This is a genomic window from Neobacillus phoenicis (assembly GCF_047302305.1).
Classification (GTDB): domain Bacteria; phylum Bacillota; class Bacilli; order Bacillales; family Cytobacillaceae; genus Neobacillus.
In genome coordinates, this window is the sequence record NZ_CP154847.1 from 5,303,961 (window position 1) to 5,358,747 (window position 54,787).

52 protein-coding genes, 12 tRNA genes, 5 rRNA genes, 1 riboswitch and 1 other annotated feature (1 of these 71 running past the window's edge) are annotated in these 54,787 nt (G+C 40.7%); of the genes, 21 read left to right on the forward strand and 48 right to left on the reverse strand.

The genetic code is table 11. The features are described from left to right. From AA0X95_RS27000 to AA0X95_RS27010, 3 genes are all read right to left on the reverse strand, one after another. Positions 1-590: the 5' portion of a LacI family DNA-binding transcriptional regulator gene (locus tag AA0X95_RS27000; RefSeq protein ID WP_413303858.1), read on the reverse strand. The gene continues 412 nt to the left of window position 1, outside the view; the window shows 590 of its 1,002 coding nt (coding positions 1-590); the start codon lies at positions 588-590; its stop codon lies off the left edge, out of view. 253 nt (positions 591-843) lie between these two features. Continuing rightward, entirely contained in the window at positions 844-1,953 is a 1,110-nt protein-coding gene (locus tag AA0X95_RS27005) for a cell division protein FtsZ (protein ID WP_413303861.1), read from the reverse strand. A gap of 718 nt (positions 1,954-2,671) precedes the next feature. Beyond that, complete coding sequence (locus tag AA0X95_RS27010) at positions 2,672-3,136, reverse strand: NUDIX hydrolase (RefSeq protein ID WP_413310289.1); 465 nt, start codon at positions 3,134-3,136, stop codon at positions 2,672-2,674. A 255-nt stretch (positions 3,137-3,391) separates the two neighbouring features. Between AA0X95_RS27010 and AA0X95_RS27015 the strand changes: the two genes are divergently transcribed. Next, on the forward strand, positions 3,392-3,976 hold the full coding sequence (locus tag AA0X95_RS27015) for a M15 family metallopeptidase (protein WP_413303864.1): 585 nt from the start codon (positions 3,392-3,394) through the stop codon (positions 3,974-3,976). 143 nt (positions 3,977-4,119) lie between these two features. Here the strand turns inward: AA0X95_RS27015 and AA0X95_RS27020 are convergent, their stop codons facing one another. The 4 genes from AA0X95_RS27020 to AA0X95_RS27035 all read right to left on the reverse strand — a co-directional run bounded on the left by AA0X95_RS27020 (position 4,120) and on the right by AA0X95_RS27035 (position 6,481). After that, positions 4,120-4,509 (reverse strand): TerB family tellurite resistance protein, encoded by a 390-nt coding sequence (locus tag AA0X95_RS27020; protein WP_413303867.1) that lies wholly within the window; start codon positions 4,507-4,509, stop codon positions 4,120-4,122. A 128-nt stretch (positions 4,510-4,637) separates the two neighbouring features. Then, positions 4,638-5,063, reverse strand: coding sequence for a 2-oxoglutarate dehydrogenase E1 (locus tag AA0X95_RS27025; RefSeq protein ID WP_413303869.1), 426 nt, complete (start codon positions 5,061-5,063; stop codon positions 4,638-4,640). 428 nt (positions 5,064-5,491) lie between these two features. Beyond that, entirely contained in the window at positions 5,492-5,785 is a 294-nt protein-coding gene (locus AA0X95_RS27030) for a putative quinol monooxygenase (RefSeq protein WP_413303871.1), read from the reverse strand. A gap of 45 nt (positions 5,786-5,830) precedes the next feature. Next, entirely contained in the window at positions 5,831-6,481 is a 651-nt protein-coding gene (locus AA0X95_RS27035) for a nitroreductase family protein (protein ID WP_413303874.1), read from the reverse strand. Positions 6,482-6,744: 263 nt separating this feature from the next. Here AA0X95_RS27035 and AA0X95_RS27040 point away from each other — a divergent pair, with 263 nt between their 5' ends. After that, complete coding sequence (locus AA0X95_RS27040; RefSeq protein ID WP_413303876.1) at positions 6,745-7,410, forward strand: TetR/AcrR family transcriptional regulator; 666 nt, start codon at positions 6,745-6,747, stop codon at positions 7,408-7,410. Between the two features lie 52 nt (positions 7,411-7,462). Here the strand turns inward: AA0X95_RS27040 and AA0X95_RS27045 are convergent, their stop codons facing one another. Together AA0X95_RS27045 and AA0X95_RS27050 are read right to left on the reverse strand one after the other, a co-directional pair. Further along, positions 7,463-8,710 (reverse strand): ATP-binding protein, encoded by a 1,248-nt coding sequence (locus AA0X95_RS27045; protein WP_413303879.1) that lies wholly within the window; start codon positions 8,708-8,710, stop codon positions 7,463-7,465. Between the two features lie 170 nt (positions 8,711-8,880). Beyond that, positions 8,881-10,074, reverse strand: a complete 1,194-nt coding sequence (locus AA0X95_RS27050; RefSeq protein WP_413303882.1) for a nucleoside transporter C-terminal domain-containing protein — start codon at positions 10,072-10,074, stop codon at positions 8,881-8,883. Positions 10,075-10,235: 161 nt separating this feature from the next. Beyond that, a riboswitch (purine riboswitch) is annotated at positions 10,236-10,338 on the reverse strand. A 207-nt stretch (positions 10,339-10,545) separates the two neighbouring features. Between AA0X95_RS27050 and AA0X95_RS27055 the strand changes: the two genes are divergently transcribed. Further along, positions 10,546-10,788 (forward strand): ABC transporter, encoded by a 243-nt coding sequence (locus AA0X95_RS27055; protein ID WP_413303884.1) that lies wholly within the window; start codon positions 10,546-10,548, stop codon positions 10,786-10,788. A 503-nt stretch (positions 10,789-11,291) separates the two neighbouring features. Here the strand turns inward: AA0X95_RS27055 and AA0X95_RS27060 are convergent. Both AA0X95_RS27060 and AA0X95_RS27065 read right to left on the reverse strand, forming a co-directional pair. Further along, positions 11,292-12,179 carry a cation diffusion facilitator family transporter gene (locus AA0X95_RS27060; RefSeq protein ID WP_413303887.1) on the reverse strand — a complete coding sequence of 296 codons (888 nt, stop codon included), beginning with the start codon at positions 12,177-12,179 and terminating at the stop codon, positions 11,292-11,294. A gap of 201 nt (positions 12,180-12,380) precedes the next feature. Then, positions 12,381-13,229 carry a DUF2935 domain-containing protein gene (locus AA0X95_RS27065; protein ID WP_413310291.1) on the reverse strand — a complete coding sequence of 283 codons (849 nt, stop codon included), beginning with the start codon at positions 13,227-13,229 and terminating at the stop codon, positions 12,381-12,383. Positions 13,230-13,416: 187 nt separating this feature from the next. Between AA0X95_RS27065 and AA0X95_RS27070 the strand changes: the two genes are divergently transcribed. The 3 genes from AA0X95_RS27070 to AA0X95_RS27080 all read left to right on the forward strand — a co-directional run bounded on the left by AA0X95_RS27070 (position 13,417) and on the right by AA0X95_RS27080 (position 14,863). Next, positions 13,417-14,115, forward strand: coding sequence for a polysaccharide deacetylase family protein (locus AA0X95_RS27070; RefSeq protein WP_413303890.1), 699 nt, complete (start codon positions 13,417-13,419; stop codon positions 14,113-14,115). Between the two features lie 131 nt (positions 14,116-14,246). Continuing rightward, positions 14,247-14,528, forward strand: coding sequence for a YggT family protein (locus tag AA0X95_RS27075; RefSeq protein ID WP_413303893.1), 282 nt, complete (start codon positions 14,247-14,249; stop codon positions 14,526-14,528). A gap of 146 nt (positions 14,529-14,674) precedes the next feature. Then, the gene (locus AA0X95_RS27080) at positions 14,675-14,863 is read left to right on the forward strand and encodes a hypothetical protein (RefSeq protein WP_413303896.1); all 189 of its coding nucleotides are present in this window, start codon (positions 14,675-14,677) and stop codon (positions 14,861-14,863) included. Between the two features lie 56 nt (positions 14,864-14,919). On the opposite strand, the gene AA0X95_RS27085 is transcribed toward AA0X95_RS27080, so the two are convergent. Next, on the reverse strand, positions 14,920-15,603 hold the full coding sequence (locus AA0X95_RS27085; protein WP_413303898.1) for a GGDEF domain-containing protein: 684 nt from the start codon (positions 15,601-15,603) through the stop codon (positions 14,920-14,922). A gap of 269 nt (positions 15,604-15,872) precedes the next feature. Between AA0X95_RS27085 and AA0X95_RS27090 the strand changes: the two genes are divergently transcribed. Further along, positions 15,873-17,102 (forward strand): MFS transporter, encoded by a 1,230-nt coding sequence (locus AA0X95_RS27090; protein WP_413303901.1) that lies wholly within the window; start codon positions 15,873-15,875, stop codon positions 17,100-17,102. 147 nt (positions 17,103-17,249) lie between these two features. Here the strand turns inward: AA0X95_RS27090 and AA0X95_RS27095 are convergent, their stop codons facing one another. After that, positions 17,250-17,888, reverse strand: a complete 639-nt coding sequence (locus AA0X95_RS27095; protein WP_413303903.1) for a hypothetical protein — start codon at positions 17,886-17,888, stop codon at positions 17,250-17,252. 160 nt (positions 17,889-18,048) lie between these two features. On the opposite strand from AA0X95_RS27095, the gene AA0X95_RS27100 reads away from it, so the two are divergent. The 4 genes from AA0X95_RS27100 to ilvA all read left to right on the forward strand — a co-directional run bounded on the left by AA0X95_RS27100 (position 18,049) and on the right by ilvA (position 22,391). Beyond that, positions 18,049-20,055, forward strand: a complete 2,007-nt coding sequence (locus AA0X95_RS27100) for a catalase (RefSeq protein ID WP_413303905.1) — start codon at positions 18,049-18,051, stop codon at positions 20,053-20,055. A gap of 119 nt (positions 20,056-20,174) precedes the next feature. Next, on the forward strand, positions 20,175-20,651 hold the full coding sequence (locus tag AA0X95_RS27105; protein ID WP_413303907.1) for a hypothetical protein: 477 nt from the start codon (positions 20,175-20,177) through the stop codon (positions 20,649-20,651). After that, positions 20,648-21,166 (forward strand): hypothetical protein, encoded by a 519-nt coding sequence (locus AA0X95_RS27110; protein ID WP_413303910.1) that lies wholly within the window; start codon positions 20,648-20,650, stop codon positions 21,164-21,166. Before AA0X95_RS27105 ends, AA0X95_RS27110 begins: the two co-directional genes overlap by 4 nt. Before the next feature lie 16 nt (positions 21,167-21,182). After that, positions 21,183-22,391, forward strand: coding sequence for a threonine ammonia-lyase (ilvA, locus tag AA0X95_RS27115; RefSeq protein ID WP_413303913.1), 1,209 nt, complete (start codon positions 21,183-21,185; stop codon positions 22,389-22,391). 65 nt (positions 22,392-22,456) lie between these two features. Here the strand turns inward: ilvA and AA0X95_RS27120 are convergent, their stop codons facing one another. The 8 genes from AA0X95_RS27120 to AA0X95_RS27155 form a co-directional block, all read right to left on the reverse strand. Further along, positions 22,457-22,798 carry a zinc ribbon domain-containing protein YjdM gene (locus tag AA0X95_RS27120; RefSeq protein WP_413303915.1) on the reverse strand — a complete coding sequence of 114 codons (342 nt, stop codon included), beginning with the start codon at positions 22,796-22,798 and terminating at the stop codon, positions 22,457-22,459. A 229-nt stretch (positions 22,799-23,027) separates the two neighbouring features. Next, on the reverse strand, positions 23,028-23,726 hold the full coding sequence (locus tag AA0X95_RS27125; protein ID WP_413303918.1) for an SDR family oxidoreductase: 699 nt from the start codon (positions 23,724-23,726) through the stop codon (positions 23,028-23,030). A gap of 296 nt (positions 23,727-24,022) precedes the next feature. Then, on the reverse strand, positions 24,023-24,916 hold the full coding sequence (locus tag AA0X95_RS27130) for an SDR family NAD(P)-dependent oxidoreductase (RefSeq protein ID WP_413303920.1): 894 nt from the start codon (positions 24,914-24,916) through the stop codon (positions 24,023-24,025). Positions 24,917-25,038: 122 nt separating this feature from the next. Beyond that, entirely contained in the window at positions 25,039-26,067 is a 1,029-nt protein-coding gene (locus AA0X95_RS27135) for an aldo/keto reductase (RefSeq protein WP_413303922.1), read from the reverse strand. A gap of 33 nt (positions 26,068-26,100) precedes the next feature. Continuing rightward, on the reverse strand, positions 26,101-26,937 hold the full coding sequence (locus AA0X95_RS27140; protein ID WP_413303925.1) for an SDR family oxidoreductase: 837 nt from the start codon (positions 26,935-26,937) through the stop codon (positions 26,101-26,103). An 18-nt stretch (positions 26,938-26,955) separates the two neighbouring features. Next, positions 26,956-27,990, reverse strand: a complete 1,035-nt coding sequence (locus AA0X95_RS27145) for an aldo/keto reductase (RefSeq protein ID WP_413303927.1) — start codon at positions 27,988-27,990, stop codon at positions 26,956-26,958. Positions 27,991-28,045: 55 nt separating this feature from the next. Then, complete coding sequence (locus tag AA0X95_RS27150) at positions 28,046-28,885, reverse strand: SDR family oxidoreductase (protein WP_413310294.1); 840 nt, start codon at positions 28,883-28,885, stop codon at positions 28,046-28,048. Positions 28,886-29,045: 160 nt separating this feature from the next. Beyond that, a complete protein-coding gene (locus AA0X95_RS27155) occupies positions 29,046-29,465 on the reverse strand; it encodes a VOC family protein (RefSeq protein ID WP_413303930.1) in 420 nt (139 codons plus the stop codon). Between the two features lie 246 nt (positions 29,466-29,711). Here AA0X95_RS27155 and AA0X95_RS27160 point away from each other — a divergent pair, with 246 nt between their 5' ends. From AA0X95_RS27160 to AA0X95_RS27185, 6 genes are all read left to right on the forward strand, one after another. Next, entirely contained in the window at positions 29,712-30,134 is a 423-nt protein-coding gene (locus AA0X95_RS27160; protein ID WP_413303932.1) for a MarR family winged helix-turn-helix transcriptional regulator, read from the forward strand. A gap of 137 nt (positions 30,135-30,271) precedes the next feature. After that, complete coding sequence (locus AA0X95_RS27165) at positions 30,272-30,706, forward strand: MarR family winged helix-turn-helix transcriptional regulator (RefSeq protein ID WP_413303934.1); 435 nt, start codon at positions 30,272-30,274, stop codon at positions 30,704-30,706. 54 nt (positions 30,707-30,760) lie between these two features. Continuing rightward, the gene (locus AA0X95_RS27170; protein ID WP_413303936.1) at positions 30,761-31,408 is read left to right on the forward strand and encodes an SDR family oxidoreductase; all 648 of its coding nucleotides are present in this window, start codon (positions 30,761-30,763) and stop codon (positions 31,406-31,408) included. Positions 31,409-31,517: 109 nt separating this feature from the next. Further along, entirely contained in the window at positions 31,518-32,054 is a 537-nt protein-coding gene (locus tag AA0X95_RS27175) for an NAD(P)H-dependent oxidoreductase (RefSeq protein ID WP_413303939.1), read from the forward strand. A gap of 117 nt (positions 32,055-32,171) precedes the next feature. Continuing rightward, entirely contained in the window at positions 32,172-32,711 is a 540-nt protein-coding gene (locus tag AA0X95_RS27180) for an NAD(P)H-dependent oxidoreductase (protein ID WP_413303942.1), read from the forward strand. A 140-nt stretch (positions 32,712-32,851) separates the two neighbouring features. Further along, complete coding sequence (locus tag AA0X95_RS27185; protein WP_413303944.1) at positions 32,852-33,313, forward strand: nuclear transport factor 2 family protein; 462 nt, start codon at positions 32,852-32,854, stop codon at positions 33,311-33,313. A 153-nt stretch (positions 33,314-33,466) separates the two neighbouring features. Here AA0X95_RS27185 and AA0X95_RS27190 read toward each other — a convergent pair whose 3' ends face one another. From AA0X95_RS27190 to AA0X95_RS27220, 7 genes are all read right to left on the reverse strand, one after another. Next, on the reverse strand, positions 33,467-34,786 hold the full coding sequence (locus AA0X95_RS27190) for an ammonium transporter (protein WP_413303947.1): 1,320 nt from the start codon (positions 34,784-34,786) through the stop codon (positions 33,467-33,469). A 4-nt stretch (positions 34,787-34,790) separates the two neighbouring features. After that, complete coding sequence (locus tag AA0X95_RS27195) at positions 34,791-35,150, reverse strand: P-II family nitrogen regulator (RefSeq protein WP_413303950.1); 360 nt, start codon at positions 35,148-35,150, stop codon at positions 34,791-34,793. Between the two features lie 179 nt (positions 35,151-35,329). Continuing rightward, positions 35,330-35,755 (reverse strand): SRPBCC family protein, encoded by a 426-nt coding sequence (locus AA0X95_RS27200; protein WP_413310296.1) that lies wholly within the window; start codon positions 35,753-35,755, stop codon positions 35,330-35,332. A 51-nt stretch (positions 35,756-35,806) separates the two neighbouring features. Further along, positions 35,807-36,631, reverse strand: a complete 825-nt coding sequence (locus AA0X95_RS27205) for an MBL fold metallo-hydrolase (RefSeq protein WP_413303953.1) — start codon at positions 36,629-36,631, stop codon at positions 35,807-35,809. 16 nt (positions 36,632-36,647) lie between these two features. Next, on the reverse strand, positions 36,648-37,613 hold the full coding sequence (locus AA0X95_RS27210) for a quinone oxidoreductase family protein (RefSeq protein ID WP_413303956.1): 966 nt from the start codon (positions 37,611-37,613) through the stop codon (positions 36,648-36,650). A 69-nt stretch (positions 37,614-37,682) separates the two neighbouring features. Then, on the reverse strand, positions 37,683-38,186 hold the full coding sequence (locus AA0X95_RS27215) for a hypothetical protein (RefSeq protein WP_413303959.1): 504 nt from the start codon (positions 38,184-38,186) through the stop codon (positions 37,683-37,685). Beyond that, positions 38,183-38,656 carry a hypothetical protein gene (locus AA0X95_RS27220; protein ID WP_413303962.1) on the reverse strand — a complete coding sequence of 158 codons (474 nt, stop codon included), beginning with the start codon at positions 38,654-38,656 and terminating at the stop codon, positions 38,183-38,185. The genes AA0X95_RS27215 and AA0X95_RS27220 overlap by 4 nt, the downstream gene beginning before the upstream one ends. A gap of 236 nt (positions 38,657-38,892) precedes the next feature. Between AA0X95_RS27220 and AA0X95_RS27225 the strand changes: the two genes are divergently transcribed. Together AA0X95_RS27225 and AA0X95_RS27230 are read left to right on the forward strand one after the other, a co-directional pair. Next, entirely contained in the window at positions 38,893-39,882 is a 990-nt protein-coding gene (locus tag AA0X95_RS27225) for an aldo/keto reductase (protein ID WP_413303965.1), read from the forward strand. Then, positions 39,883-40,464: a TetR family transcriptional regulator gene (locus AA0X95_RS27230; protein ID WP_413303967.1), complete on the forward strand. Its 582-nt coding sequence runs from the start codon at positions 39,883-39,885 to the stop codon at positions 40,462-40,464. Between the two features lie 52 nt (positions 40,465-40,516). Here AA0X95_RS27230 and AA0X95_RS27235 read toward each other — a convergent pair whose 3' ends face one another. Then, the gene (locus tag AA0X95_RS27235; RefSeq protein ID WP_413303970.1) at positions 40,517-40,837 is read right to left on the reverse strand and encodes a hypothetical protein; all 321 of its coding nucleotides are present in this window, start codon (positions 40,835-40,837) and stop codon (positions 40,517-40,519) included. 138 nt (positions 40,838-40,975) lie between these two features. Here AA0X95_RS27235 and AA0X95_RS27240 point away from each other — a divergent pair, with 138 nt between their 5' ends. Further along, positions 40,976-41,956: a zinc-binding dehydrogenase gene (locus AA0X95_RS27240; RefSeq protein WP_413303972.1), complete on the forward strand. Its 981-nt coding sequence runs from the start codon at positions 40,976-40,978 to the stop codon at positions 41,954-41,956. 211 nt (positions 41,957-42,167) lie between these two features. Here AA0X95_RS27240 and AA0X95_RS27245 read toward each other — a convergent pair whose 3' ends face one another. Beyond that, on the reverse strand, positions 42,168-43,394 hold the full coding sequence (locus AA0X95_RS27245; RefSeq protein WP_413303975.1) for an NAD(P)/FAD-dependent oxidoreductase: 1,227 nt from the start codon (positions 43,392-43,394) through the stop codon (positions 42,168-42,170). A gap of 124 nt (positions 43,395-43,518) precedes the next feature. After that, entirely contained in the window at positions 43,519-44,328 is an 810-nt protein-coding gene (locus tag AA0X95_RS27250) for a VOC family protein (RefSeq protein ID WP_413303977.1), read from the reverse strand. A 125-nt stretch (positions 44,329-44,453) separates the two neighbouring features. Here AA0X95_RS27250 and AA0X95_RS27255 point away from each other — a divergent pair, with 125 nt between their 5' ends. Then, a complete protein-coding gene (locus AA0X95_RS27255) occupies positions 44,454-44,642 on the forward strand; it encodes a hypothetical protein (protein ID WP_413303979.1) in 189 nt (62 codons plus the stop codon). Positions 44,643-44,708: 66 nt separating this feature from the next. Here the strand turns inward: AA0X95_RS27255 and AA0X95_RS27260 are convergent. The 17 genes from AA0X95_RS27260 to AA0X95_RS27340 all read right to left on the reverse strand — a co-directional run bounded on the left by AA0X95_RS27260 (position 44,709) and on the right by AA0X95_RS27340 (position 54,152). Then, positions 44,709-44,782, reverse strand: a tRNA-Ile gene (locus tag AA0X95_RS27260). A 5-nt stretch (positions 44,783-44,787) separates the two neighbouring features. Beyond that, positions 44,788-44,861: transfer RNA gene (locus tag AA0X95_RS27265), tRNA-Gly, on the reverse strand. Positions 44,862-44,889: 28 nt separating this feature from the next. Further along, positions 44,890-44,966: transfer RNA gene (locus AA0X95_RS27270), tRNA-Asp, on the reverse strand. Positions 44,967-44,969: 3 nt separating this feature from the next. Next, a tRNA-Met gene (locus tag AA0X95_RS27275) sits at positions 44,970-45,043 on the reverse strand. 29 nt (positions 45,044-45,072) lie between these two features. After that, positions 45,073-45,165: transfer RNA gene (locus AA0X95_RS27280), tRNA-Ser, on the reverse strand. Between the two features lie 9 nt (positions 45,166-45,174). Then, positions 45,175-45,251 (reverse strand) — tRNA-Met (locus tag AA0X95_RS27285). Between the two features lie 18 nt (positions 45,252-45,269). Continuing rightward, a tRNA-Ala gene (locus AA0X95_RS27290) sits at positions 45,270-45,345 on the reverse strand. A 23-nt stretch (positions 45,346-45,368) separates the two neighbouring features. Next, positions 45,369-45,445 (reverse strand) — tRNA-Pro (locus AA0X95_RS27295). Positions 45,446-45,453: 8 nt separating this feature from the next. Further along, positions 45,454-45,530, reverse strand: a tRNA-Arg gene (locus AA0X95_RS27300). A 20-nt stretch (positions 45,531-45,550) separates the two neighbouring features. Next, a tRNA-Thr gene (locus AA0X95_RS27305) sits at positions 45,551-45,626 on the reverse strand. Between the two features lie 17 nt (positions 45,627-45,643). Further along, positions 45,644-45,719 (reverse strand) — tRNA-Val (locus AA0X95_RS27310). 5 nt (positions 45,720-45,724) lie between these two features. Further along, a tRNA-Glu gene (locus AA0X95_RS27315) sits at positions 45,725-45,799 on the reverse strand. 42 nt (positions 45,800-45,841) lie between these two features. Further along, positions 45,842-45,958, reverse strand: a 5S ribosomal RNA gene (gene rrf, locus AA0X95_RS27320). 79 nt (positions 45,959-46,037) lie between these two features. Continuing rightward, positions 46,038-48,973: ribosomal RNA gene (locus AA0X95_RS27325) — 23S ribosomal RNA — on the reverse strand. 201 nt (positions 48,974-49,174) lie between these two features. Next, positions 49,175-50,712 (reverse strand): 16S ribosomal RNA (locus AA0X95_RS27330). A gap of 308 nt (positions 50,713-51,020) precedes the next feature. Then, a 5S ribosomal RNA gene (gene rrf, locus AA0X95_RS27335) occupies positions 51,021-51,137 on the reverse strand. A 79-nt stretch (positions 51,138-51,216) separates the two neighbouring features. Then, positions 51,217-54,152 (reverse strand): 23S ribosomal RNA (locus AA0X95_RS27340). The 16S, 23S and 5S rRNA genes sit together here with 12 tRNA genes alongside, the layout of an rRNA operon. A 205-nt stretch (positions 54,153-54,357) precedes the next feature. Beyond that, positions 54,358-54,787: a sequence feature (16S ribosomal RNA rRNA prediction is too short), on the reverse strand.

Consider the following 54,787-nt stretch of genomic DNA (forward strand, 5'->3'; position numbering starts at 1 on the left):
ATATATCGATCCCTTCCAGTACTATACTGCATAGGCCCTGTAATAATAGCAATTTTTTTATACCCATGTTTAATTAAATGCTCAGTAGCCATGTAGGCCCCTTTAATATTATTCGTCATGACCATATTAGAAGGAAGATGTTCCGGACAGCGATTTAAAAAAACAAGGGGAACTTTTGCTTTCAATAAATCATCATAATGATTTCCTGCCCCTGAAGAAGAAATGATTAAACCATCTATCCTTTTCCCCATTAATACCTCTAGATATTCTTTTTCTTTCTCCACATCTGAATCTGTACTACATAAAAGAACATTATATCCTTTTTCGGACAATGTACTTTCAATTCCCTTTACTACTTTTGAAATAAAGCTATTTGAAATATCTGAAATCAATATTCCTATTAACCTTGATTGTTTGACCTTGAGACTTTTAGCGATTTCGTTGGGTTTGTAATTAAGCGCTTTCATTGATTCGTAAACCTTTTTTTTCAAATCTTCACTTACATGTTTAGTATTATTAATAACATTGGACACTGTTGCTGTTGATACATTAGCAAGTTGAGCAACCTCTTTCAGTGTGGCATCTTTCAATTTCTTCACCATCTTCTTTAGTTAATCGTTTAACTGAATTATATTGGGATTTTTATGTAATGTCAATAATTTTCAGAGAATTCTTTTAACTGATTTATCCGAATCAATTGAACTCTGTTAACTCTAATAAATAGATATTTAAAACATTACAATTTAGTTCAAATGATACTAAAAAGTATGTTTAGCAATGCTTCGTGCACAAAGGGTCAGCCCCCATCCTTTTTACAGTGATAGGGAGCTGACCCTTTCATCATTATCTCTGATACTTCGATAACTTGGAAGTTACGGATCCGGTCTGTCTTTGAGGTGTTTTCGCTTTTAAGTTGGATGCCCATGATATTTTTGAATCATATTTCTGGGTATGTTCCTTGTTAACTAGGCTTTGTAAACGCTCTTTATTCTTCTCAAGTGATCCCTCAAGAGCCCTCATCCGGCGGGTAGGAAATGAAAGTCCCGCTAAAATCGAGGTTATTGTGGGGTCTGAATCTGAGATATAGGTTCCTTCGAACAATTCAAGAGGTTCTCCCACCCTTTCAAAAACCAATGGGACATTAACTAGCTTTGCCATTTTCTCTGGACCTTCATAAATTAAACCTGCTCGAATCACACCTATTGATTCAACAGGACAAAATATCGAGTTTCCCCAAGATTGTTCAATTTTACTAGCTACTTCTGTGGTCGTTTTAGCGTCTGTAAGCGTGGTTGAAGATATAATCGTGACGCCTCTTGTATTCAATATATTCATAAGATCCGTTTCATCGAAGTTTCCGTAAAAGGAACTTTTTTTCGTTACTTTCAGTACGTTCTTAATGGCCTCCATGACTTGATGATTAGAAGAAAGGTAGATTTCATGTTTACTGGATTGTGGGTTCAACTTGCGCATCTGATCATTGTCTACAAGGAACACAGATGAAAGCGAGTCAATCTTAGAGATTTCTTCAATACATTCAACCGCATTGATTCGATTACCGGCCAATACATTACGATCAGGCACAATCGCAATAGCACCTATGTTGACACCTGGGAGTTGGTCTAATAACAGATCTATTAATATCGGGCTCATACCTGATCCAGTACCACCGTCCGTAGAAAAGGCCACCAACAAAAGCTTTATGTTCTTAAAGGACCGCTGTACAAAGTCAATGATCTCTTTATAGTTTTCATTAACCGCTTTTAATCCTATTGATCGATCCTGCCCAGCACCATTATACCCTGGGACGAAATATTTCTTTTCCACACTCGTGTTTACTAAGCCGTCTCGTTGGTTCGTATTGATAAGCGCTGTTTCAAAGCCCATACTTGATGCTATTTCCGCTATATTCCCGCCTGCTTGGCCTACGCCCAAGATTCCAATTGATTTCACTAAATCCCCTCCTCTTCTTTTTAAAATAATACTCATATTTTAGTAAATTAGACTTTTTCATATTAAATTACATTAAAATAGTTAGAAAAGAAAAACTGGGCAAAAACCTTTTTGTTTAGCGAATATCCGATAATTTGTAGAGCTGTTGCTAAGAAAAGTCTATTTATTCGAGAAGGATTGTTTGAAATTTATAAGTCCTACCAGCCTCAAGGTCTCCATTCATTTAATTAAACGTTTGATTAGTTTTTTCTGCCCTTGCGTACCATGCCCTCCAGCGACTTAATCAAACGTTTGATTAGTTTTTTCTGCCCTTACGCACCATGGCCTCCGACGTTTTAATCAAACGTTTGATTAGTTTTTTCTGTCCTTGCGTACCATGCCCTCCAGCGACTTAATCAAACGTTTGATTAGTTTTTTCTGTCCTTGCGTACCATGGCTTCCAGCGATTTAATCAAACGTTTGATTAGTTTTTTCTGTCCTTGCGTACCATGGCTTCCAGCGATTTAATCAAACGTTTGATTAGTTTTCTCAGCTTTTACATACCATGGCCTCCGACGATTTAATCAAACGTTTGATTAGTTTTCTCAGCCCTTGCGTACCATGGCCTCCAGCGATTTAATCAAACGTTTGATTAATTTTCTCAGCCCTTGCGTACCATGGCCTCCAGCGATTTAATCAAACGTTTGATTAGTTTTTTCTGCCATAAAAAAAGACCTTCCTATTCGAAAGGTCTAATGAGCATCGTAGAAAATTTTTGAATCATCATCCTAACTAAAGGGGTTGTACGGTCCGGTAATTCGTGTAATGGAAAAAATCCAGCATCAATTGTTTCTTCTCCATCAATTTTGATAGAACAATTCTTAATATCTTTTGAATGATAGGCAATCGTAACTGGATAGAATTCATCCCCATTTTCTAGTTTTCGGAAATACTGCTCACCCGAAAAAACTTCCACTAACTTAAGTTGCCCAATTTCAACGCCTGTTTCTTCAAAAACTTCCCTTCGTCCAGCATCCTCAACAGACTCCCCTAATTCTAACAAACCACCTGGAAGCCCCCAGACGCCTTCAGGTCTTTTTTGCAAAAGAATTTTTCCATCTTCATCAACCACACCCACAACAGTGCCAACTAAAATGAGCGGCCGGGTTCCAATTATTTCTCGTAACTCCTCAATATAGCCCATCATCAACCTCCAAATATTTCTCCATTATAAGTAATCTCTACATTCATTCGGGAAATGGACATCATTCCCCTCTGTTAATCGTTGAGAATTAGTATACTAAATCATCTATCACTAAGTAAAAATACAGTTCCCAACGAACGCTTTAATGCATCGGGGGACTGACCCCAAAAGTTGGTAATTAAAAACATGAAACAATGGGGCTGTTCTTTACGTCTTAGATATGAAGACATTTTTCTATACGAGAGGAATAGAGTTTTGAAGCTAAAACGAATAGGAAGTTTATTGTTTATCATTTCTTTTGCTATTATTATCATTCTTTTCTTTATGGAAGAAAATCCTATATCCGACTCAAATACAAACCAGTCTGTTTCTTTTCCGACTGAACTTCATCCAATTGTGAAGGAACGTAGCGATCAATTAATTCAACAATCCGCAAGTAAAGGAATCAGGGTCGTGATTACGGATGGCTTCCGAAGTGCGGAAGATCAGGATCTTCTATATCAGAAAGGCCGATCGACCGAAGGAACAATTGTAACGTATGCAAAAGGAGGAGAGTCTTATCACAATTATGGCCTTGCAGTTGATTTTGCGCTAAAGGATCCTTCAGGAAATGTCATCTGGGATATGAACTATGATGGAAATAAAAATGGGAAAGCTGATTGGAATGAAGTTGTAGACATGGCAAAGGTTTTAGGATTTGATTGGGGCGGAGATTGGGCTCAATTTAAAGATTATCCTCATTTACAGATGGATTTCGGTTTGACAGTTGCCGACCTACAGAATGGGGAGAGACCTGCTGACTCATCCATGACCGTAGATACAAATCTCGGCAAACCATGATTCACCCTAATACACTGCATCCCTAACGAAAGGGCAGCGTATACGTTTCGTATAAGCTTCAATTCAGGAAAAATACAATAAAACGCTCAGAGAGAAATTTTGCTCTGAGCGTTTCATTTATTAAATGGATATAAGCTAGAGTGTTAATTCACTGAATGAGGATCTTTACCAGATAGCTCATTAATTTTACCAATCCAATCCTTAAAGCTTCCAAATTCATGTGGATTGAAGCCGAAGTACTTCTTAATGAAGCGGACAGATTCACTTTCTTGCTCATGAAATACTCCATCTGCATAAATCAATTGCAGGAGTTCTGTTAAGACAATGTTTTTAGAGCGTTCGGATTGAAATACCGCTAACACATCCTCTATTGCATTACCTTTTATTTGATAATCCTCAAGTCCAACTTCCTTTTTAAACTTTTTTAATACAGTATGTTCATATATAGATAATTTGCCATCAATGGTTGATATCAGCGTAGCAAGTTCAAGAAACGCCTTTTTCTCCTCAGGCTTCAGTTCTGCTAAGAACAATACTCCACAACTCCCTTTAATCTTTGTACTATTTATACGAATGAAAACAAAATAAGTTCCCACTTGGCCCAAAAAAGGTGCCTGTCCCCCAGCATATTAATGCGGTAACGCAGCGAGGGTCAGGCACCCTAAAATGGATGCTCCCATAATCCTAGTTTTCCCTTTGCTGGGATCCACTCATCCAGTAATTTCATCTCTTTCACTTCCCAAGCATATCCACCTACTCGAAAGTCCCCGAGAAAAAAGTCATTTCCTTCTACGATTTTTCCATCCTCCAGGACAGCCCATGTTTGGTTATTCTCCGTTACTTTTATACAATTGACGAGTTCACAAACGGCAATAATTTTTCCGGTTGGAAGATTTTCAGTTGTGTATCCATGTTTACCTAGCAACTTCTGAATGGCCATATGATTGGATACAGCCTTATCAATTTTCAAACTAGTGTGAATGGCCATTGGGCCACGATAATTTGTCTTCCAAGACCTGGTTTCGTATTGGTTCTCTCTAAGAACAAAGAGACTTGCCCATGGTTGGATCATTGATAATACCTTCATATTAGTAGCCCCTTACAGATGAAAGTTGTTTTCTTTAGCTTATCCCTTTCAATAGCTACTATGACTAGTTACTTTCAACTGAACGATATCTGTAGATATTTTTACAACTAAAACAGGCTTATTTGAGACAGCTTTAAAATATATTAGCTGCTTTTCTGTAAACAAGTTCTCTAACAAGCTTTCAAATGAATATAAATGGGTATATAGAGATAGAAAATTTTCACTTAAAAGGAGATATGCCGATGGATATGGATGTTTGTATTTCTTGTGGAAAGGAATTGTCTAAATTTGAGAGGAACAGATGTGAATGTTGGGAATGCATGGACACGACTACTGAAGCCTATACAGAAGATGATTAAAATATGACAAAAGGTGCCTGACCCCCAGCGTGGTAATGCGTTAACGCGGCGGGGGTCAGGCACCTTTTTTTATTTTAGAGGTTGCCCTTCGAAGGCGTTTATATCTAGTGGTGCAGTAAGGAATTTTTTCACATTTGCAACAAATGTAGTGAACGGCTCACTTGTGTTGTGGCTTGCTACGGCATCTTTATCCCGCCACACTTCCACCATAGTAAAGATGTTTTCACTTTCTACATCCTTTTGAAGACGGTAGGAAATGTTTCCCTCTTCTGCTCTTGAGGCAGCAATTAACGGTTGAATTTCCCCTAGAAATTGATCCTGCATTGTTGGATTAATATGAAATGTAGCATGAATAATAATCATCGTTAAGTCATCCTCTCTCTTTTATCAATGATCTAAGCTCTTTCCTTACTTCCATTGTGCGACTTGATCAACTGGGAGCCGTACAGATGGATACCCACTATCCGCTGCTTTTCCGATGGAAATAAGCATAATTGGAACATATCGATCTTTATCTAAACCGAATGCTTCTGCAATTTGGTCTTTTTCATAACCGCCAATAGGGTTTGTATCATATCCAAACGCACGAGCTGCCAGCATTAATTGCATAGACACAAGTCCACCATCGACTAACACCACGTCCTTCATTTCTTCGCGTGAAATGTTCTCGTAGTAGCCTGCGAAAGAAGTGAGGATTCGCTCCTTAACATCTTGTGGCATATAACCTTTTTCTACGGCAGTCCCATAGATTTCTTCCGCTTTCTCAAAATTGTTCAAATCACCAAATACAGCAATGACCGCAGATGAAGTTTCCACTTGATTCTGGTTAAATTTAGCCAGTGGTGCTAGGGTGGCCTTTGCCTCAGGGGTTTCAATTACAAGGAAGCGCCATGGCTGCATGTTTACAGAAGATGGAGCCATTGTAGCTAACGTTAGGATTTCAGTCATTTCCTCATGGCTAATTTTTACGGATTTATCATAATTTTTAATAGACCGGCGACCTTTAAGAATTTGGTTAAAATCATTTATGAGTTGTCTTGATGCTGTAGCTGTAGTCATAGGTGTATTCTCCTCTTCTCTTTTTGTGAATGTAATATAATGTAATCTATTCTTATCTTGCCCAAGCTCTCGAACTTCCATGGGTTTTAAGTGTATTACTGTTTTTTATTTTATACAAAATAATCATATAATGTCTAAAGTGTTAACAATGGATTACTTTACTCCTCTTTTTCATTTTTGTAAACTAAAAAAACTTGGCGTTGATGTAAAGAAATTCCCAATTGGTTTATGTTATATTTTTTGATGGAAAGAGAGTGTGGACTATGAGAAAAATATCAACTGAAGATCGATTACTGATGAGACAATCCCATATTAAGAAGATCCTAAAAGTGATTCGGACTCAGGGATTCTTGTCTTTATCTATCCAAGAAATTGCTCAGTTAATGAACATGAGTCGAGGCTCTCTGTATAACTATTTCTCTTCAAAAGAAGACATCCTTATGGAGTTAAATGACTTTTGCATTTCCTATATTTATGAAGCAGGTCAAATGATTTCCAATACAGAGCTTTCCTATTCCCAACGTCTTCAAAAGGTCTTCGAACATGCTGTTTTTTCGGCTGCCTATTCCTCTGAAGTTTTCTTGAAAGACCTTCAAATCAGCTGCTTATCACTTTATGAAAAAAAGAAGCAGGCACGAAAAGAACAAATGGCAGCCATTCATTCGTTTTATCAAACTGGAATGGAATCAGGCTCCTTTAATGAATTAAATCCGGCACTTCTCATAATGCAAGACGAAACCGTCTTAAATAAACTAATCAATACCTCTTTTTTAATGGATGAGGAACTGACGTTAGAACGTGCTCTATATGATTACTACTTGGCGAAATGCTTCCAAGTGCTAAAACCCGAATTATTAGCAAACATGAATCACGAAGATATTAAATCCATGGTGAAAAAAATCCTACAAAAGCTTTCACCCATATTATAAAAAGGTGCCTGTCCCCCAACGCTTTAAAGCGATGGGGGACAGGCACCCTTTTTTATTTGCGTAATGGAAAGACGATGGTAACAGTTGTTCCTTTGTTGAGTTCACTTTTATAATCGGTTGAGCCATTCAACTCACGGATTAGTTTGTTGGTCACCATGCTACCCAAGCCTGTACCTTTTGTTTTTGTTGTATAGAAAGGTAGCCCGATATGCTTTAACTGCTCAGGTGTCATCCCTCTTCCGTTGTCTTCGATTTTAACTTCCACTTTATTCTTCATGTAATCTGCTTGAAGCTCAATCTTAATCTTTCCATGATCAATGATGGACTCGATCCCATTTTTGATGACATTCATAAGTGCTTGCTTTAAAAGCTGTTTATCTCCATTGATATAGAATGGCTGTGTATTTTCATAGTCGATGATGACATTTGAATACGAAGCAAGCGGTCTCAGTAGTTGGACACAATCACTTAAGACATCATGTAAGGAGACAACAGTTAATTGAAATGGTTCGGGCTTCGCCACTTTCAAATAATTAGTAATAATATTGTTCGTCCGGTCTAGTTCTTCAAGAATTAATGGGGAGTATTTCTTCAATTGCTCATCCTTTGTATCTGTACTTAAAAATTGAATAAAGCCTCTAACGGTTGCCAGTGGATTTCGAATTTCGTGCGCAATCGAAGCCGTAAGCTGCCCAACCATTGTCAGCTTATCCATATACACCATTTCTTCAAACTGCTTATTAATTTTTATCAAACTTTCAATCACAAAGATTAGGGCTATGGTGGTTAAATAAAAAGCAATAAAGTAAGTTAAATAAAAGTGTAATTCTAAAAAACGAACTCTAAAATACAGAATGGTAATATAAAGAACAAGATAGCAACCAACGACAATTGATCCTGCCGCAAGCCTAGCGTTTGCTTTTAAAAATAGCCGCCTCAATGCTAACGCACATAAAAAAGCGACAACGCATACTAGGATACCCGTTAAAAGAAACTTTCCACCAATGAAATATCGGATCAAACATGTGCTAACTAAAATAATGCTACCGGGGATCCAGCCACCATACAAAGTAAGGATGATGATAGCAACCATCCTTAAATCAAAATGCGTCTCTCCTAAGGTCTGAATAGGATAAATCATACAGAAAAGTGCACCTAGAGCTCCTACTAACCCATAAATGACTTTTTGTTTTAATGATATAGGAGCTTTAGATCGAAACGGTAAAAACAAATTCATATTAAAAGTAAAAGATAATAATATCGTAATATTTACAATCAGTGGTTTGATGAGAGTAATCAAGAAAAATCCTCCACATAAAATAGGGTGTACTCATATTTATTCTTGCCTTAGGCACAGACAAACTTGCATCATTATTGCGTCTATGTAAAATCATATCATAAAAAAAGGGGACAGTCCTCCACTGCGTTAACGCAGTGAAGGACTGTCCCCAAAATGCTCCAAAATGCTTATTACCAAACGAATAATCCAACAATCATTGCACTTAGTAAGGATACTCCTACACCGCTTACTAGTAGCTTCCACACATTCTTCCCAATGATATTTGATTTATCTTCACCCAAAATAGAGTTAAACGTGCCATAAATCATACCGACTGTGCTAAAGTTAGCAAATGAGGTTAGGAACGTGACCGCCACCGCAACCGTATGCGGAGCCAACCCACTGAGTTTACCTTTTAAGTCCATCATTGCAACAAACTCATTGGTGGCAAGCTTGATTCCCATTAACTGTGCCACATACATCGCATCATCTCCCCCTAAGCCAAGCAAAAAGGCAAATGGACTAAAGATAACAGAGAAAATCTTTTGAATGGTTAAGCCTTTCACAATGAATCCTAAGATTCCGTTTACACCAGCAGTTAAAGCTACATATCCAATGACCATCGCCATAATAACAATGACCATTTTAATTCCGACAAGCATGCTGTTAGATATAGTTGAAAAGAAATCTTTACGCTCTTCCTTAGAAGGAACATACACGATATCCTCCTCTTTACTCACTTCCACAGGATTCAGCATGTTAGCAATCAAAAGCGCATTCAAGCAATTCAACGGAATCGCCACGAATACATAGGTTGCTGGAACCATCGTTAAATACGCCCCAATAATTGAACCGCTAATACTGCTCATACTCATGATTCCAAACGTTAATAAACGATGTTCTTTTAAAACGACCATTTGTTGGCGGATGACAGCCAGTGCCTCCGTATTTCCAAGAAACATCATTTGAATGGAGAAGAAACTCTCAAGCTTTGGCAAACCGGAAATTTTCGAAATAACCCAGCCCACCTTATCAATAATCCATGTTAAGATTCCGAAATAGGTTAAGATATCAAAGAACGTAATAATGAAAATAATCGGCATTAGGGCACTAAAAAAGAAATCTACATGTTCATTCGCCATAACAGATGGGAAAACAAAAGAAATCCCTTCATTAGCACAGGCAATTAACCAGGTAAAGAAAGAGGCAATTTTATTAATAATCCATGACCCAATTTTCGTCGATAACATAAACCAGGTAATCGCCAACTCAGCAACCAACAATGTCAAAATGGACTTCCACTTTACGTTTCTTTTATTAGGTGAGCACAAATAAACAAGGCCCATAACAACTAGTACTCCAACTACATTCAACAAAAAATACAAGCTACTCACTCCTTTTGTTTATCATTTCCCAAAACCTTTATTTCCAATAGAAAAAGTCCTTCCCTTTTCAGACCTTCCGCCACCAGACAGAAAGCATGAAAAAGTAAGGACTGTTGTTTTAACAGAATTAATTCATCTAAGTCAACCCTGACAAAAGACTACGTTTCTTCATACTTCCTTGTAGTCCGGCATTTTACGGCAGCCAGGTAGAAACTATCAGACCAACGACACTGATATTATACAAGGATAACAATGTTATAAATATTTAAGGAATAGATAACATTCTAATTCAGGTTGTGTTTTGCTTCAATAGGTTTCATAAATGTTGTAATTATTATACTTATAACAATCTTAAGGCAACTTTATCTATTTCTAAAAGGATACAAGCCTCTTTTTGTTGTTCTTATAAACAAGCACTCCATGTCACGCATACTATATTGTTGAACAACCATTGACAGGGGGTGAATCTCTATGGGACATGATCACGGTAAATGTCATTCTCACTGTAGCATTTTTGGTGTTTTCCTTGGATTTTTAACTGGTGTGATATGGTTGCTATTAGCAGTTTTAGGGGTTATTTCAGATTTCTTCGAATTACTTGAACTAGGATATCTTGGTCATATTTTAAATATCCTTATTGCGTTAATCGGCTTCCTAGCTTTTCTTTTCTTTGGGTTATGCATATTTAAGAAAGCTGCGCGTTATTGCCGGTAAAAAACAGGCTGGAAATGGATAAAACCTCACTTACTTTTGATACGGTTCACCATAATGCATCAGTATGATGTTCTTTTGGATATTCAGATATACGCACTCCCATTTAAATAAGATGACTTCTTCTGAATCAAGGAACCAGCAAAAGTAAAATAAGCGGAGATTTTCCGGTTAAATGAAGAATGGAGCTCGTTTTCGGGTTATATAAGCGGAAATTTTCCGGTTATGCAAAGCAAAATTTCCCATTTTCGCATTTTTCGAGTCAATAGGCGGAATTTCTCCGTCTATTTTAGCTTTTTTTACTACAGGAATGCTAAATAAGCGGAATTTTTCCGTCTATTTATCAGATTAGTGAAGTGAATGAAGTTTCGTAGAAACCATAAATGAAGAAAAAGACATACGTCAATTCTTGGGCATTAAACAAGAAAGCACCCGAAAACGGAATACTTTAGAATTCAAGCACACTGCTTTTCTAGTTTTTAATATTCACTTTTTCCTTTGCGGAGTTATCCCCGAACCTTTTCATAATCCGGCTCGACATGTACATGAACATCATAGACACCATAATCTCTCATCAAAACTTTTTCTACACGGGTGGCAATGTCATGTGCGGCACGAATATCTAAAGTGGACTGAACGAGGATGACCACATCTATGACTTCATTATTGCCGTAGTTTCTTCCTTTCAATTCTTTAATGCCTTTCACGCCATCTAGTTTTGTAATGACTTCCTGGTAGAGCTGGATCTTTTGTTCATCGAATCCATCTGAAAGTTCATGAGAAGCTTGCAAAAAGATGTCCCAAGCTGTTTTACAGATCAAAACTCCGACAATAATTGCTGTTAATGTATCAAGCCAAGGCATATGTAATTGTGATCCAATGATACCCACAGCCGTTCCTATACTTACCCATGCATCAGAAAGATTATCTTTGGCAGCGGCCATCACGGCTTTGCTATTAATTCGTACCGCCAAATTTTTATTATAAAAATAAACACCTATCATAATGACCGCAGAAGCTACCCCTACATAGGCAGCTAACATATCAGGGGACTCATTCCTCCCCTGAAACATAGAGGGAATTGCATCCGTCAACACCTGGATACCAACCGCAATCATAATAAACGAAGCCACCATGGAGGCGATGGTCTCACTCTTCCAATGGCCATACCCATGATCGTTATCAGGCGGTCGTTGCGATATTTTTAACCCGATAAGGACAGCAATTGATGCAATAATGTCTGTTGTATTGTTTAATCCATCCGCTCTTAATGCAGCTGAATCACTCAAATATCCGATAACTAGTTTTATGGCTGATAAAATAAGATAGGCAACAATACTAACCATTGCGCCTCGTTCCCCTAATTTAAGGTCTTTATATTTTTGGTCATCCATTCTCCTGACCTCCCCACAAATTCCTTCCATATCATATCAACCATGTTATGGGTGGGTCTAGAGCAACCTTTTTGCGTGGACTTATAGAAGTAGCCTTTAGATAAGAATGTTTCATGAGGGAAAAATATTTTTAAAGAGATTCATAAAAAAAAGACCAAATTGTATAGTGGTCCCATTCCCTCTATATTCTTCAATTGTCTACTATCTAGGATGTGGATTACCACTCGTAAGATGCGCATCAAACATATCAATAATTTCAAGGAATCTATCAGCTTCACGGAAGACATGATCGGCTAAAAGTGGATGAATGATACTCTTAATTTTACATTGCTCAATTAGATCACGTGCCGTTTTCTTGAAGTCCCGAAGAGAAGAGACTGACACACGATTTTGATCCAAGAATTGATCTAAAAGAGGAACCGTTTGAGATTGTGGCTTCATAGATTCTAAGTCCCTTGCTTGATACAATAATTGATCAAAGTCATTGCTGAAATTCCGAGCCATATCAATTAGCTTCCTTTCCGATGGATCAAGCAAATGACCAATAAATTTAGCGTGGTCTGCCATAATCCTTAAAAAGAAAACATTTTCTTTAATAATTGCATCCGGAAGAGCGTTCAATTTACCTTCATTTAATTCAATTAATCGTTTTCTAAAATAGTTAGCCTCCCTACTTGTATGGTCAACTAGCAGTGGATAATTATTTGCCCCTGGCATTTTACATGTGAGAATCAGCTCTAGTACTTTTCGTTTAAAAACGAAAATATTGGTTGCAGCTTGTTGTACTTCAGAATTAAACCTTCTTATTTGTTCTGGATCAGTTTGATTAGTAAAGGCATGTGCTGTTTGTTCAATGTGTTCAAACAACCGGTAAAATTGATTAGCCTCTTGAATTAATTGAGTATCCTCTGCTCTAAAACCTAAACGAAGAAATAAAGAATGCTCTTTCATGATTCTAGACCAAAATCGAATTTCATTTAACGATCGCTCAACAAACATTAAAGATGTTACGCCCGTATTAGCATGTAATGTATTCTCATCCCCAAGCATTCGTACCCCTCCAAAAAATAATGCATTCGTTATATTCATATTAATAACGCCCTATAAATATACCGATACCAATAGTTCATTGTAATAGCATTAATTAAATTTCCTTTTATGAAGGAATTAAGCGGCATTCTATTTGCTATAATGAGAATGATAGCTGGCTTAAATTATGATAAGAAAGGCATTTTATATGAAAAAAAGATTACTATTTGTAGCGACTGGAACTTTGCTTATTTTCCTATTATTATTTAGTACATATAAATTAATGAATTCAAGAACCTTTCAAGTTTTTGGGGGATTAACGGATAAGGTGAATACCAACCAAAAGGTAGTTGCTTTAACCTTTGACGACGGCCCTTCTAAAAATGTGAATTCTATTCTTCCATTATTGGAACAATACAAGGCAAAAGCTACTTTTTTCCTCATTGGTCACGATATGGAACAGTACCCAAAGGAAGCGGTAAAAATAGCTTCCGCAGGGCACCAGATAGGAAATCACACTTATTCGCATAATCGAATGGTTTTCAAAACGCCGTCCTATATTAAGAAAGAAATAGAAACAACAGATCAACTAATCCGTGAGGCAGGCTATAAGGATGAAATTGATATCCGGCCTCCTAATGGTAAAAAACTCATTGGATTCCCTTATTACCTTAGCAAGCATCATAGAGACACCATCATGTGGAATCTTGAACCAGATAGCTTTTACACCTCTGCAGATGATAAAGTGAATTATGTGAAGAAAAATATAAAACCAGGATCGATTATCTTGATGCATCCGATGTATGACCAAACTGGTGAAGAACTCAAAGCAATAGAGGGAATATTAAAAGCACTTACAGATCAGGGGTATACCTTTGTAACTGTAAATGAGCTAGAAGAAAAATAGATATTTTATTTAGGGTATTTCACATAAAAAACTTTGATTATCTTGAAACCTTCTAGTTGCTTCACACGTATATTCATATAGGCACTAATGTTAATTTGATAATAAAAATAATAATAGATGGGTGATTTATAGTGGGCTCTACAATTTTACTTATAGGAAGTTATGCTTTTGAAGCATATTATTGGCTTATTCTCATATCAATCTTTGGTTCCTGGTTTCCACAATTTCAAACTTCAAAAATTGGCGGGTGGGTTTACAAGCTAGTTGAGCCATATTTAAGTCTCTTTAGACGGTTTATTCCTCCTCTAGGACCAATTGACTTTTCACCGATCATTGCCTTATTTGTTTATCGCTATCTCGGAGGCTTTGCGATGGAAGGACTACGCCTTTCCTTGAATACGATTGGTATATAAGACTTTGGGCGAACAGTGCCGTACTGTTCGCTATTTTTTTTGCGGTGATGTTATCTTTAGAAATGTTAAATTTGCTTTACCCTGTAACCCAAAAATGACCAATTACGTCAAAAATAGTATACATCGTTTTAAGAGCGTGTTTGGTTATGTCATGGCATTATGTAGTAATTGGAATAATTGGCTTCCTTGCAGTCATTACCTTAGAGGACAAAGCAAGAGAATTCCTATTAAGTAAGGGAAATAAAATACCCAAAGTAATACAGTTCCTTCTTGCATTAGTCGGGGCCGGTGCTATTTCATTGGTCATCTTTTATATAAGACATATGAGCAATTAATGTCACAAGGCTGCCTTACGACCATAAAAATAGACCTTCCATTATGGAGGGTCTATTTATCCTTGTTTTATTGTCTTTAACCCTGATTTACAATTATACATATTTCGATCCGCAATAATTAAAAGTTCCTTCATTTCACAAGCATCGCTAGGATAGACAGCTGTTCCGATAGAAACAGAAATATCCATCCCCATTTCTTTGGATAATTGATACAAACCCGCTTCAATCTTTTTCGAAATGGCATTCGTTCTTTTCGAGTCTGAGTACGGCGATACAATAAGGAACTCATCTCCGCCCCATCTAGCCACAATATCTTGCTCAGTGGTGCTATTTAAAAGAACTTTGGTAATCCTCGTAAGAACCATATCCCCGATTTTATGCCCATACTGATCGTTTATTTGTTTAAAGTTATTGCAGTCAATTACTGAAATCGTTAAGTTACCTATCTTTTTATCCATTTTTGCTAAAAGCTTTGGGGCACTTTGTGAGATAAAACGCCGGTTATATAGACCTGTCAAAGCATCTTTTTGTGAAAGAAACTTAGCTTTATCATATTGAAATCCCAACCACCAAAAAAACGGTGAAAGTAAGGGAATAAAGACTAAGTCCCATTTATATTGACCATTTTCAAACATAAACACATAAGAACCTTCATAATCTATTAAAAAATAAAAAGAATGCCAGCCTAAAACTAGAGTGATATAAATGATAACAATACAAATTCTCCCCGAATAGCTCATCTGGCACACCCCCCATTTTTTCATATGCTAATTTTACTATAAAACAGGAAATTTGTTACACTTTTTCCTTAATCCATGAAAAAATTATTCTATTTAAACCGACAAAAATGGACAAGTTCTTTTCTATTTCAAGCTGGCTGATTAATCACTTTTTAGTAACACATAAGAAAATCTTATCATAAAAGATAAAAAAATATATATTTTATTAATCAACCAATCGAGTTATGATTATTTACAGAAAAAGGATTATAAGAAAAGAAGGTAATCAAATGAGAGACAGTAAGTACTGGAATATCATGATCTCTTCCACTCTATCTTCACTAGGCAGCTCTATGTATTTTATAGCCGTTGCTTGGATTTTATATAAGATGACGTCCAATGCAACTTATACAGGGTTGATGGTTGGCATGGGATTCCTCCCTGGAGTGGTGCTTAATTTAGTCTTCGGAGTAATAGTAGACAAACAGAATCGTAAGAAATTGACGGTCATATCACTTGGTATTGTCACCAGCGCCATGATCATGCTTCTATTAGCTATGACTGGAAATATCCTTAAACCATGGATGATTATCCTTGTGCATATGATTGTTCAGACCTTTTCGTCCTTGTTTAGAACGGCACAACAAGCCTTTATCACTGAACTTTATAAGAAAGAGGACATCCCTCGTATCTTCAGTGAAACAGGTTCGGCTGTATCTGTTGGCGGCTTAATTGGAACCTCATTATGCGGCGGTATGTTAACTATTTTTCCAGCCAGTATCGTCATGCTATTTGTTTGTCTTACCTTTGCAGTTGGCACGGTGTGTATGATGCTAATTAAATTTGTTCCTAGAGTAAGTCATTCAAACAGCAGTTTCAAATCTGGCTTAATCGATTTAAAGGACAGTTTTATCTATGTTCATAAAAATCGGCTGATGTATTCCTTACTATTAATTATGTTTGTTGGCCAGCTTGTTGTTCATACTTGTGCCGGTATGTTATCGGTGTACACAAGTTCGCACTTACATGGCACAAGTACTCTATATGGAATTCTAGAATGTGCGACTTCCATCGGGGCCATTATTGCAGGTGTAACAGCAACCTCCATTTTGTATAAAAGCAAAAACTACGTTACGGGTCTGTCTTTCGGGATTACCTCCGTTGGTTTGTTAATGATGACTTTTACTAAGGATAATTTTGCCGCTTTTATCGCGATTCTCTTAATTGGATTAGGTACCACTTGGGTCCGAGTATTGATGCAATCCGTTCAACAGGTGTATACCGAACCGGGCTATTACGGGCGGATGGCCGCCATGAGACAAACTATTAATCAAGGGGCCGTTACCATCGGTGCTCCGCTTCTAGGCTGGATTGCCGAACATCATGGGGTGAACAATGCCTATGGTTCTCTATTAATTCCGGTTTTAGCCTTAATGGGATTCTCCTTGTTTTTTGCCACCCAACAAACATTTAAGAGTGTAATTGGGTCCATGTTGCCACAGAGTCAGAACGTGAAATAGACTTTTTTCTTAAAGAGTATCGTCGGATTTTTTGATTCGCTGATAAACTGATCGGATTCGCTGATAAACCGCTCAAATTCGCCGATAAACCATAAAATTAAATAGAGGCAGCAGGGATCGAGCCCCCCTGCTGCCTCTATTTTTTATTTAAGGAATGATAATCTCCAGCATCCCTTCTTTATTGGCCACCTCGACCACCTTGTCTACAAACAAATAAGGCGTATCAAACCTATCTTGCTTTTTGATATCCGCATAACTATTATTAGCAGTCAGCACCGGGAAAACGGCGTTGGTCTTTTTAAATAGATTTTGAGTTACCTCGATTTCTGCCATTAGAATGACTTGTTTATTGGATATCGCGAAGAATAGTTTGCCAATCTCTCTTTCACTTTCATCCACAATAAATATCTGTTGCAAAATAGAAATCAAACAAGTAACAAAATCATTTATCCTATCATTAGCCAATGCCTCTAACTGGCAATCAGCTAAAACCTTATTCAATCCCGCCTTGATTTCCTTGAAGGAAAACACATCTTCAATTCGAAGCGCCGCTTTTGTCCTACCAAGCCCTTCAAACTTTTTCCTCGTCTCAAAAAGATATTCCTTGATCGAACCATTATGCTGGCCACGACTCAAAACAAATTCAGTGACCTCATTAATCCAGCGTATTTCCTTACCTTGATTTCGGATCAGAAGTAAAAATCCATAGAGATCCTTCTCATCAAACGTACCTTCTGTCAATTTCTTATAGCAGTAATTTAGTAGTGATTGCTCTTTCATATCCATTTCGTTTTCTCCTAGATGTCATGTTATACCCTATTGTACATCAGTTTGCATAACAAACAACGAATTTCATGGATAAAAGACACTCAAAATTCGTTTGACCATCCAATGAGATGGGTATCGAGAGCAGTAGGAAGATAACATTTACATAGGAGGGAAACGTATGGAAAATAAGAAGATGGCGCAATTACAGCAATCAATAATCGACAATGAGCAAAAAGCTGGTTTAACTACTAATCAAGGATTGAAAATGGCAGAAGACGAATTTTCTTTAAAAGCTGGTCTACGTGGTCCTACTCTTATGGAGGATTTTCACTTTCGAGAAAAAATGACACATTTTGACCACGAACGGATTCCAGAACGCATTGTTCATGCACGCGGCACAGGAGCTCATGGCGTCTTTCAGCTTTATGAATCTTTACAAGAGTACACAAAAGCGGATTTTCTTACTGACACCTCGAAAACAACACCAGTATTTGTACGAATCTCAACCGTACAGGGGTCTAGAGGATCAAGCGATACCGTTCGTGATGTCCGCGGATTTGCAACCAAATTTTATACGGATGAAGGAAACTTTGATTTAGTTGGGAACAACATGCCTGTATTCTTTATCCAGGATGCCATTAAATTCCCTGACTTTGTCCATGCACTTAAACCGGAACCACATACTGAAATCCCGCAAGGAGCCAGTGCTCACGATACATTTTGGGATTTTATCGGGCAAAATCCTGAATCTGCCCATATGGTCATGTGGGCAATGAGTGACCGGGCGATTCCACGTAGCCTGCGTATGATGGAGGGATTCGGTGTGCATACCTTCCGTCTTATCAACGCACAAGGGAAAGCACATTTTGTAAAATTCCACTGGAAACCTGTCCTTGGTATGCATTCTCTTGTCTGGGACGAGGCACAAAGAATTGCCGGCAAAAATCCTGACTTCCATCGTCAAGATTTATATGAAGCCATCGCAAAAGGCGATTACCCTGAATGGGAACTGGGTGTCCAGTTAATTGCCGAAGAGGATGAATTTAAATTTGATTTTGACATCCTAGACCCCACTAAATTATGGCCTGAAGAAGTAGTCCCTGTAAAAATCGTCGGTAAAATGACATTAAACCGCAATGTCGACAACTTCTTTGCCGAAACCGAACAAGTGGCTTTTCATCCTGGCCATTTGGTACCTGGGATTGATTTTTCCAATGACCCGCTTTTACAAGGTCGATTATTTTCCTATACAGATACCCAACTTTCTCGATTAGGCGGACCTAACTTCCACCAGATTCCGATCAACAAACCTGTGTGCCCTTTCCATAACAACCAGCGTGATGGCATGCACCAAATGGCTATTCACCGTGGTCAAACAAGCTATCATCGAAACGGTTTAAATGCCAATCAACCGGAGCCAGTGCCTGTCGAGCAAGGAGGATTTGAGCATTATCAAGAAAAGGTGGATGGACGTAAAATCAGAGGACGTAGTGAAAGCTTCTTAGACTTTTACTCGCAAGCGAAATTGTTTTATAACAGTCAGGCTCCCTATGAACAGCAGCATATAAAGGACGCTTTTAGCTTTGAACTTGGCAAGTGTCATTCCGATTTGGTTAAAAATAATGCGGTTGCGCTTCTCAACCGTATTGATCGAAACCTGGCCCAAGAAGTCGCTGAAAATATTGGCGCAATCTTGCCAGAGGAAAACCTCGAAGTCAAATCCGATAAAAAATCACCGGCACTAAGCATGGCCAACACCATCAAAAAAACAGACACAAGAAGTGTAGCTATTCTAGTAACTGGCAATCCTGATACCGACCAATTAACAGAATGGATTAAAACGTTAGCCCAGCATAACCTGAATTATAGTATCGTCGCTAACAAGATTCAGCCATTAAATGCTGTCTTAAAAGTAACGGATACCTTTGATACCGTTGATTCCAGTCTATTCGATGCAGCCATCTTAATAAGCTCCGAAGCCAAACTTCCAGCACCTGCTTTGGAGTTTGCGGAAACAACTTACAAACACTACAAACCATTGGCGATTTCTTTAAGCGAACGTAATGCATTGAATAACAGCCGTCTACAGGTCGATGAGGCTGGTGTTTTTGACTTAGCCACAAAAGATATCCACTCATTTATTGATGGTATTGCTCAGGCTCGTTTCTGGGACCGTATGCTTTAATTTTTGAAAAATTTTAGCCCTAACCTTTTATTGGTTAGGGCTTTTCGTATTCATCTGCATAGGACTCGTTTTTAAAGATAAAGCTAAAACAAATATATGTCCGTTAAAACGAGGTCTTTATGATAACCGTTTCACTATTCTTTTCTTTCACCTTAATCGGGATTATTTCTTTTTTTACGCTAAAAAAAGTCAATCATCCTTTAACGCTTATATTTCTATTGATGGTGATTGAGTTTTTATACACCAGTTTTATCTCTGTCATTGTAGACAATGCCAAGCTATGGACTGTCACAAAGAGTACCAGGTACCTCATTATGTTTCGCGTAACGGAGGTGGTAGTTTTCCCATTACTGCTTCTTTGGTACATAGAGTCGGTTAAAAGAGTGTCTACCTTGTCAAAAAAACTGCTTATAACTGTAATTTGGGTAGGTGTTTTAGTGGGAGTGGAAACGATTTTAATCCATATTCATCTATTCACCTATGAAAAATGGAAAGTATGGGGGTCCATTATTGTATGGTCCACCTTTCTATTGTTCCTCCAATTCCTGCAAGGAATTTTTAGCAGAATCCTTTTTTATGAGGGAATTAAACAATGACAATTTTACCTTTGCCAGAAAAATTCGATCAAAATGAATGGTTTATTCTCTTTCATATTTTTGCTTTAGTGTTCTTATTATATAAATTACCCAAAAGGTTTCCACCCTCTATTACCATCTTACTGCTAATGTTCACCATGACTGTAGCACGGGTAGTTGATCATTTGATAGCCGGCCCACATATTGATTTATACGACATCATGGACTCGGGTGACTTTGAACTTTTTGACCTACTATGCTATGTGCCTTATGCCCCTTTTGGATATGTGTTCATCTATCTCTATGACAAATTTCAACTTAAAGGGGTAGGCCTTATTTTTTATATCGTTCTATTTTCTGTTGGAAGTATTGTCTTTGAATGGATGACGGGTTCAAGCTATATTAGCTATTTAAAATATAGCAGCTGGAAGCCCATTTATTCCGTACCAATCTACTTAATCGTCCAGCCTTGTACGATCCTATTTTTCCATTTAATAAAATCAATTCATGAAAAATCACTAACCGTAGTAGAGTGAACAGGAGGTTATACTTATGAATCTAGATGATATTATCATTGATCGTGAAAAAATGAAGGGTATTGTGCACACCACGCCCCTTGACTATTCCAAGACATTTAGCCGACTCTCACATAATGAAGTCTATTTAAAGCTGGAAAATCTTCAAAAAACAGGCTCCTTTAAAGTGAGGGGCTCTTATAATAAGCTGGCCTCCCTTTCAAAAGATGAATTAAAAAAGGGAGTCGTTGCCGCTTCTGCAGGAAACCATGCCCAAGGGGTTGCGTATTCAAGCCAAATGTTAGGCGTTCCTTGTAAAATTGTCATGCCCAAAGGCGCTCCTCTTAGTAAGATAGAAGCCACTAAGCAATATGGAGCCGAGGTTATTTTAGAAGGTGCGGTTTTTGATGATGCCCTTGCGTATGCAATACAACTGAAAGATCAACTGGATACTACATTTATTCATGCTTTTGATGATGAAGCAATTATTACTGGACAAGGAACCGTCGGATTAGAAATCCTTGAACAACTCCCAGAAGTTGAGGCCATTATTTGCCCTATTGGCGGCGGCGGACTTATAGCCGGGGTTGCGATGGCGGTGAAGGAGAAGAATCCTCATGTATCTGTTTATGGTGTTCAAACGGTCGCCTGTCCCAGCATGAAAGAGTCCATATTAGCGAATAAACCTGTAATGGTTCAGTCGTCACCCACGATGGCCGATGGAATTGCTGTTAAAAAACCAGGAGAGAAAACATTTGAAATTGTTCAAAAGTATGTAGATGATATTTATTGTGTCGATGAAATGGAAATTGCCCGAACGATGCTAATGCTTTTAGAAAGAAACAAGTTGCTTGTGGAAGGTTCAGGGGCTACTTCCCTTTCCTCCCTGCTTTTTGAAAAGGTAAAGCTGAAAGAGAAGAAAGTGGTTGCCATTTTAAGCGGCGGAAACGTGGATATGAGTTTTATCTCAAGAATCATCGAACGTGGTATGGTCGAGGCAGGCAGGTATGCTGATTTTACCATTACCTTAAAAGATAAACCTGGTGAGCTTCAAAGAGTACTAAGCACGATTACTGATCTCGACGCCAATGTTCACTCTGTTAATCTACATAGGATGGGGAAAAATATCTATCCTGGCTTTGCCCAAATCGAGATTTCGATAGAAACAAAAAATCACGAACATATTGAACAACTGTATAATGCTCTATTAGAAAAAAGCTACAATGTAGTAATGGGTCAATACTAACGGTTAGTCGCAATATAAAAAAGGAAGAACTAAGCATGATACTTAGCTCTTCCTTTCTTCTGTTTTTAGATCTTTTTCACAAACTCCGATTTTAATTTCATCGCACCAAAACCATCAATTTTGCAATCAATATCATGATCCCCATCAACCAAACGGATATTTTTAACTCTTGTCCCCATTTTTAAGACAGATGAGCTTCCTTTTACTTTCAAGTCCTTGATGACAGATATTGTATCACCATCATTTAGGGCATTTCCATTGGCATCTTTTACAATCTTTTGATCTTCACTATTCTCGGTTCCAGCGTCGCCGCTCCACTCATGAGCACATTCCGGGCAAACAAAGAGGCTTCCATCCTCGTAGGTGTATTCCGAATTACATGTTGGGCAATTTGGCAAATTAGCCATACTGTTATTTCCTCCATTCACCCTAGTTCAATACAAACATTAAACATATTAGGGCGTTTTTCATATGCTTATATATTGTCACAGTCTTCTACTATCGACAAGCCTACTCAATCATATCAAAAAACGTACCTACTTATGGGACAGTTCACAAAACAGACAGAAGCTCTCAAACGAATGAAAGCTTCTGTCTCTATTGAGTATACAAAAATTTAAAGAAACCTTCAGAACGTTACCAGGAAATTTCCTTTCGATCCCTAAAAAATAGTCCCGTTCGTCCAACATTTCCAGTCGCCAGCCATACCGCCGTATCTGCTCCCTCTGCTACTGAACGCGTAGCACCTGATCCACCCATCTCCGTGCGAACCCAGCCCGGGCACATGGAGTTGACCAAAACGCCTCTATCTCGTAATACATCTGCTAATTGAATCGTCAAAACGTTTAAAGCTGTTTTGGAGAGGGAATAAGAAGGATACAATCCACCCAAATCCTCTATGGCCCCCATTCCACTGGATACGTTCACAATCCTTCCATCTCCGCTTACTTGGAGTAATGGGACCAAAACCTGGGATAAACGTAGCGGTCCATAAACATTTGTTTCCATCGTTTTTCGAACCGTGTCTAAATCAATGTCAAGGATGCTATTCTTACCATCAATATATATTCCTGCGTTATTGATCAAAATATCAAGCGATCCAAACCGTTCCTTTATATCAAGAGCAAGCTTTTGAATACTCTCTTCATTCGTCACGTCTAGAGCATAAAAATGCACATCTAAACCTTCCTGCTTTAATTGTTTATATGCCGCTCGCCCTTTTTCTTCATTTCGTGCTGTCATGATAACTTTTACTCCGAGCTGCCCGAGCTGTTTAGAAATTTCTAGACCAATTCCTCTATTCGCACCTGTTACAATAGCAGTTTTTTGATTCATTTCACACATCAACCTCCACTCTTTAAAAATAGGCTGTGTAAAGAACATTGTTGATTTTTATACCCTGTTGAATGGAGCGGAAGACACGAAGACTCCTGTGGGAGTATGGTTCAGGGGAGACCCCGCAGGCGCTAGCACCGAGGAGGCTCGCCGAAACACCTACGAACCGCTCGCGTCTGGAACGCAAATCAACAGACATGTTTAACAAAGCCTAAAAATAATGCCACGAGGATAGCCATATTCCTCGTGACCTTTATACTTATCTTCGATGATTATCAATTAATGAAAGTGTTCCGCTATCCATTTATCGAAAGTTTACACATTTGGTATGCTAATTCCCAACAATTTGCTGCTTTTACCACATCATAAGATTCGTCACTTGATTTCGCTTCTTGGAAATTTACAAAGAATCGACCGTTTTTCCTAGCTAATTCAGGAGAAGATGCCATCCACGCTTCCATCTCCCCTGCACTTTTTAACGAAGTGGCTTGCGGAAGTCGTGAAACTATGTGTCTAAACACCCATTTTTGAATTCCTGCCTGATGTTCGGAAATAGATTCTGGCACAAAGCCTGGACACATGGCATTCACCGTTATGCCTGACTCACTCCATCTGCGATGAAGCTCATAGGTAAACCACATCATAGCAAGTTTGGAATTCTTATAAAACACCATCGGCTGATAATATTTTTCGCCTTGAAGATTATTAAAATCAAAATCCACTTCTGGACCAGGTTTACTTCCTGGGATGTGAAGGGAAGAAGAAACATTGACAATCCGTCCAATACCACTCTTTTTAAGGTGCTCGAGCAACAAATGTGTAAGTAAGAAAGGAGCTAGAAAATTAACGCCAAAACTTAATTCATGTCCATCTTCTGTTCGTATCATCTCTTTAGAAGCTGGCAAGACTCCTGCATTATTGATTAAAATATCTAAATGGTCGTATCGCTCTTTAAACCGTTGAATACCTTGACGAATAGAACTCATAGAAGCTAGGTCCATTAACAGAATATCTACATGTTTGTTTCCCGTTTTATCTTCAATCCACGCTTTTGTTTGAATTCCTTTCTCCCTGCTGCGGCACACTATAACAATAGTAGCCCCTGATTTAGCAACCTCTAACGCGGCAGATCTGCCAATTCCAGAAGTGGCTCCTGTAATCATAACTATTTTCCCTTGAAGTGTATGCATGACAATCCCTCCTCACCTCCTGAAATTAGGATTTTATAAAAAAATGAAATCCATATAATCCTCCGAATACATATCCACTTTTCGGTATTCATTAAAACATTTACTCTTTAAACCAGTTTAGCTTATCTTCTATGATTATCAATCGATGAAAATGTTTCCCCATGCAGTGCATTCAGCACCGGCTCAGATGCAAGGAACTCATGTGGAAAGCCCAACTCAATTTTGCTTACTTCATTTAATCGTTCAAGATGCTCTGGTTCCAGTTTAAACTGAATACTTTCCAAATTGTCCTTCATCTGCGATTCTTTACGCGCGCCCACAAGTGGAATCATAACGCCACTTTGCTGGCGAACCCAGTTGATAGCTACCTGTGCAGGACTACGCCCTATTTCATTTGCAATCTCTACTACTGATTCTGCTATTAAAATATTTTTATCCTTTAACCTAGCACTATTCGGTGAAAGTCTTTTCAGATCTGTATTATTATTTCTGTATTTGCCAGTCAGTGCTCCTCCTGCCATCGGCGCCCAAGCGGTTACGCCGATATCAAAGGCACGGGCCATTGGCAAAAGATCCCGTTCTGGTGCACGCTGCATCAAATTATATTCGACCTGAAGACTAATAAATGGTGTCCATCCTCTTAAGGAAGCTAAGGTATTCGCTTGTGACACAATCCAGGCAGGAGTATCTGAAATTCCTACATATAATACTTTTCCAGCACGGACCAAATCATCTAACGCTCGCATTACTTCTTCAACTGGGGTAAGGAAATCCCATGCATGTAGCCACAATAGATCAATATAATCCGTTTTTAGCCTTTTCAAGCTTGCTTCAACCGATTGAACAAGATTTTTTCTGTGATTCCCACCGCCGTTTGGATCCTGCCTGCGAGTCGTTAAGGAATACTTCGTTGCCACCACATACTGCTCTCGCTTCGATTGGATAAATTCTCCTAAATAAGCTTCACTTGTTCCATTTGTATAGTTAACAGCCGTATCAATAAAGTTCCCGCCTGCTTCTGTAAAGGCATTGAAAATCTTTTGGCTTTCTTCTTTAGAAGCACCAAAGCCCCAGTCTTCTCCAAACGTCATCGTTCCTAAAGCCAATTCAGACACACGTAAGCCACTTTTGCCGAGTAATTTGTATCTCATATCTTTCTCCTTTTATCATTTAAGATGTAAAAATTATTTTAGTAATTCTGGCCTTAAAAGGCTCATGCTTATATCCCATAATTTTTTTGCTGACCTCTCGTCATCAGCTTCAGCAGTTGTTTTTGCTGGTTTACAATTAGAGAAAAACTTTCCGCTGACGCCTTTAACTTCAGATGATGAAGCTAAATAAACAGGAGTTTTTGCTCCTTTTTCCGTACTTGCAGACGTTAATTTGAAAATGCTCCTTAAAATCCACGGCAATTGATGCATAATGTTCGTTTTAATAATGCCGGGATGAAGGCTATTAACCGTAATTGGTTTTCCTTCAAGCTTTTTAGCCAATTCTTTTGTAAAAAGAATCAATGCTAGCTTAGTAGGACCCACCGCTTTAAAAAAGGTATAATCATTTTTCGTCATTAAATCATCAAAATTCATTTTTATTCCATTGTGTTTAGACGCCACATTAATGATCCTGCCTTCTCCACTAGCTTCTAGTGAATCAAGCAAAAGATGGGTTAATAAAAAGTGCGATAAATAGTTTGTCGCAAAGGTGGTTTCAATGCCGTCTTCTGTCTCGGATCTTTTAGGGAGGAATACTGCTGCATTATTAATCAGAACATCTAGCTTGTTAAACTTTTCTTTAAACTGATCTGCTGCTTGACGGACCTTCTGCTGGGAAGCAAGGTCTGCAATAAGTAAATGAACATGGTGGTTTCCACTTTGTGCAATAATGTCTTTTACGGCCTCCTGCCCTTTTTCCCTGCTGCGGCACAAGATCACAACAGTCGCTCCCATTTTTGCTAATTCAAGAGCAGTCGCTTTCCCAATTCCTGAATTTCCACCTGTAATTAAACAAATTTTATTCTTCATATTTTTTCCCCTTAGCGATTATTTTCTATGATTATCGATATTTGCATACATTTGTTGTTGTCCGCCAGCCAAGAAATCATGTGGAAATCCTAACGGAACCTTACTGACGTCATTTAGACGTTGCATATGCTCCTGACTAAGTTCAAATTCCAAGCAGCCCAGATTATCCTTTAATTGAGTTTCTGTTCTAGCCCCAATGATTGGAATAATCACACCACGGTCTTGCTGTTGTCTAACCCAGTTTAGGGCAACCTGTGCTGAACTTCTACCAATCTCCTCTGCAACCTTGTCTACTTCTCTTGCAATTTGAAGGTTTCTCTCATTAAGGAATTGATTATGCAGAGGGTTTGGAATATGCAGTCGTTTTTGATCATTGCTATTTTTAGTATATTTTCCTGAAAGAAGTCCCTGTCCTAAAGGTGACCAAACCGTAACGCCAATATCAGATTGCTTAGCCATTGGAAGCAGCTCTCTTTCAACCGTCCGTTCAATTAAGCTGTACTGTATTTGTAAACCAATAAACGGCGACCAGCCTCGAAGCTTTGCAATCGCATTTGCTTCTGACACAACCCACGCAGGTGCATCGGATATTCCAACATATAATACTTTTCCAGAGCGAACTAGGTCATCCATTGCTCTCATTACTTCTTCGACAGGGGTCAAGATATCCCAAAAATGAAGCCAAAGTACATCAATATAATCTGTGTTCAGTCTTTTTAAACTCGCTTCTACAGATTGGACAAGATTCTTCCGATGGGCTCCACCCGCATTAGGATCTGCAGGATTTAAGAAATTTAATGAGTATTTTGTTGCAAGTACCATCTCTTCACGACGGGATGCGATAAATTCACCAACAAATTTCTCACTTGTTCCGTTCAAATATATATTGGCTGTATCAATAAAGTTTCCTCCAGCTTCAACATAGGCTTCGAATACTTTTCGGCTTTCTTCTTTGGATGCACCGTAAGGGCCCCAATCTTCACCAAATGTCATCGTTCCTAATGCAAGTTCTGAAACTCTTAATCCGGTGTTTCCAAGTAATTTGTATCTCATGTTTTCTCCTCCTTAGGAATCTCACATTTTTTTGTAGCTTTTATAATTAATTCATTTAAGCCAGTTTCGTCATTTTTGCACTTACTTCCCAAAGCTTTGCTGACGTTATTTCGTCGTACGAAATTGGATTTGAATTTACCGGTTTTTTCTTTACAAAGTATTTCCCGCTTATGCCATCCACTTCTGGCGATGAAGCTAAAAATACAGAAGTTTCCGCTCCTTTATCAGGTGGAAGCATAAAAGGTTTCATTAAAGTCCCGAAGACTTTGAAAAACAACGATTCAGTATTTCCAAAATTCGTCCTTACCACACCGGGATGTAAACAGTTAACGGTCACTCTAGTACCTTGTAAGAGCCGTTCTAGTTCATAAGTAAACAATACATTGGCCAGTTTAGACTGATTATAGGCTTTTATGCCGCTATATTTCTTCCGTCCATCCAAATCATCGAATTCAATTTTCCCCATACTCTGGGCACTCGAACTAACGTTGACGATCCGTGCAGGAGCACTTGCCTTCAGTAAATCAAGTAGTAAGTTGGTCAATAAAAAAGCAGCCAGATGATTAATAGCGAATGTGCTTTCAATTCCATCTGTAGTGAATTCCTGCTTCCACTTCATGACCCCTGCGTTATTTACAAGAACATCTAAACGTGTATATTTTTGTTTAAATCGATCAGCTAATTGACGAATCGATTGTTGTGAAGATAAATCTGCAAGCAGTAACTCAATGTTTTCGTTTTTGGAAATTGATTTAATTTCTTTTAATGCGGCCTCCCCACGTACTTGATCAAAAGAGACCATGACTACTGTCGCTCCCATTTTTGCTAAAGCAATTGCAGTAGCTTTTCCAATTCCTTGGCTGGCGCCAGTGACTAAACATACCTTTCCATACATATCTTCCACAGCCTATTTCTTCTTTATTTTTCATTCTATTTCTGAGTCTCTGCACCGATATGTTACAAATAGATCTTCTTCATATATTGGAGCTCTCTCATAGTTGTTTGTACATACAATTTATTTTTTAAAAATTTTTTTATTCTTTATAAATACCAGATTATTTCATAATTCGATATTCATTATCATTATCTCTGTATGAGTCGACAGCAACAGTAGGTCTTTTGTTTTCGAAAATACCATAGGAATTACCGCTAATATCCTTAAATGTGTAACAGGGTCCATTTGGTATACCAATTGGTCCACTTTCTTCCTTCCAGCCTCTATTTCTTAATTCCATCACTGTGGAATCTAAGTCCTTCACTTCATAAATTGGCATGCATGTCGGTGGGGTTAAATGATCTGCAATTAATATTAGTGGTCCTTCCCCTATTTCAAACGCCGCTACCTTTGCTCCAAATCGATCGAAAGCCCAATGTAATTTTCCCCCAAGCACTGATTTATAATAGTTTAAATCAGATTCGAAATCTGAAGTACCTATATATAAATACATCAATTTGTTAAACGGAATAGAACTCATTGTAGACACCACCCTTCATGATCATTTCATTTGTCTGACTTAATGATTCATACTATCATTTCATCGTTTGTTTGTACATACAATTATATTAAGGCAACAATTTTGAAAAATCAATCATTCTACATAATTATTTTTCCTTCATAAAACTACACTTTTAGCGATTTGTTTATTAATGTAAGTTTATTTGACAAATAATATGGATTGATATAATTTGTATGTACAAGCAAAACGTTAGGGGTTTTTATTATGATAGATGATTTTTTTAACAATTGCCTGTATTTCACAGTGAATAAGCTTTCTCGCGCCATTACAAAAATGGCTGAAGATTCCTTTAAAAAAACGGGTTTATCTCCTACTCATGCATTTTTGATGATGCTGGTTATTGATAAGCCTGGCATATCGCAGTCAGAGTTAGCAGATGCTCTACATCTAAAGCCTTCTACTATTACTCGCTTTGTCGATAAGCTCGTAGAAAAAGGATTGATTGAACGAAAAACAGAAGGCAAGAGATCGTTAAATTTTCCGACGAAAAACGGAGAAGCGATCCTTAAAGATATTAAGGAAGGCTGGAAAATTTTATTTCGAGCTTACTCTGATGTTTTAGGTGATGAAGAAGGAAAAGTACTAAATAAATTAATCAACGAAGCAGGCAACAAATTAGAAAAGTAATAAAAAAAATCCTTTGACGAATAATAAATAATATTCGGTTAAAGGATTTTTTTAATATAACACTGAAGAAAAAATAGTTGACCTTAACTTTTATTCGTGATAATTTGTATATGCAAATGAAAAAAGGACTGAATAAAATGAATGAAGAAGAACAAGTATTAATTCATTGCTTATATTTTACGTCCAGCCGTTTTGCACGTAACATGACAAAATTGGCTGAAAAAACATTCGATTTTGGCGAACTTGCTCCTTCTTATTTGTACATGATTATGATTGTTAAATTCCATCCGGAAATCACGCAAAAAGAGTTATGTCAAAAGTTGTCCATCGCACCTTCTACAAGTACCAGGTTTATTGATAAACTAGAAAAACAAAAGCTGGTGACAAGAAAAGTAAATGGCAAACAAACGTTTATTTCTTTAACGGAAGAAGGAGAAAAAGTTTACAATCAGTTTCGAGTTTCTTTAAAGGAATTGTTTACAGGCTATTCTCAGATTTTAGGACGCGAATTTAGTATGAATCTAAGCAAAATGCTTAACGAAGCGAGCAATAAGCTAGAAGAAGAAATATAAATTTTTTTAACCTTTCATTTGCATATACAAATAAGTAAAACTGGAGGTCAGATCATGGCAGAAAAAGTAATGCTCATTGTAGGTGCGGGACCAGGGATTAGCTTGAGCACCGCCCGGAAATTCGGTAGGGAAGGTTTTAAAGTAGCACTCATTGCCCGCAGTTTAAAGGCTTTACAGCAATATGAAGAAGACCTGAACAGAGAGGGAATAGAAGCAAAAGGGTTTCCTGGAGATGCATCCTCAGAAAATTCGTTAAAAGCAGCAATTGATTCCGTTATAAAAAGGTACGGAAAGGTCGATGTTCTGTTATACAATGCGGCTATATTAAAACCAGGCAAACCAACAGAATTAAGTGTAGATGACTTAATTCATGAATTTAAAATCAATGTCGCCGGTGCTCTTACTAGTGTTAAAGAAGTTGTACCACATATGGAAAAAGGAACGATTCTTTTGACAGGCGGCGGGCTTGCGCTTTATCCCAACGCTGATCTTGCTTCATTATCTATCGGAAAATCAGGTATACGCAGTTTAGCATACAGCTTGCACCAAGAATTGAGCCCTAAAGGTATTTATGTTGGAACATTAACGATTAAAGGGTTTGTACAAGAAGGAACATATTTCTCACCTGAAAACATTGCGAATACATTTTATAGCATGTATGAAAATCAAACTGATACAGAGATTATGTTTGAAGAAAAGTAAAAATTTTTGAACTTACATTTGTATGTACAAATGTAAAAACTTCTATGAATGAATCTATAAATGAAACTAAAACTAGAAAGAAAAATAAGGACAAAAGGAGACTTTACTAATGAAAACTCTTGTAATTATCACTCACCCTAATCTTGAACAATCTAGAATTAACCGCACTTGGATGGAGGAATTGAAAAAACACGAAGAAATTACGATTCATACTCTTTATCAAGCGTATCCGGACGGGAAAATAAACGTAGCACACGAACAAAGCCTATTAGAATCACATGACCGAATTATTCTTCAATTTCCATTCTACTGGTACAGCACGCCTTCTTTGTTAAAACAATGGCAAGATGAAGTACTCTCTTACGGTTGGGCATATGGCGAAGGTGGCGACAAGCTTCACGGCAAAGAACTAGGTCTTGCGATTTCAACTTTTGGTCCAGAAGATTCTTACCAGCCGACTGGCTACAATAATTTTACCATGGAGACCTTAACAACTCCTTTACAGCAAACAAGCAATCTCATTGGTGCAAAATTCATGCCATTATTTGTATTGAATGGTGTTATGCATGTCTCAGATGAAGAACTTGCAGCAAGTGCAAAAGCATATGTAAATCACGTTCTTCAGCCAACAAAGGTAGAAGCTTAATTTAAAAACTCAATGAAGGTATTCCTGTGTTTCTTTGGAATACCTTCATTTCATCGAACATTTAAACTATGTTGCGTGTACAAACAACTGTAGAACTAAATCAGAAAGGTGATCAGAATGAAAACTTTAGTCATTGTAGCTCATCCAAACTTGGAGCAATCGAGAGTAAATAAAACATGGATGAATCGTCTTCAACAAGAAGAAAATGTAATGGTTCACAATTTATATGCACATTACCCTACATTTGTGATTGATGTAGATAAAGAGCAACAGCTATTATTGGATCACGATCGCATTGTTCTACAATTTCCATTTTATTGGTATAGTTCTCCAGCATTATTAAAGCATTGGCAGGATGTGGTTTTAAAATACGGCTTTGCTTACGGTTCACAAGGAAACAAACTGCACGGAAAAGAGTTCATGCTGGCGATTTCATCAGGCGGACCAGCTGAAGCATATCAAGCAGGCGGTTATAACCACTATTCCATGAGTGAGTTAACTCGCCCTTTCCAAGCGACTGCAAACCTGTGCGGCATGCATTTCTTGCCCTCATTCCTATTACAAGGAATGATGTCACTAACCGAAGAAAGACTTCAAGAAAGCTCCGAAGCACTCGCTTCTTACGTAACCAATCCAAATTTACGCGCAGGTCGCTAAACGTACTTCGTAACATATCTAGTATTAAGAAATGAAATCATAGTCAGTAAATGTATAACGACTAAAGAGCAGAATCATCTTTTTTGGGGTCCTGCTTTTTAGTCGAGCTTCACTTATAAAAGGAGAGATTAAATAATAGTATGGAAACTACATCAATGCAAAAAATCCTTAATAAATTTTCTGTTATGGAAACTATTTCTAAATTCTCCTACTTTGCAGATCATCATGAATGGGTTAATTTAAAAAACCTATTCACTGATGAAATAACCATTGATTACACGTCTTTAGCAGGTGGAGACCCGGCCAAGCTTGATGCTGAATCCTTAGTAAAACATTGGGAGCCAGCTTTATCCAAATATAAAATGACCCAGCATGTCATTACCAACCATATAATTGAGTTACAAGAAGAATCCGCCGCAACATGTAAAGCATACTTTCAAGCATTTCATGAGCATCCGAATAAATATGGAGATCATAAATGGACATTGGGAGGGGAATATCATTTTTCTCTACTAAAAGTGAATGGAGTTTGGAAAATTGCAGGGATTACTATGACTGCTAAGTGGGGATCAGGGAATCAAAATCTTCTTGCTGATCATTGATCCATAATGTTGATAAGATTTAAATAAAAAAAGGCCTTATTAACATAATAAATGTTATTTAAGGCTTTTTCATATTTCTCAAACTCGTAAATTTTGTGGAGTCCTTATCTAAAACAAATAGTACAAAAACTTTATTTGGAGTTACACAAATTATTATAAAACTGCATTATTTGCCTTTTCTTTCCTAATGGTAGGAGGAGCAACGGTGATTCCCGTTGTTTCTTCAAAATTAAATAAGCTTGAAGGCAGGTCGGTAAAACGCTCTAATTCATTGTAAGCTGGAATACCATGGTAAGACATATCTAAGCCCTCGTCTTCTTCCTGCTCGGTTGCTCGGAAACCTACAGTCAATTGGCATACCTTTGCAATAAAAGCACCACCAATTAGGCCCCAAACAATAACAACTGCTGCACCTAGAAGCTGTACTTTTAAGAGGGAGAAATCACCAGTTGTTAATAATCCTTGTGACTTATCGAGCAATCCAACAGCAATGGTTCCAAACACACCACCGAATCCATGTACAGCCACAGCACCTACTGGATCATCTACTTTTACATAATCAACAAAAAGCGTGGCATAAATAACCATCAACCCACTTATAGCTCCTATTAAAATCGCACTCCACTCAGAAACATAAGCACAGCCAGCGGTTATCGATACCAAGCCAGCTAATACGCCATTTATCGTCATACTTGGGTCTGCTTTGCCAAACTTATTCATCGTTAGGAACAAAGCAGTCGAACCACCGCTTGCTGCGGCTAACATCGTGTTGATAGCAATAGGCGCTAGCGCGGAGCTTGACGCATCTAATGTACTCCCGGCATTAAAAGCAAACCAGCCGAACCATAAAATAAAGGCACCCGCTGAAGCTAATGGGATGTTACTAGGAGCAAACACATTCACACTGCCATCCGAATTAAATCTTCCCCTTCTTGCCCCTAGCAGTTTGGCCATTGCAAAAGCAGCAAACCCACCAACGGCATGAATGGCAGCCGAGCCCGCAAAATCCTTCATTCCTAACTTTGCTAACCAGCCATCGCTATTCCAAATCCAATGACCAGAGAGTGGATAAATAATCATGCTGATCAATGCGGCTGTAACCACATAGGCTTTAAAGTTCATCCGTTCAGCAAGTGCCCCTGAAATAATCGAGATACAAGCTACAGCAAACCCTATTTGAAAAAGAACAAATGCAACGCTTGGCAGCTCCATCGAAAGAGCGATTTTATCGGGACTTCCAAAAAGAGTCGTTCCTATAAATCCAAAGGTATCCTTACCAAACATAATTCCAAATCCGATCAACCAAAAGGCTAAGGCTCCAATGGTTAAGTCTACGAAAATTTTCATCGTCACATTCACTGCATTTTTCGTACGGACAAACCCGGCTTCTAATAAACTAAATCCACCTTCCATAAACAGCACCATTGCTGCAGCAAGGACGACCCAAACCGTATTGATATACATTAACTCCAAAAGATCACCCCTTTTCGCTCGCTAAGTCATCGATATCATAGTCAATTGTCCCTGTCCGAATATTGTAAGCTTCTAGAATAGGATATACGTATATTTTCCCATCTCCATCTACACCTGTCTGAGCAGCAGTAACAATAGTCTTAATGGTGGATTCCACCAAATATTCCGAAAGAACAATTTCCAATTTCACTTTTGGATGAAGGGTCACCTGATAATTTTTCCCCCGGTATACTCCTTGCGTATCTTTTTGTTTCCCCCTACCAACCACCTGAGAAACAGTAAATCCTGTAATTCCTATTTTCTTTAATCCTTTAATCGTATCCGTGAGCCTCTCCGGTCGAATGATTGCCTCAATCTTTTTCAAAGAAACAGCCCCTCATGTTATATTTCCTACCATCAATATGTAAAAATATATAACATGAATAAAGCAGTCGTCAATGTATTTTTATTCCAATCAAAAAATTCAGAAAACTATTCAAACGTTTGATTAGTTTTTTTCACATAAAAAGGAGTACCCATTATTTAACGGATCCTCCTTTCTTTCTAGTTCTTACTACTTGATTCAAGTATTTCTTTTATTTTTTTCAAGTCTTTACTATTTGCCTTTTTCATCATGGGAGCCATTATAGGTGCAAAGATTTTGGAAAAGCCAGTTGGATTTCCCTTGTTCCTTAATGTCCTTCGTGTTCGATTTCCTTCCAGAGCTTCCCACGTATAGGTGGTCTCCATTGGAGATGGACCCTGTGCGGTTCTCATCACCAGCCTTTTTTCCGGCTCAAGCTCTATAATTTCATATACATAGGCAAGTTCTCGCCCAAGAAATTGCGCCTTAAAGGCCACTCGTGAACCCACGGCTAATGGTTTCTCCGTTTTCCATTCAGCCGACCGAATATTAACATACCATTCGGGGGCATTGTCAGGATTCGCCGCATACCTTGAAACCTGGTCAACGGGACGGTCGATTATGATCTCTGTAAAACATCTTCCAAAATTTTACACCTCTCTGGACCTTCCTAAGGATTACCTCCCTTGAGAGTATTCCTTCCGAATAATCGCAATATTGTCCTTATGGCATTGCTTCGTAAAATTAGAAGGAAAAGCCATTTCTTTTTCTAAGGCTGTTAATGCCTCTGTTTCTTCTTTCGTCACAGCGCTGATCAATCGTTCGAGGTAACCTTGCGATAATTGAATCCGGCGTTGGATCTCTTCTTGACTTGTTGTCGTTTGACCATGACCTGGAACCAAAACAGAAACTCCATGGTTCATAAGAATCTGTTCTGCTTTTCGAAGAGTTTGTTCGTACGCTTTAGCACTGTGATAAATAAACGGCAATTCAAAATCTGAAAGATAATCCCCCGCAATCCATATTCCGAGCGGCTCGATCAATGTAAATAATCCATCATGCGTATGTCCCTTTGCAAGATAAAAGGTGAGAGTTGACTCTCCAATTACAAGCTGCTGCCCATCTTCACCAATCACCATATCCACTTCTGGAAAGGCAATCGGATAAGGCTGGTGTATGTAATAGTCATTATAGAACTGACCGATCATGCCTACCTTTTTCTCTTTATCAGGATGCTCTTGCATTCCTTTGCTTCCGATTACCCTTGCCCCTGGGAAAGCAAGGTACCCAATAACATGGTCAAAATCTCCGTGTGTAAATAGAAGGTATAGCTCTTTTTCCCCTTGAATGCTAGCAACATGTCTTTGGATTTCTTGAATTTCATGTGGCAACCAGTTTGGGTCTACCACCAAAACGAAATCCTTCGTATCAACAACTGTACAAGTCGTTTGGTAGAGTGCACTTTGGAACACCGTGACATGTTCATTTTGAAATTGAATCATAGTTTCTCCTCTTTCCCTAAGGGATTAATACGATTTTGCCGGTGCTTTTACGGCTCTCTAAATAGCGATGTGCATCTTGTCCATCATGTAGTGCAAAGGTTGTTGGTTCAGCCAATCGCACTTTTCCTTCCTGCATCCAGCCGAATAACTCATTAGATCGCTCAACTCGTTCTTCACGTGAAGTCAAGACATTCCACAGGTCTCCACCGGTCAGTGTTTTAGACGTATCCATTAACATTCTCGGATCAACAGGCTCCGGATCTCCTCCAGCCATTCCATAAAACACAACCGTTCCCCCAATTCGTGTCACTTCAAAACTATCTTGAAGCGTGGCTCCCACTGATTCATAGACTACATCTACACCTCTACCTCTTGTGGCCTCAAGTACTGCCTTCTTCCAATCTTCCTTGTATAAGAAAACTTCAGTAGCTCCTGCCTCTTTTGCTACTGCTGCTTTTTCAGCAGAAGAGGTTAAGCCAATGACCTTTCCTCCGAGCATATTGACCATTTGTACCAACAACTGTCCGACTCCACCTGCTGCCGCATGAACGAGAACCACATCATTCTTTTTCACTGCATAGCTATCACGTGTTAGATAGTGGGCAGTTAAGCCTTGCAGCATAACGGATGCCGCCTCATTAAATGAAATTGTTTCAGGTACAGGTATCGCTTTTTCAAACGGAACCGCTACTAACTCAGCGTTCGCATAAGGCACATCCGCAAATGCAATCCGGTCGCCAACATGGATTCCTTGAACACTCGTGCCGATTTCCTCAACGATTCCTGCTCCTTCATACCCTAAAATATAGGGAGGTTCTCCTGCAAGATGGTAGTTCCCTTTTCTTCTATAAATATCTGCAAAGTTTAACCCAATGGCTTTCATTCTTACCAGTACTTCATTTGGACCGATTACCGGTTTGGCAATCTCCACATACTCCAGTACTTCTGGCCCTCCAAATGTATGAAACACAAGTGCTTTCAATTGTATTACCTCATTCTGTAGAATTTTTCATTACGCCTATATTAAATAGAATAATGAAAAGGATTGCAACTAATTATCATTTTGAAGAGGAAGTACCAATAGTTTCTTTTTTGTAAAGCGAAATAGAAGGATTAAGAGGACAGCGGTTATTGGATAGAATGGAATGGAATAATAGAGCTTCCACCCCGTATAAGTCAAAGCATGATTTTTAACAGTAATCCATTCAAATAACAGTGAAAATCCAGTCCAGCCTAGAATATACACAACTGTCTTCTTTCCATAGAGTTGAAATTTGTCATAGCCATACAAAAAGAGTATGGAGGCACAGGGATACATAAAAAGATGAAACAGTGCACCAGATGCCTCATAGGTAGGATTATCCCCATAGATATATTGTTTGAAGGGAGTAGCTAAAAGGAAATAGTCAATGGTTGATACAAAGCCAATATTAAATACCCAAATAATAATGACAATAACAGAAGGAAAGTATTTACGAATAGGTAAATACAAAGCAATAATAGCTGCTGTGGTTAAAATGAAATACCATTCATTCCAATCGAAGGTAAAATTCATAAATGGTTACCCCCTTTATAAAGAACTCTGCGAAAGACCTTCATACAAACAAGTAACACCGATAGAGTTGCGACCCAATAAGCAAATGACCACCAAACCCGCCAATTTTTATGAATCAGAACACCCAACAGATCTGATAAATATTCCAATCCCGTTAATAAGAAGACAAAGGTATCAAATATCAGAAACTTTTTCCAATATGTTGTTAAAAAAAGAAAGTAGTGAAGAAAGATGACCATGAGTAGAGGAAAAAGAACTGTACGGTTAATAAAATGAGAAAACTCTAGGCTCAGTTTTTCAGGGACAATCAATGTTTTAAAATTCATATAACAAATGGCGGAGAAATTTTGATAGAGATAGGTGCTAATCATCCAATAAACGATGATTTCGAGTACATGGAGCATCTTCTTTTTTTTGATAAAAAGAAATATAGCAAGCACATTTAAGACGATATAAAAGAATAGAACCATTCAAGTTGACCCCTTCGATGTTTGCATATTTCCTTTACTTATCAATTATCTTGTTCCATTCAAAGGGGATTTATTATACATTGTATTTTCTTACACTTTGAACAAAAAATAGATAAGATTGCTTGTTATGCTAAAAATACGTTTATAAAAAATGACAAAAAACATAATTTGTCATTTGATTATTGTCGTTATCTTTGCTAGAATAAATTCATCTTATTGATGGAGGTATGTAACTAATGCAAAATAAACAAATTGGAATAAATGGCACATCTGTTTCCGCAATCGGACTTGGCTGTATGGGAATGTCCGACCTTTATGGGAAGGCTGACCGTAAAGAAAGTATTGCTACCATTCATGCAACCCTTGAAGCAGGGATTACCCTATTTGATACTGGAGATTTCTATGGGGTGGGTCACAACGAGTTACTTTTAAACGAAGCACTAAAAGGAACCAAACGGGATAACGCCTTTATTGCCGTTAAATTTGGTGCCATGCGTTCTCCTGATGGAGGTTGGGTTGGTGTTGATACCCGTCCGCAGGCAGTAAAGAATTTCTTATCCTATACGTTACAACGTTTAGACGTAGATTATATTGACTTGTATCAACCAGCACGTGTTGATCCGAATGTACCAATTGAAGAAACAGTAGGTGCAATTGCCGACATGGTGAAAGCGGGCTATGTGAGAAACATTGGTCTTTCAGAGGCAAATGCAGACACGATTCGTAGGGCACATGCCGTTCATCCAATTAGCTGGCTACAAATTGAATATTCCCTATTTAGCCGTGGTATTGAAAAAGAAATTTTACCAACCTTACGTGAACTAGGAATCAGCCTTTCCGCATATGGTGTCCTTTCACGAGGCTTATTAAGTGGAAAATGGTCGAAGGACCGCCAAGGAGCACCTGATTTCCGTTCTTTCGCCCCACGCTTTATGGGTGAAAATTTGGACAAGAATCTAGCACTAGTAGAGGCGTTGCGTGTTATCGCTGAGGAAAAACAAACTAATGTGGCACAGCTTGCGATTGCTTGGGTTCTTTCACGAGGCGAGGATGTTATTCCGTTAATTGGTGCGCGCAAACAGTCTCAGCTTCAAGATGCACTTGATGCGGTGAACTTAAAGTTAAGCGCTGCTGACCTCGAAAGAATTGAAGCGGCCGTTCCACCGGAAGCCGTTGCTGGCACTCGCTATGCTGCTGAACAAATGAGCACATTGGGAGTAGAATAGATGGCAGAGCGGGTTTTAACGAAAGAAACAATCCTAGATACGGCGGAGGAAGTCCTTCGCCGTTTTGGCCCTGAAAAAACAAGTGTTGTCGATGTCGCGCGGGCTTTAAATGTTAGTCACGGCACAATTTATCGCCATTATGCTAGTAAAGCAGCATTAAGAGAAGCCGTTGCCGAAAGATGGCTTCATAGCATCTCAAGACCATTAGCAGCGGTTTTTAGCCAGAATTGTTCCGCGACAGAGCGGTTACATTTATGGGTAAAAACGCTAATCCAGATTAAACATTCTAAAGTGAAGGAAGACCCGGCGTTGTTTGCCATGTACTCGATGCTTGTGGAAGAGTCTGTTGAAGCGGTTGATACACATATTCGTGAATTGATTGGACAAATAATCCCCATTGTTGAAGCTGGAATCGCTAGTGGAGAGTTTAAATCAACGGATGCTGTAGCTACAGCAAGTGGTGTCTTTATGGCAACCGCACGTTTCCATCATCCTGCCCTAGCAAAAGAATGGTCCTCTCCTACCATCGGGCAGGAGTTTGAAGTCGTTTGGAGCTTGATTCTTTCTGGGATAGTAAAATAAAAAGGAAGTGCCATCAGGGTTTAATTCTCGATGGGCACTTCCTTTTTTACTTTTAGAGAATCCCAGGCTTAATTAAGCTCATACTAACATCCCACAATTTCCGTGCTGATTCCTGATCATTTGCAGCATCAGTGGTTTCAGCTTCTTTACAGTTAACAAAGAATTTACCACTTACACCAACTACATTTGGTGAAGATGCAAGATAGACAGGTGTCACTGCACCTTTTTCAGCTCTAGCTGAGAGTGTTTTGAATAACGAGCGAAGAATCCAAGGCAAATCATGCATAAGATTGGATCGAATAATTCCAGGGTGCAGACTGTTAACCGTAACAGGCTTTCCTGCAAGGCGTTTTGAAAGCTCCTTCGTAAACAAAATAAGTCCTAACTTCGTCGGGCAACCGCTCTAAACAACTAGGAAAAGTTCAGTTTGCTTGTGATATTTTTCAACAGTATATATTATTAACATTGTTGGAAAAACTAGATTGTAAATTTTTAACAAAGGATGATATAGATGAAAGCATTACTTTTACATAATAAAGGTCTTTGGAAAGAGATGAAGGTAGAGGAAATAGATATTCCAAAACCTCGTGCAGGTGAGTTATTGATTGAAGTTCATGCAGTGGGACTCAATCCGGTTGATTATAAAACAGCAACAGGTGGTAACCCAAATTGGACGTATCCGCATATTCTAGGATTAGACGTTGCTGGGGTAGTTGCAGAAGTAGGCGACGATGTAACCAGCTGGGAAAAAGGCGATCGAGTAGTGTATCATGGCGACCTTACGAAAAAAGGCGGTTTTGCTGAATATGCAGTGACAACTGCTCATACAGTTTCACGGATCCCAGATCAAGTAACCTTCGAAGACGCAGCTGCGTTACCGACAGCTGGATATACTGCTTATCAATCATTATTCCGCAAGCTGCCTATTGACCGTATTGACACACTTCTTATTCACGGCGGTGCCGGTGGAGTAGGTGGTTTTGCAGTTCAATTAGCAAAGTGGGCTGGAAAAACAGTTATCTCTACAGCTTCCTGCCATAATCACGAGTATGTTCAATCACTTGGCGCGGACTATGTTATTGATTATCGAGAAGAAGATGTGAAAGCAAAGGTAATGGAGATTACAAAGGGACGTGGAGTAGATGCCGTGATTGATGCGGTAAGCCGTCAAAGTGCCACCGATTCACTGGATATGCTCGCCTTTTTAGGCCACATTGTCCATATTGCTGGTGCACCAGATTACACACACGTGAAGCCTTTCACCAAGGCAATTTCTTTTCATGAGATTGCGCTTGGCCCTGCTCATCAATCCGGCGATCGAAAAGCACAAGAGGATTTAGGATTGATGGGGAATGAAATGCTTGGTTTAGTGGCAGAAGGCAAAATATCTTCCATGTTGAAAGAAGTAATCACCCTTGAAGAAGTCCCTGAGGCATTATCCCGACTTGCTGAACGACATGTGAAGGGGAAAATTGTTGCGAAAGTAAAATAAATAAAGTTAGGCGAACAGATGGATACTGTTCGCCTCTAACATTTGTTGCGGTAATGTGGATTCGCTGATAAAATCGTATATTCGCTGATAAACGACTCCAATTCGCTGATAAAAGCCCAAAATTCGCCGATAAACCCATGAAATCCGCTGATAAGGTGTAATTTTACACTAACCAACATCAGGCTAACTAATCTAAAACTACGAAAAACAGCTATTTTTTATTAAACGCAGTAGCAGATCGACTTTGATGATACATATTCATAGCAGAATGTGATCCTTTTGCTATCACATCTCTTAAAATTTTTGCCATTACCCCGCTATAAACGAGACCATTATCTCCATAGGCAAAGACAAAATAACAATTAGGGAATTCATCATATTGCCCAATCATAGGCAAACCGTCATGTGTACCTCCGTAAAAAGCTCCTAAATAATACTCTGGGTAAACATCAATCGTAGGAAAAAGTTTGTTAAATTCCTCAATTAACTTATCTTTCTTATGCATAATCTTAGAATCCCGGTCCTCAGCATAAGCAGTGTTATCGTCTAATCCACCAATGATTACTCGGTTATCTTTCGTCGTCCGCATATAAATATATGGACGTGCTGTCTCCCAAATAAGCGTTTGTTTATACCAATCTGTAAAGCTTTCTACCGGGTTAGTTACAACAGCATACGAGCTTGAAATAACAGCATTTTTCTCTTTCTTAAATTCCATCCCCTCATACCCCGTAGCTATAATGACTTGTCGTGCCTTAATGGAATGGCCATTATCAGTAAAAAAAGTAGCCCCGTCTTCATGAAATTGTTTACCATTGATTCTTGTTTTCTCATAGATCCTAACACCGTTCCTCTTAGCTTCTGAAAGGAGTCCATGGTTATATTTAAGTGGATTAATCTCGCCATCTTGATATAAATATAGTGCTGCTTCTTTTTTGAAAGGGTAGCGTTCACTAATTTGCTTTTGTGTGAGGTAATCCACTTTGAAATTATGTTTTTGCAAGTAATAGAATTCTTTATTAAGTTTTTCTATACCTGCTTGGTCACTCGCATAATAAAGACTATCTCTTCTATAAAATTCAGGGTCTATCTCCATCCTTTGAGCCGTTCGTTCTATATCATTAATCGCTTCTTCACATAGCTTGGTATGATGAATAGCCGCTTCTTCTCCAAAGGTATTGACTAACTCAAATAGCATTTTATCTCCCAAATATTGAATAAGAGCTGTATTGACACTTGTACTTCCTGTACCAATTTTTCGTTTATCAACAACTACAACATCTAAGTCTGTTTCACTTAAATAGTAGGCGCACTGCGCACCAGAACTTCCGCCACCTATAATAAGGACATCACAGCTTATATCATCCTCTAATACAGGATATGTAGGTGCGTTGGGGATGGTGGTTTCCCAATAAAACTTTCCACTTTGTAAATCCATCAAGGCCACTCCTTCAACTATGACTGATACTTGTAGTATCTCCTTTGAAAAAGTAATCATCCTTACCAACATGCATACAAAAAGGCAAACCGCCATGGTTTACCTTCAACACACATTCTTGGATCTATAATCTCCATATCCCACCAAACATCTCAAGATGATCCGGTTGATTGATTCCCTCAAGACTTATTAGAAAAGGCGTTTCTCCTTTTTCTTCTAATACCTTTTTTGCTAATCCCTCTCCAATTGGTGCACAGAACAAAAGACTTGTGCCTGAGAGATTTAGTTTTCTGCATCTGGCGTTCATGGCTGCGTCTAGAAACTCCTCACCTGGCTCAAGGTTTAATAAATTCCCCCACTTAGTTATGCTTTTTTCTAAGTCATGTACCACAAATCCTACACTTTCAAATGCAAGATTTTCTAATGGGTGTCTATTTATTAATCCCTGCTCCTTTAATTCTACCAGCCTCTCCTCATCCGACTTCTCCCAATCGATGAAAAAGGGCATAGTAAGTTCATTGGGTTCATTTTCAAGAAATAAGAGTGACCACTTAATGATTTGACCATCCGCCCGAACTCGTTCACCAGGGTATGGACCATATACAATATATCCCTCTGCTTTGAGACTAGCTGATAATTGTTGAATTCCTCTTGTTCGAACCGCTATTTTTGCAGGACCCTCTTGCCCTTGTCTAGAGAGACGCTCCACGATTTCTGTAACTAGCCGATTGTTTTCTTGTTTCTCAGCGATTGTTAAATCTTCGATTCCTAAAAACTCAATATAACTTAACCCAAAGTAGGATAAAGAGTTATAGGTTCCCCACTTTTCGTGATGGCCTCCATTGATTGCATGAATTCTTTTCTCGTTCAAAGGCTGTATAGCTTCCTCAGGTTTTTTTAGAAAAATAACTAAGTGATCGAAAGAAAATGACATATGGTTATGCTCCTTTCTTCTTTCATAATTTTGACTGTTGAATAGGCAATGGGGATGTAGCTTGCATAAGATACGCTAATAACAAATATGATTAAAATAAGAATCCTAAAAAAGGAGCCGGTTGAATGATTATTTTCAATAGAATTGCTTTGTTTTTTGTCGTTTTATACTCTGTTACCATTATCGCAAATACCTATTTAGGAGAAAATGAACGGGCTCAGTCCAATGTTATTTACTTTTTAATGAATGGGTTTGCTTACATTGTATCAGCATTAGAGGTAGAAAGAGAAAAGGATTTACTTGAAGTATCATAAATCTAGGAGTTAACAAAACCAACAAAAAAACGACTGCTTGTTAGCAATCGCTTTTTTCTATTATAGTGGGCCTAAATGGACTCGAACCATCGACCTCACGCTTATCAGGCGTGCGCTCTAACCAGCTGAGCTATAGGCCCCTAAATGGAGCGGGTGATGGGAATCGAACCCACTACATCAGCTTGGAAGGCTGAGGTTTTACCAGTAAACTACACCCGCGTATTTAGAATTAATTATCTAGAAAAAATGGCGGTCCGGACGGGACTCGAACCCGCGACCTCCTGCGTGACAGGCAGGCATTCTAACCAACTGAACTACCGGACCATATTGCGGGGACAGGATTTGAACCTGCGACCTTCGGGTTATGAGCCCGACGAGCTACCGGACTGCTCCACCCCGCGACAATAGAAATATTATTTTGTAAAAAATATGGCGGAGGAAGAGGGATTCGAACCCCCGCGCGGTTTAACCCGCCTGTCGGTTTTCAAGACCGATCCCTTCAGCCGGACTTGGGTATTCCTCCGTACATATATGGTAGCGGCGGAGGGGATCGAACCCCCGACCTTACGGGTATGAACCGTACGCTCTAGCCAGCTGAGCTACACCGCCAAATATATAATTAAATTATGGTGGAGCCTAGCGGGATCGAACCGCTGACCTCCTGCGTGCAAAGCAGGCGCTCTCCCAGCTGAGCTAAGGCCCCAAAATTTTAAAAATAGTTCGGACTGGTCGGGAAGACAGGATTCGAACCTGCGACCCCTTGGTCCCAAACCAAGTGCTCTACCAAGCTGAGCTACTTCCCGAAATATAATGGCGCGCCCGAAAGGAGTCGAACCCATAACCTTCTGATCCGTAGTCAGACGCTCTATCCAATTGAGCTACGGGCGCGTATAAATAGAAAAGTAAAGTGGTGCCGGCGAGAGGACTTGAACCCCCAACCTACTGATTACAAGTCAGTTGCTCTACCAATTGAGCTACCCCGGCATTAGTAAGAAAATATATGGTGGAGGATGACGGGATCGAACCGCCGACCCTCTGCTTGTAAGGCAGATGCTCTCCCAGCTGAGCTAATCCTCCACTAATGGTGACCCCTACGGGATTCGAACCCGTGTTACCGCCGTGAAAGGGCGGTGTCTTAACCGCTTGACCAAGGGGCCACTTTAAATCTTGACGCCTTAATCGCCAAAAAATAAAGTTTAGCCTGGCAACGTCCTACTCTCACAGGGACTTTCGTCCCAACTACCATCGGCGCTGAGAAGCTTAACTTCCGTGTTCGGTATGGGAACGGGTGTGACCTTCTCGCCATAGTTACCAGACTATTTTGTTAGAGAGATCGTTCTCTCAAAACTAGATAATGCAGAAGAAGTGTTTGTAAAAAACGAGTTCGCTTAAAACTTGGTTAAGTCCTCGAACGATTAGTATCAGTCAGCTCCACATGTTACCACGCTTCCACCTCTGACCTATCAACCTGATCATCTTTCAGGATTCTTACTAGCTTGACGCTATGGGAAATCTCATCTTGAGGGGGGCTTCATGCTTAGATGCTTTCAGCACTTATCCCGTCCGCACATAGCTACCCAGCGATGCCTTTGGCAAGACAACTGGTACACCAGCGGTGCGTCCATCCCGGTCCTCTCGTACTAAGGACAGCTCCTCTCAAATTTCCTGCGCCCACGACGGATAGGGACCGAACTGTCTCACGACGTTCTGAACCCAGCTCGCGTACCGCTTTAATGGGCGAACAGCCCAACCCTTGGGACCGACTACAGCCCCAGGATGCGATGAGCCGACATCGAGGTGCCAAACCTCCCCGTCGATGTGGACTCTTGGGGGAGATAAGCCTGTTATCCCCGGGGTAGCTTTTATCCGTTGAGCGATGGCCCTTCCATGCGGAACCACCGGATCACTAAGCCCGACTTTCGTCCCTGCTCGACTTGTAGGTCTCGCAGTCAAGCTCCCTTGTGCCTTTACACTCTACGAATGATTTCCAACCATTCTGAGGGAACCTTTGGGCGCCTCCGTTACTCTTTAGGAGGCGACCGCCCCAGTCAAACTGCCCACCTGACACTGTCTCCCACCCCGATAAGGGGTGCGGGTTAGAATTTCAATACAGCCAGGGTAGTATCCCACCGACGCCTCCACCGAAGCTAGCGCTCCGGTTTCTACGGCTCCTACCTATCCTGTACAAGCTGTACCAAAATTCAATATCAGGCTACAGTAAAGCTCCACGGGGTCTTTCCGTCCTGTCGCGGGTAACCTGCATCTTCACAGGTACTATAATTTCACCGAGTCTCTCGTTGAGACAGTGCCCAGATCGTTACGCCTTTCGTGCGGGTCGGAACTTACCCGACAAGGAATTTCGCTACCTTAGGACCGTTATAGTTACGGCCGCCGTTTACTGGGGCTTCGATTCAGAGCTTCGCTTACGCTAACCCCTCCTCTTAACCTTCCAGCACCGGGCAGGCGTCAGCCCCTATACTTCGCCTTGCGGCTTCGCAGAGACCTGTGTTTTTGCTAAACAGTCGCCTGGGCCTATTCACTGCGGCTCTTCGAGGCTATTCACCTCAAAAAGCACCCCTTCTCCCGAAGTTACGGGGTCATTTTGCCGAGTTCCTTAACGAGAGTTCTCTCGCTCACCTTAGGATTCTCTCCTCGCCTACCTGTGTCGGTTTGCGGTACGGGCACCTTTTATCTCGCTAGAGGCTTTTCTTGGCAGTGTGGAATCAGGAACTTCGGTACTAAATTTCCCTCGCTATCACAGCTCAGCCTTCACGGAAAGCGGATTTTCCTACTTTCCAGCCTAACTGCTTAGACGCGCATATCCAACAGCGCGCTTACCCTATCCTCCTGCGTCCCCCCATCACTCAAACGATAAAGAGGTGGTACAGGAATATCAACCTGTTGTCCATCGCCTACGCCTTTCGGCCTCGGCTTAGGTCCCGACTAACCCTGAGCGGACGAGCCTTCCTCAGGAAACCTTAGGCATACGGTGGATGAGATTCTCACTCATCTTTCGCTACTCATACCGGCATTCTCACTTCTAAGCGCTCCACCAGTCCTTACGGTCTAGCTTCAACGCCCTTAGAACGCTCTCCTACCACTGACATCTAAGATGTCAATCCACAGCTTCGGTGTTACGTTTAGCCCCGGTACATTTTCGGCGCAGAGTCACTCGACCAGTGAGCTATTACGCACTCTTTAAATGGTGGCTGCTTCTAAGCCAACATCCTGGTTGTCTAAGCAACTCCACATCCTTTTCCACTTAACGTAAACTTTGGGACCTTAGCTGGTGGTCTGGGCTGTTTCCCTTTTGACTACGGATCTTATCACTCGCAGTCTGACTCCCACGGATAAGTCTTTGGCATTCGGAGTTTGTCTGAATTCGGTAACCCGATGAGGGCCCCTAGTCCAAACAGTGCTCTACCTCCAAGACTCTAACTACGTGAGGCTAGCCCTAAAGCTATTTCGGAGAGAACCAGCTATCTCCAAGTTCGATTGGAATTTCTCCGCTACCCACACCTCATCCCCGCACTTTTCAACGTGCGTGGGTTCGGGCCTCCATCCAGTGTTACCTGGACTTCACCCTGGACATGGGTAGATCACCTGGTTTCGGGTCTACGACCACATACTCATTCGCCCTATTCAGACTCGCTTTCGCTGCGGCTCCGTCTCTTCAACTTAACCTTGCATGGGATCGTAACTCGCCGGTTCATTCTACAAAAGGCACGCTATCACCCATTAACGGGCTCTAACTACTTGTAGGCACACGGTTTCAGGAACTATTTCACTCCCCTTCCGGGGTGCTTTTCACCTTTCCCTCACGGTACTGGTTCACTATCGGTCACTAGGGAGTATTTAGCCTTGGGAGATGGTCCTCCCTGCTTCCGACCGGATTTCACGTGTCCGGCCGTACTCAGGATCCACTCAGGAGGGAACGAAGTTTCGACTACAGGGTTTTTACCTTCTCTGACGGGCCTTTCCAGGCCGCTTCATCTACCCCGTTCCTTTGTAACTCCATGTTGAGTGTCCTACAACCCCAAGAGGCAAGCCTCTTGGTTTGGGCTATGTCCCGTTTCGCTCGCCGCTACTCAGGGAATCGCGTTTGCTTTCTCTTCCTCCGGGTACTTAGATGTTTCAGTTCCCCGGGTATGCCTTCAATACCCTATGTATTCAGGTAAAGATACTGTTCCATTACGAACAGTGGGTTCCCCCATTCGGAAATCTCCGGATCAAAGCTTACTTACAGCTCCCCGAAGCATATCGGTGTTAGTCCCGTCCTTCATCGGCTCCTAGTGCCAAGGCATTCACCGTGCGCCCTTTCTAACTTAACCTGAAAGGTTTGTTTCTCTAAATTAATAGAGAGAAAACTAAAATGGCGATTACTCGATGTTTTACTTGACTTCTTCATTACGATTATCTAGTTTTCAAAGAACGATGTTTTGAGAGAAAATTGCACTCTCAAAACTAAACAAACAAGAAACAATCAAACAAACATGTTTTGTCTGGCTCATATGTCCAGCTTATATCCTTAGAAAGGAGGTGATCCAGCCGCACCTTCCGATACGGCTACCTTGTTACGACTTCACCCCAATCATCTGTCCCACCTTAGGCGGCTGGCTCCTTACGGTTACCCCACCGACTTCGGGTGTTACAAACTCTCGTGGTGTGACGGGCGGTGTGTACAAGGCCCGGGAACGTATTCACCGCGGCATGCTGATCCGCGATTACTAGCGATTCCGGCTTCATGTAGGCGAGTTGCAGCCTACAATCCGAACTGAGAATGGTTTTATGGGATTGGCTAAACCTCGCGGTCTTGCAGCCCTTTGTACCATCCATTGTAGCACGTGTGTAGCCCAGGTCATAAGGGGCATGATGATTTGACGTCATCCCCACCTTCCTCCGGTTTGTCACCGGCAGTCACCTTAGAGTGCCCAACTGAATGCTGGCAACTAAGATCAAGGGTTGCGCTCGTTGCGGGACTTAACCCAACATCTCACGACACGAGCTGACGACAACCATGCACCACCTGTCACTCTGTCCCCCGAAGGGGAACGTCCTATCTCTAGGAGTGTCAGAGGATGTCAAGACCTGGTAAGGTTCTTCGCGTTGCTTCGAATTAAACCACATGCTCCACCGCTTGTGCGGGCCCCCGTCAATTCCTTTGAGTTTCAGCCTTGCGGCCGTACTCCCCAGGCGGAGTGCTTAATGCGTTAGCTGCAGCACTAAGGGGCGGAAACCCCCTAACACTTAGCACTCATCGTTTACGGCGTGGACTACCAGGGTATCTAATCCTGTTTGCTCCCCACGCTTTCGCGCCTCAGCGTCAGTTACAGACCAGAAAGCCGCCTTCGCCACTGGTGTTCCTCCACATCTCTACGCATTTCACCGCTACACGTGGAATTCCGCTTTCCTCTTCTGCACTCAAGTCCCCCAGTTTCCAATGACCCTCCACGGTTGAGCCGTGGGCTTTCACATCAGACTTAAAGGACCGCCTGCGCGCGCTTTACGCCCAATAATTCCGGACAACGCTTGCCACCTACGTATTACCGCGGCTGCTGGCACGTAGTTAGCCGTGGCTTTCTGGTTAGGTACCGTCAAGGTACCGGCAGTTACTCCGGTACTTGTTCTTCCCTAACAACAGAGCTTTACGACCCGAAGGCCTTCATCGCTCACGCGGCGTTGCTCCATCAGACTTTCGTCCATTGTGGAAGATTCCCTACTGCTGCCTCCCGTAGGAGTCTGGGCCGTGTCTCAGTCCCAGTGTGGCCGATCACCCTCTCAGGTCGGCTACGCATCGTCGCCTTGGTGAGCCGTTACCTCACCAACTAACTAATGCGCCGCGGGCCCATCTGTAAGTGACAGCCGAAACCGTCTTTCAGCTTTCCCTCATGAGAGGAAAAGGATTATCCGGTATTAGCTCCGGTTTCCCGAAGTTATCCCAGTCTTACAGGCAGGTTGCCCACGTGTTACTCACCCGTCCGCCGCTAACCACCGAAGTGGTTCGCTCGACTTGCATGTATTAGGCACGCCGCCAGCGTTCGTCCTGAGCCAGGATCAAACTCTCCAAGAAAGTTGATTAGCTCATTTTGTTACGTTGGCTTGTTTCAATTAAGAAACAAAATATTATTGTTTGTTGACGTTTTTGTTTGTTTAGTTTTCAAAGAACAATTTCACTTTTATTAAGAAGCGACAAAAACTATCATATCGCAATTCTTATTTTCTATCAATGAACAATGTTTTCCATTTGTTCATTTCCAATCCACTCTTGTTGAGAGCGACTTTAATATCTTAACACTTTTCGCACTAAGATACAACATAAAGTTTTTCCAGCTCTCATATAAGGGATTAAAAAAGACAGAAATGAAAATTCCTGTCTTCGCCTGGCAACGTCCTACTCTCACAGGGACTTTCGTCCCAACTACCATCGGCGCTGAGAAGCTTAACTTCCGTGTTCGGTATGGGAACGGGTGTGACCTTCTCGCCATAGTTACCAGACTATTTTATTAGAGAGATCGTTCTCTCAAAACTAGATAATGCAGAAGAAGTGTTTGTAAAAAACGAGTTCGCTTAAAACTTGGTTAAGTCCTCGAACGATTAGTATCAGTCAGCTCCACATGTTACCACGCTTCCACCTCTGACCTATCAACCTGATCATCTTTCAGGGTTCTTACTAGCTTGACGCTATGGGAAATCTCATCTTGAGGGGGGCTTCATGCTTAGATGCTTTCAGCACTTATCCCGTCCGCACATAGCTACCCAGCGATGCCTTTGGCAAGACAACTGGTACACCAGCGGTGCGTCCATCCCGGTCCTCTCGTACTAAGGACAGCTCCTCTCAAATTTCCTGCGCCCACGACGGATAGGGACCGAACTGTCTCACGACGTTCTGAACCCAGCTCGCGTACCGCTTTAATGGGCGAACAGCCCAACCCTTGGGACCGACTACAGCCCCAGGATGCGATGAGCCGACATCGAGGTGCCAAACCTCCCCGTCGATGTGGACTCTTGGGGGAGATAAGCCTGTTATCCCCGGGGTAGCTTTTATCCGTTGAGCGATGGCCCTTCCATGCGGAACCACCGGATCACTAAGCCCGACTTTCGTCCCTGCTCGACTTGTAGGTCTCGCAGTCAAGCTCCCTTGTGCCTTTACACTCTACGAATGATTTCCAACCATTCTGAGGGAACCTTTGGGCGCCTCCGTTACTCTTTAGGAGGCGACCGCCCCAGTCAAACTGCCCACCTGACACTGTCTCCCACCTCGATAAGGGGTGCGGGTTAGAATTTCAATACAGCCAGGGTAGTATCCCACCGACGCCTCCACCGAAGCTAGCGCTCCGGTTTCTACGGCTCCTACCTATCCTGTACAAGCTGTACCAAAATTCAATATCAGGCTACAGTAAAGCTCCACGGGGTCTTTCCGTCCTGTCGCGGGTAACCTGCATCTTCACAGGTACTATAATTTCACCGAGTCTCTCGTTGAGACAGTGCCCAGATCGTTACGCCTTTCGTGCGGGTCGGAACTTACCCGACAAGGAATTTCGCTACCTTAGGACCGTTATAGTTACGGCCGCCGTTTACTGGGGCTTCGATTCAGAGCTTCGCTTACGCTAACCCCTCCTCTTAACCTTCCAGCACCGGGCAGGCGTCAGCCCCTATACTTCGCCTTGCGGCTTCGCAGAGACCTGTGTTTTTGCTAAACAGTCGCCTGGGCCTATTCACTGCGGCTCTTCGAGGCTATTCACCTCAAAAAGCACCCCTTCTCCCGAAGTTACGGGGTCATTTTGCCGAGTTCCTTAACGAGAGTTCTCTCGCTCACCTTAGGATTCTCTCCTCGCCTACCTGTGTCGGTTTGCGGTACGGGCACCTTTTATCTCGCTAGAGGCTTTTCTTGGCAGTGTGGAATCAGGAACTTCGGTACTAAATTTCCCTCGCTATCACAGCTCAGCCTTCACGGAAAGCGGATTTTCCTACTTTCCAGCCTAACTGCTTAGACGCGCATATCCAACAGCGCGCTTACCCTATCCTCCTGCGTCCCCCCATCACTCAAACGATAAAGAGGTGGTACAGGAATATCAACCTGTTGTCCATCGCCTACGCCTTTCGGCCTCGGCTTAGGTCCCGACTAACCCTGAGCGGACGAGCCTTCCTCAGGAAACCTTAGGCATACGGTGGATGAGATTCTCACTCATCTTTCGCTACTCATACCGGCATTCTCACTTCTAAGCGCTCCACCAGTCCTTACGGTCTAGCTTCAACGCCCTTAGAACGCTCTCCTACCACTGACATCTAAGATGTCAATCCACAGCTTCGGTGTTACGTTTAGCCCCGGTACATTTTCGGCGCAGAGTCACTCGACCAGTGAGCTATTACGCACTCTTTAAATGGTGGCTGCTTCTAAGCCAACATCCTGGTTGTCTAAGCAACTCCACATCCTTTTCCACTTAACGTAAACTTTGGGACCTTAGCTGGTGGTCTGGGCTGTTTCCCTTTTGACTACGGATCTTATCACTCGCAGTCTGACTCCCACGGATAAGTCTTTGGCATTCGGAGTTTGTCTGAATTCGGTAACCCGATGAGGGCCCCTAGTCCAAACAGTGCTCTACCTCCAAGACTCTAACTACGTGAGGCTAGCCCTAAAGCTATTTCGGAGAGAACCAGCTATCTCCAAGTTCGATTGGAATTTCTCCGCTACCCACACCTCATCCCCGCACTTTTCAACGTGCGTGGGTTCGGGCCTCCATCCAGTGTTACCTGGACTTCACCCTGGACATGGGTAGATCACCTGGTTTCGGGTCTACGACCACATACTCATTCGCCCTATTCAGACTCGCTTTCGCTGCGGCTCCGTCTCTTCAACTTAACCTTGCATGGGATCGTAACTCGCCGGTTCATTCTACAAAAGGCACGCTATCACCCATTAACGGGCTCTAACTACTTGTAGGCACACGGTTTCAGGAACTATTTCACTCCCCTTCCGGGGTGCTTTTCACCTTTCCCTCACGGTACTGGTTCACTATCGGTCACTAGGGAGTATTTAGCCTTGGGAGATGGTCCTCCCTGCTTCCGACCGGATTTCACGTGTCCGGCCGTACTCAGGATCCACTCAGGAGGGAACGAAGTTTCGACTACAGGGTTTTTACCTTCTCTGACGGGCCTTTCCAGGCCGCTTCATCTACCCCGTTCCTTTGTAACTCCATGTTGAGTGTCCTACAACCCCAAGAGGCAAGCCTCTTGGTTTGGGCTATGTCCCGTTTCGCTCGCCGCTACTCAGGGAATCGCGTTTGCTTTCTCTTCCTCCGGGTACTTAGATGTTTCAGTTCCCCGGGTATGCCTTCAATACCCTATGTATTCAGGTAAAGATACTGTTCCATTACGAACAGTGGGTTCCCCCATTCGGAAATCTCCGGATCAAAGCTTACTTACAGCTCCCCGAAGCATATCGGTGTTAGTCCCGTCCTTCATCGGCTCCTAGTGCCAAGGCATTCACCGTGCGCCCTTTCTAACTTAACCTAAAAGGTTTGTTTCTCTAAATTAATAGAGAGAAAACTAAAATGGCGATTACTCGATGTTTTACTTGACTTCTTCATTACGATTATCTAGTTTTCAAAGAACGATTAAAAAAGATTTGAGAGATTGCACTCTCAAAACTAAACAAACAAGAAACAATCAAACAAACATGTTTTGTCTGGCTCATATGTCCAGCTTATATCCTTAGAAAGGAGGTGATCCAGCCGCACCTTCCGATACGGCTACCTTGTTACGACTTCACCCCAATCATCTGTCCCACCTTAGGCGGCTGGCTCCTTACGGTTACCCCACCGACTTCGGGTGTTACAAACTCTCGTGGTGTGACGGGCGGTGTGTACAAGGCCCGGGAACGTATTCACCGCGGCATGCTGATCCGCGATTACTAGCGATTCCGGCTTCATGTAGGCGAGTTGCAGCCTACAATCCGAACTGAGAATGGTTTTATGGGATTGGCTAAACCTCGCGGTCTTGCAGCCCTTTGTACCATCCATTGTAGCACGTGTGTAGCCCAGGTCATAAGGGGCATGATGATTTGACGTCATCCCCACCTTCCTCCGGTTTGTCACCGGCAGTCACCTTAGAGTGCCCAACTGAATGCTGGCAACTAAGATCAAGGG

Excerpts from the sequence above, each read along its gene's own strand:
- AA0X95_RS27010 (WP_413310289.1), bottom strand. The coding sequence starts at position 3,136 with ATGGGCTATATTGAGGAGTTACGAGAAATAATTGGAACCCGGCCGCTC.
- AA0X95_RS27025 (WP_413303869.1), bottom strand. The coding sequence starts at position 5,063 with ATGAAGGTATTATCAATGATCCAACCATGGGCAAGTCTCTTTGTTCTT.
- AA0X95_RS27030 (WP_413303871.1), bottom strand. The coding sequence starts at position 5,785 with ATGATTATTATTCATGCTACATTTCATATTAATCCAACAATGCAGGAT.
- AA0X95_RS27035 (WP_413303874.1), bottom strand. The coding sequence starts at position 6,481 with ATGACTACAGCTACAGCATCAAGACAACTCATAAATGATTTTAACCAA.
- AA0X95_RS27040 (WP_413303876.1), top strand. The coding sequence starts at position 6,745 with ATGAGAAAAATATCAACTGAAGATCGATTACTGATGAGACAATCCCAT.
- AA0X95_RS27055 (WP_413303884.1), top strand. The coding sequence starts at position 10,546 with ATGGGACATGATCACGGTAAATGTCATTCTCACTGTAGCATTTTTGGT.
- AA0X95_RS27060 (WP_413303887.1), bottom strand. The coding sequence starts at position 12,179 with ATGGATGACCAAAAATATAAAGACCTTAAATTAGGGGAACGAGGCGCA.
- AA0X95_RS27065 (WP_413310291.1), bottom strand. The coding sequence starts at position 13,229 with ATGCTTGGGGATGAGAATACATTACATGCTAATACGGGCGTAACATCT.
- AA0X95_RS27070 (WP_413303890.1), top strand. The coding sequence starts at position 13,417 with ATGAAAAAAAGATTACTATTTGTAGCGACTGGAACTTTGCTTATTTTC.
- AA0X95_RS27080 (WP_413303896.1), top strand. The coding sequence starts at position 14,675 with ATGTCATGGCATTATGTAGTAATTGGAATAATTGGCTTCCTTGCAGTC.
- AA0X95_RS27085 (WP_413303898.1), bottom strand. The coding sequence starts at position 15,603 with ATGAGCTATTCGGGGAGAATTTGTATTGTTATCATTTATATCACTCTA.
- AA0X95_RS27090 (WP_413303901.1), top strand. The coding sequence starts at position 15,873 with ATGAGAGACAGTAAGTACTGGAATATCATGATCTCTTCCACTCTATCT.
- AA0X95_RS27095 (WP_413303903.1), bottom strand. The coding sequence starts at position 17,888 with ATGGATATGAAAGAGCAATCACTACTAAATTACTGCTATAAGAAATTG.
- AA0X95_RS27100 (WP_413303905.1), top strand. The coding sequence starts at position 18,049 with ATGGAAAATAAGAAGATGGCGCAATTACAGCAATCAATAATCGACAAT.
- AA0X95_RS27105 (WP_413303907.1), top strand. The coding sequence starts at position 20,175 with ATGATAACCGTTTCACTATTCTTTTCTTTCACCTTAATCGGGATTATT.
- AA0X95_RS27110 (WP_413303910.1), top strand. The coding sequence starts at position 20,648 with ATGACAATTTTACCTTTGCCAGAAAAATTCGATCAAAATGAATGGTTT.
- ilvA (WP_413303913.1), top strand. The coding sequence starts at position 21,183 with ATGAATCTAGATGATATTATCATTGATCGTGAAAAAATGAAGGGTATT.
- AA0X95_RS27120 (WP_413303915.1), bottom strand. The coding sequence starts at position 22,798 with ATGGCTAATTTGCCAAATTGCCCAACATGTAATTCGGAATACACCTAC.
- AA0X95_RS27125 (WP_413303918.1), bottom strand. The coding sequence starts at position 23,726 with ATGAATCAAAAAACTGCTATTGTAACAGGTGCGAATAGAGGAATTGGT.
- AA0X95_RS27130 (WP_413303920.1), bottom strand. The coding sequence starts at position 24,916 with ATGCATACACTTCAAGGGAAAATAGTTATGATTACAGGAGCCACTTCT.
- AA0X95_RS27135 (WP_413303922.1), bottom strand. The coding sequence starts at position 26,067 with ATGAGATACAAATTACTCGGCAAAAGTGGCTTACGTGTGTCTGAATTG.
- AA0X95_RS27140 (WP_413303925.1), bottom strand. The coding sequence starts at position 26,937 with ATGAAGAATAAAATTTGTTTAATTACAGGTGGAAATTCAGGAATTGGG.
- AA0X95_RS27145 (WP_413303927.1), bottom strand. The coding sequence starts at position 27,990 with ATGAGATACAAATTACTTGGAAACACCGGATTAAGAGTTTCAGAACTT.
- AA0X95_RS27150 (WP_413310294.1), bottom strand. The coding sequence starts at position 28,885 with ATGTATGGAAAGGTATGTTTAGTCACTGGCGCCAGCCAAGGAATTGGA.
- AA0X95_RS27155 (WP_413303930.1), bottom strand. The coding sequence starts at position 29,465 with ATGAGTTCTATTCCGTTTAACAAATTGATGTATTTATATATAGGTACT.
- AA0X95_RS27160 (WP_413303932.1), top strand. The coding sequence starts at position 29,712 with ATGATAGATGATTTTTTTAACAATTGCCTGTATTTCACAGTGAATAAG.
- AA0X95_RS27165 (WP_413303934.1), top strand. The coding sequence starts at position 30,272 with ATGAATGAAGAAGAACAAGTATTAATTCATTGCTTATATTTTACGTCC.
- AA0X95_RS27170 (WP_413303936.1), top strand. The coding sequence starts at position 30,761 with ATGGCAGAAAAAGTAATGCTCATTGTAGGTGCGGGACCAGGGATTAGC.
- AA0X95_RS27175 (WP_413303939.1), top strand. The coding sequence starts at position 31,518 with ATGAAAACTCTTGTAATTATCACTCACCCTAATCTTGAACAATCTAGA.
- AA0X95_RS27180 (WP_413303942.1), top strand. The coding sequence starts at position 32,172 with ATGAAAACTTTAGTCATTGTAGCTCATCCAAACTTGGAGCAATCGAGA.
- AA0X95_RS27185 (WP_413303944.1), top strand. The coding sequence starts at position 32,852 with ATGGAAACTACATCAATGCAAAAAATCCTTAATAAATTTTCTGTTATG.
- AA0X95_RS27205 (WP_413303953.1), bottom strand. The coding sequence starts at position 36,631 with ATGATTCAATTTCAAAATGAACATGTCACGGTGTTCCAAAGTGCACTC.
- AA0X95_RS27215 (WP_413303959.1), bottom strand. The coding sequence starts at position 38,186 with ATGAATTTTACCTTCGATTGGAATGAATGGTATTTCATTTTAACCACA.
- AA0X95_RS27220 (WP_413303962.1), bottom strand. The coding sequence starts at position 38,656 with ATGGTTCTATTCTTTTATATCGTCTTAAATGTGCTTGCTATATTTCTT.
- AA0X95_RS27225 (WP_413303965.1), top strand. The coding sequence starts at position 38,893 with ATGCAAAATAAACAAATTGGAATAAATGGCACATCTGTTTCCGCAATC.
- AA0X95_RS27230 (WP_413303967.1), top strand. The coding sequence starts at position 39,883 with ATGGCAGAGCGGGTTTTAACGAAAGAAACAATCCTAGATACGGCGGAG.
- AA0X95_RS27240 (WP_413303972.1), top strand. The coding sequence starts at position 40,976 with ATGAAAGCATTACTTTTACATAATAAAGGTCTTTGGAAAGAGATGAAG.
- AA0X95_RS27245 (WP_413303975.1), bottom strand. The coding sequence starts at position 43,394 with ATGGATTTACAAAGTGGAAAGTTTTATTGGGAAACCACCATCCCCAAC.
- AA0X95_RS27250 (WP_413303977.1), bottom strand. The coding sequence starts at position 44,328 with ATGTCATTTTCTTTCGATCACTTAGTTATTTTTCTAAAAAAACCTGAG.
- AA0X95_RS27255 (WP_413303979.1), top strand. The coding sequence starts at position 44,454 with ATGATTATTTTCAATAGAATTGCTTTGTTTTTTGTCGTTTTATACTCT.